We start from the raw sequence: 57,671 nt of genomic DNA, 5'->3' as shown, positions 1-57,671 counted from the left end.
ATTCGTTCACTTGGTCAAGAAAAAGAAGATTTACAATCATTTCGTAATAAATCAGAAGAGGTGGTACAGAAAAATATTCTTGTAGCGCGCATTGATTCATTATTTGATCCGACAATTACTTTAATTGTAGGTTTTTCTTTTTTAATTGCAGTGTGTTATGGCTCTGTATTGGTTGTTCGTGGGGAGATTACGATCGGAGAACTTATTACATTTACTGCTTACTTAGGGACGCTTGTATGGCCGATGTTAGCGTTTGGTTGGTTATTTAATATTATGGAGCGTGGCCGTGCTTCTTATGATCGTATTCAAAATTTATTTATGCAAGTGTCTGATGTGGTAAATAGGGAAGGTGCAAGTGAAGAAATAGCAAGTGGGGATATCGAGTTTGATATTGACGCATTCTCGTACAAGAAAAATGAGGTGATAAATCTACAAGATATTCATTTTTCTTTACGAAAAGGGGAAACTTTAGGGATTGTAGGACGTACGGGAGCAGGGAAAACGACATTATTAAAATGTTTAATCCGAGAATATGATCATTTTGATGGGGGCGTGCGAATTGGAGAAACTGATATTCGAGATATGACACTGCATGCTATTCGTTCCGCAATTTCATATGTACCACAGGATCATTTTTTATTTTCTGCGAGTATAGGAGAAAATATTGCATTTGGAAAACCTAGTGCTACATATAGAGATATTGCACATGCTGCTACTATAGCATGTATTCATGAGGATATTACAAAATTTCCAGAAGGATATGAAACTGTAGTTGGTGAACGTGGTGTTTCTTTATCAGGTGGTCAAAAGCAGCGTATTTCGATTGCACGTGCATTATTAACAAATGCTGAAATTTTAATTTTAGATGACTGTTTATCAGCAGTAGATGCAAAGACAGAAGAAACAATTTTGGCGTCATTAAAACGTGAACGACAAAATAAAACGACTATTATTACAGCGCACCGTTTAAGTGCGATTCAACATGCAAATGTAATTCTTGTTATTGATGATGGAAAGATTGTACAGCGTGGTACGCATGAAAGTTTAATGCAACAAGATGGTTGGTATAAAGACATGTATGAAAGTCAGCAATTAGAATCGTTAGTTGAGAAGGGAGGAGTATGATGCAGGGGAAAAAACGAAGTGATCTATGGCGTCTATTATCATATATGAAGCCATATAAGAAACTGCTGACATTCGCGTTTCTATTTTTAGTGGGTGCAACTATAGCGGAAATGATGGGTCCTTTTTTAATTAAGAAATTTATTGATGAGCATTTAGTTCCGAAGAATTTTGAGCAAAATGTATTAGTAACGTTATTTATTGTTTATATAGTGTTTCATTTATTAAAAGTCCTCTTTACGTATTTGAACTTATTGTATTTCCAAAATATTGCCTTCAAAATTGTGCAAGATATGCGTGTGGAAGTGTATGAGCATGTACAAAGTTTATCGCTTAGCTTCTTTGATCGTACACCGATTGGAACGCTCGTTTCGCGAATAACAAACGATACAGAAGCAATTAAAGATTTCTTTGTGAGTGTATTATCCACCTTCGTAAAAAATATTGTATTTTTAATCGGTATTTTAATAGCTATGTTTTTATTGAATGTGAAGCTTGCACTGTTTTCGTTACTTCTTATCCCAATAATGATTACGATTATGGCTCTTTATCGCCGGAAAAGTTCAGCTTTTTATTTAGAACTCCGCAATCAATTAAGTATTTTAAATGCAAAATTGAATGAATCGATTCAAGGCATGAACATTATTCAAGTATTCCGCCAAGAAAAACGAATGCGTAAAGAATTTGAAGAAGTGAATGAAAAACATTACGGAGCAGGGCGCCGCAATTTGAAGTTAGATGCACTCTTTTTACGCCCAGCAACCGATCTTGTTCATATTTTGGCAATCGTATTAGTGCTCACGTTGTTTGGGATTGATGCAATGCATAGCCCTGTTGAAGTAGGTGTATTATATGCCTTTGTGAACTACATTCATCGTTTCTTTGATCCAGTAAATGAAATGATGATGAAATTGTCTTTCTTTCAGCAAGCGGTTGTATCATCATCACGTGTGTTTCTTTTAATGGATGAAAAAGATTTAGCACCAGTCCAACAAGGGAATGGAACTCCTTTCATGACGGAAGGGGAAATTGAGTTTAAAAATGTTACTTTCTCTTATGATGGAAAACGCGATGTGCTGAAAAATGTGTCTTTTCATGTGAAGCCTGGGCAAACTGTTGCATTTGTTGGGCATACAGGTAGTGGAAAAAGTACAATTATGAACTTATTGATGCGTTTTTATCATGTTAATGAAGGGGAAATTGTAATTGATGGAGCCCAGTTAGAAAACTTTCAAGAGAAGGAGATAAGGAAACGTATTGGTCTTGTATTACAAGATGCTTTCTTATTTGCTGGAACAGTGAAGCAAAACATCCGTATGTATGATGAAAGTATTACAGATAAAGAAGTGGAAGAGGCTGCAAAATTTGTGCAGGCAAATACATTTATTGAACAACTACCAGATCAATATAATACAGAAGTAGTTGAGAGAGGAGCGACGTTTTCCAGTGGTCAAAGACAACTTGTAGCATTTGCAAGAACTGTTGCAACAAATCCGAAAGTATTAGTGTTAGATGAAGCAACGGCCAATATTGATACAGAAACAGAAGAAGCGATTCAAACAGCACTGCAGCATATGCGAAAAGGGAGAACAACTATCGCAATTGCACATCGCTTATCTACAATTCAAGATGCGGATCAAATCTTTGTGATGCATGATGGCCAAATTGTGGAAAGAGGAACACATCAAGAATTACTGACCCAACAAGGGTTATATTACAATATGTATTTGTTGCAGAATAAAGGAAGCCTTCAAAAAGCCTTGTGACAACAAGGTTTGGAAGGCTTTTTCTTAAAAAAGTATAAATTACTTGATTATATATAAATCCATTTTTATTTTTCGACATATAAATGGCTGAACTGCAGAATATAACAGGGCCGCTACTTGCTTGCTCCCTTTGGTTTAAACCTGGCACGAGGGACCGCTTCTATGCATGGCAAAATACTCTCGTCCCCCCTTAAAAAGAGAGGGGTTTATTAATCTTAAGAATAAGAGATTAATATGTATTACATATTAATTATATATGTAATACATATTTCCGCTATGAAGAAGAATACTATATTATAATAGATGTAACGTTCGAATGTTTGATGTATTACCGGTAATATCCCTATCCCTTTTCTAAAAATGCGAACTATACTTCCCTATTTCTGGATGATTTGTTGTAGATTATACAGAAAATATTGTTCGATATCCATTATGGAACGTACATAATGGAAAAATCCCGATCTCATAGAGGATGCCCCTAATCTTCATGTGATAATATGTATGGAAAGAAAACGCAAATGTTTTCTCTGTGTACGATCGGAAAACAAAAAGCTGACCATTTTGGTCAGCTTTTTGTTGTTTCTGTAATGAATTCTTCTTTTATAATTTCTGTTTTTAATAATAACGCTTTCCCAAAACGTCGCTGACATTCTTCTGTTATTTTTTGAATTGCCAATGTGTTAGAAGAAGCAGCGATAGTCACAGTTGCTTGTCTTGTTCCTCGATTTTTCTCACAAAATACACAATCCACAACATACTTAGAAATTTTCACAGAATCCTTCCTTTCTGTTTTTAGGAATGCGCTGTCAATGAAGTTGCTGGAGATATTCGATAGATTATAGGTTTTTTCCTCTTTTTTCGAGGAAAAAGTAAGTGAAATACAGAATAGTATGAAAGGGAGGGGAAGGTAGTGAAACGTTGGATTGGAGTAGCTGCAATTTGTATAAATGATAATAATGAAGTATTAATGGTACTACAAGGAAAACCAGAAGAAGAAAAACTTTGGTCTGTACCTTCAGGTGGATTAAAAAATGGAGAACCGCTAGAAGAGTGCTGCATACGTGAAGTATGGGAAGAAACAGGCTATCGTATTACTGTTGTTGAAAAGGTACATGAAAAAATAGGTATTACGTTTCATGTACCTGTGCAAGTACACTATTATGTTGTGAAAATAGTAGGGGAAGAACGGAAAATTCAAGATCCAGATGGGTTAATTCATAAAGTGAAACTTTAATCAGTGGGGGTTTTCTTCATCCCCCACTGATTATTAGTTGAACCAATCGGGCTTTTACGGGCAGTTTATCTCCCGCCTAACTTCTTTGCTTTCGCTGAATTTTGAGGCGGGAGTATTACTGCCCGTTAATGCGGGATAAAATTGAGTGGAAACGACTGGATGAACTTCAATACCTTCCGCTCTCATTTCCGGAAGATTATGAGTTGTTACAGCAGTGTGTGAATATGTAGTGTATATGAGAGTGGCAAATAACAAAGATAAAAGAAAACGTGTATGAGAGTTCTCTTTTATCTTTTATAACTTGTAAAATATATCTTTTTCAGTGTAGCCATGGCAAGAGTAGCGGTACGAGAATGAGACTTGCTCCAGCTGTTAATAACATTGCTAAGCTTGCAATTGTACCTTCAACCGGCCCAATTTCAAATGCCTTTGAGGTACCAGTCCCATTTGCGCTCGTTCCAAGCATAATCCCTTTCGCAATGGACGTCTTAATGCGACAAAGTTTAATGAGCATTGGTCCAAATAAAGCTCCGGTTAAAGCCGTTAAGACAACGAATACTGCTGTTAATTGTGACATGCCGCCAATCATTTCAGAAATGGCCATCGCAATAGGTGTTGTTACGATGTGCGGTGCTAAACTATGTTCTAATGATGGATTAATTTGTAACCAATTAGCTAATAAAGCAGATGTAATGACTGATAAAAATGATCCAACGATTACGTTAATTAAAATGGCACTTGCATGTTTTTTTAATAGATAAAAATATTTGTAGATTGGCCATGCGAATGCAACAGTCGCTGGTTTTAATAATTTTGTTAACCATTGTCCACCAGATTCGTATGTTTCATATGGTGCTTGAAACATATGTAACAGAAAAATTAAAATGATAGGGCATATGAGTAATGGGGATAGAATACTCCATTTCCAACGGATATATATTTTTTTCGAAATCCAGTATGTAAATAGTGTTAATGAAAAGCAAAGAAGACCAATCATTGTGTTTGTCCTTTCCGTTTTAATAAAAAATCTGTTAAAACTCCGGTTACAAGTGTGACGCATAGTGTACTACTGATGATGATAAAGATGATATCGATTCCATACTGCACCAATATATCTTTGTAACGGATAACAGCGATAGCTGAGGGAATAAAAAATAAAATAAGCTCTTTTAATAAAAAATCTGCACCAGATGCAATCCACTCTTTTTTAACCAGATTACATTTTAATGATATTAATAATAAGAAAATTCCTATTATACTCCCTGGTATTGGGAGATGGGATACCTTAGTAATCCATTCTCCGATCCAAGCAAAGCAAAATAATAATAGAATTTGTCCGCACAATTTACATGCTTTCATAAAGTAACGCCCCTTATTGTATCGAATTTAAACTTAAAAAGATTGAAATTGTTTGTAAAAAGTTCACAAATTCCACTATACGTTCTTTAAAAATATTTGTCTAATATATAAATCTTATGTTATTAATTTATTATACATATTAATAAAAAAGGGTGTTCTATATGGAATTACGGCATTTACAATATTTTATTGCTGTAGCAGAAGAGCTTCACTTTGGTAGGGCAGCTGCTCGCTTACGGATGACGCAGCCGCCGCTAAGTCAACAAATTCAACAATTAGAACAAGAGATGGGAGTAGCGTTATTTTCAAGAACGAAACGAAGAGTAGAATTAACAGAAGCAGGGGAATTGTTTTTAAAAGAAGTGAAAAAAGCTTTTATACAAATTGATAAGGCAGTCGAAGTTGCCCAAAGGGCGCAAAGAGGAGAAATTGGAGAGCTGTCTATTGGGTTTGTTGGTTCAGCGATGTACGATATTTTGCCGCCAATTGTTCGGGAATATCGAAAAAAATTTCCGAATGTATCTGTTGTACTGCATGAATTGTCGACACCAGAACAAGTAGATGCACTTCATGATAACCGAATTGATGTTGGGATGTTGCGACCACCTATTACAAGTCAGTTGTTACAGTTGGAAACGGTTCAATACATTCCTTGTACACTTTGTTTACCGAAAGCACACCCACTTGCGAAAAAACAAGCAATATATATTGAAGACTTGCAAAAAGAATCTTTTGTTTTCATTTCTCGAAATGTTTGGCCGACTTTATATGATAATATTCTTTCTTTATGTCGTCATGCAGGGTTTAGTCCGCAAATTGTACAAGAAGCGACAGAATATCAAACGGTGCTGGGACTTGTTGCTGCTGGGATTGGGATAACGGTAATACCAGTGTCTGCAAATAAATTATATCAATCAGAAGTTGTCTATAAAGAAATACGTGATTCTAAAATTGTTGCGGAACTAGCCGTTGCATACCGAAAGACGAATATAAACCCAGAGTTACAAGAATTTTTGAAAATAGCGAAAGGCAAGGCAATGAATACATTTACAAAATGACGAGAAAAATGACAAAACTGTAAGAATGCACAAATGTATGTAAGAAAGTTCGATGTTTTCCTTTTTCTTTTTTTATTATAGTGAAAAAGAAGAAAGAAGAAGGAGATGTCATACTCATGGTGATACCTATTTTTATGAAAGTAAAAAAAGCGTGGGAGGGGAAGGGAGATGACGTTTTCTCAACTCGCGTTTAAAAACGTTAGTCGAAACATACGTACGTATGCCGCTTATTTTTTAAGTAGTGCATTTTCAGTTATGATTTTCTTTTTATATGCTTTATTTATTTATCATCCTGATATTAATGGACAGGGTGCTATTCGACAAGGAATGCTTGTTGCGGAGTATATTATTTATTTCTTTTCTTTTTTCTTTATTTTCTACTCTGTTAGTTCATTTTTAAAGATGAGGAATAAAGAGTTTGGGATTTTTGTGATTCATGGTATTACAAATTGGCAATTAATACGGATGATTTTCTTTGAAAATATGATCGTTGGTATTAGTGCTCTTATTAGCGGTATTGCTTTCGGATTTTTATTTGGAAAGTTATTTTTTCTGTTAGCAAGTACAGTAATGGGATTGCAAAGTTTGCCGCTTTATATGCCATGGAAAGCAATGAAATTAACAGCTGTTGTGTTTTTAGCATTGTTTTTCATTGTTGCTTTTACAACAAGTTTATTTGTGAAAAGTAAAAAAGTAATTGCGTTATTAAAAGGGAATAAGAAGCCAAAACCTGAACCGAAAGCTTCTATTCTATTATCGATAATAGCAGCGACTTTAATAGCTATTGGATATATGTTATCTTTAACTGCAAAACCTGGCGCTGTCGCGTTTTTATTGCTTCCCGTTGCAACTATTGTAATGATTGGCACGTATTTTTTGTATTCGCAACTTAGTGTATTTATCATAAAGTTTTTAAAGAAATCGAAGCCTATCTATTGGAAGAAAACGAATTTATTATCATTTTCTATGTTAGCATACCGCATGAAGGATAATGCACGTATGTTTTTTATGGTAACGATTGTGTCGACAGTTGCTTTTTGTGCCATTGGAACGTTTGCTGCTTTTATAGAAACGCAAAAGGGCGAATCGATGAAGAACATCCCATTTGCATTTAGTTTGATTACATATAATGAACATCAAGGACAGAAAACGGAATATGAAAAGGAAATTGAAGATTCGTTTCAAAAGGAACATGTTATTTTCGAAAAGGTAAGTGCACAGTTGAATTTTCAATCTATTTCAAATGATTCGCAAGCTGTAATCATAAGTCAGGATAATTATAATAAGTTTGCAAAGTGGCTCGGATACGAAACTGTGGCATTAGCGGGAAATGAATCCGTTCGCGTTCCTTCTTTTGGAATGGAAAGTAGTGTTATAGATCGTTCTAAAGAATTAGATGTAAAATTGCAAGAAAGTGGAAAACAAATTCATGTTTCTTCGATGTTGAAACAGAATATTTTTTCAGGCGGTGCATTTCCTGGAAAGATTTTTGTTGTTTCCAATGAAATGGACCAGCTGATTACAGGTGGGCAGAAAACAGCGAGTTATACAGGGTATACAGTAAAGAGTTGGGAAGGGACGACGCAAGTAGCAGCAAAATTAGAAAAACAACTGAATCAAAAAGGGCAGTATGAATTTTCATCACGTATTACAACCTTTAATGAGATTAAACAAATGACAAGTATCATTTTATTTATCGGGTTGTTTGTCGGAGTTATTTTTTACTTATCTGCTGTAAGCTTTTTATATTTCCGTTTGTTTAGTGATTTAGAAGCAGATAAACAATATTATCAATCACTTTTGAAACTCGGTATGGATGAAGGAGAAATGAAACAAATAATGACCGTGCAAATGGGCGCGTTATTCTTTATCCCGATGCTTATAGCTGTTTTGCATACGAGTGTTGCTATGGCAACATTGCAAACACAATTTACAACACCGATTCTTCGGTCTTCACTAATCGTCATTGGGCTATTTTTACTTGTTCATATAGGCTACTTTTTACTATTAAGAAGACGCTATTTTTTACAATTGAAAAAGCAAATTCTGCAATAAAAACGGCGATGTTACTGACAATGGGACAATGTTATCGATGCACGTATCAGTTGACTGTTATAGATTTATATAACATGAAAGAGAAAGTATAAAGGGAAACTTCCGTCAGTGGGAGTCTTATTGCCCACGAATAGCGGGATAAATAAAAAACCGAGCTTCTTATAGAAGTCCGGTTTTTTATGCTGCCACTTTTTTATGTGTATGTTGCCTTGTGTATCGTCCGCGCATGTTATAAGCGATTTGTGGAATTGTAATACCGATAAGAATAAGGGCAACTCCAAGCCATTGTGAAGTCAGTACAGCTTCTTTTAAAAGAAGCACGGACATGATTGTTGTAACTGGAAGTTCGGCGGCACCTAAAATTGTTGCTAAACCAGAACCAATCTTAGGAATTCCAATTGTAAAAGTAATAGTTGGAATGACAATACTAAATGTTCCTAATGCTAATCCGTATTTCCATAGTCCATTTGCAAGTGTACCGTTATATATAAATGTTGGTGGAAAAGCAATCATTACTAATGTTAATGCACCTGCCATGAGCATTACACCACGAGGCAATGGCGGAACTTCTACTGCTACTCTTCCGCTCACAAAAATATAAAAAGCAAATGCTACCGCTGATAATAATCCGAAGAAAATTCCTTTCATGTCAATTGCTCCTGCTGATTGTTCAAGTAAACCACTTGAAAGAAACGTTCCAACAAGCAAGAAAAGTACAGAAATCAATTTTTCTCTAGAAGGTAATGTTTTCGTTGCAACTGCTTCAATGATAATACCGATCCAAACGAATTGAAATAGTAAAACAATACCGATTGAAGCAGGTACCGTTTGTAATGAAGCGTAATAAAAAATACCAGTTAAACTAGCTGATGTTCCTGCAATAAACAAAATAATCATTTGCTTTAATGGTACCCGATGCCTAGAGAATAGTAATGTAATCGCAAGTAAAATGAGCCATCCGAACAAATATTGACTTCCAATTACTTCTCCAAGTGTAAATCCTTCGCTGTATGCAAATTTAACAAAGATTGCTAAAATACCGTAACTACATGCTCCTAATAAAACGAGTAATGAATAACGAAGCATCTATATTCCTCCGATCTCTTCTATATGGTGATGTGTTCAAAAACGAACAATTATAGCTAGATGGAAGTATACAAAATTAAAAATGGAGGGTCAACTGAAAGAAAAGTGTGAAATTTTATAGAATAATAATAAAAGTATGATATTTATGCATAATGATGAAAAAAGAGGAACAAATTCCTTGAAAAGATAAGGTGAATATGAATATAACTTTCATAGTAAAAAAATATTTTCTAATAATAAATGAAGTGAAATATAAAGTGAAACTTCCATCAGTGGAGAGTTTTTTCATTTCCCACTGATGGTTAGTTGAACCAATCGGGCTTTTACGGACAGTTATCCCCCACCTATCTTCTTTAGAAAAGCGGAAGCGGCTCGCTCAGAATCGCAGGACGTTGGAGTCCCCGACAGAGAGGTGCTTTTTGCCTCATCCGAGGGGGCGAAACGACCGGAGATTCTAGCCGCTAGAGCTGGATAACGCTTCTCTCTGAATCTTGAGGTGGAGGTCTTACTGCCCACGAATAGCGGGATAAATAAAGTAACTATATAAATACAAATTGAAAAATCGACATAAAAACCTCTTTTCTTTAAGGTGGGCGAGAGCATCTAGAAGTGGTCAGGACCTTTTTCTGCCATGTGCAAAGCTTAAAATAAAGGGAGGAGGCGAGTCCAGTTCATGTTTTTTTCTGTATGACAGTAGTTTATATGTTGGAAAATCAAAAAGGGTTTATATATAAATACGAAGAATAAGATTTTAATATATTCATAGTAATAATAGTATGTTCACGAATTTTTCATGGTATTTGCTGTGAATTTTGCTACAATAAGTTGAGAAGAAAGGAGGCATAACATGCAAGACATTAATATATTTTTAGCATTTGGAGCAGGTTTTTTATCGTTTATTTCTCCATGTTGTTTACCACTCTATCCAGCATTTTTATCATACATAACAGGGATGTCTATTTCTGATTTGAAGGAAGAGAATGCAATGCTTCGGAAACGTAGTATGTTGCATACTGCATTTTTCTTAATTGGATTTTCAATAATTTTTATTGCAATCGGTTTTGGAACAAGCTATGTAGGGAAGTTTTTTGTAGATTATCAAAATTTAATTCGTCAATTAGGAGCAATTTTTATCGTTGCTTTCGGTCTCGTTATAACGGGGGTGTTAAAACCAACATTTTTAATGCAAGATCGGAAAATTACATTTAAAAGTAGACCGAGTGGTTATTTTGGTTCTACTTTAATTGGAATTGCATTTGCTGCTGGGTGGACGCCTTGTACAGGCCCGATTTTAGTATCGGTTATTGCGCTTGCTGCAACAAATCCGCAATCGGCGATGTTATATATGATTGCCTACATACTCGGTTTTGCAATACCATTCTTTATTTTATCATTCTTTATTACAAAGATGACGTGGATTAAAAAACATAGTGCATCGTTCGTTACAATTGGTGGTTATATTATGATTGCGATGGGTGTATTACTTTATTTTAATGGTCTTACAAAAATTACAATATTCTTTTCGGATTTATTTGGTGGATTTAAAGGGTTTTAGTTTTTTTTGTTGAAAAGTTGGAAATACTAACAAAAATACATATAATGATACTATATTTTTGATATTTCCAAAACAAAGGGTGAGTGCGAATGAATTTAGCTCTTTTATCAAGTATTCTTGCAGTTTGTATGGCTGTTGGAGTCATGTTTATTCGTTTGAAGGCAGCAAAAAAACCAGCAACTTTGAAAAAAATTGTGCTCCCACCACTTTTTATGAGTACAGGAGCTTGTATGTATCTGTTTCCTGAATTTCGCTTAACAACATCAGAAATATTAGAAGCAATTGCTGTAGGATTAATTTTTTCAATTTTTCTTATAAAAACGTCAAAATTTGAAATACGTGGACAAGAGATTTATTTAAAACGCTCTAAGGCGTTTGTCTTTATTTTAATCGGTTTACTTGTTGTTCGTATTGCATTTAAATCATATTTAAGTCAGTCACTTGATGTAGGGCAATTAAGCGGAATGTTCTTCTTACTTGCGTTTGCCATGATTGTATCTTGGCGCATTGCAATGTTTCGTTCCTTTACAAAATTGCAAAAAGAAATGAAAAAACAAGAAGATTTTTATAATGAGAAAGATATGAAGTTAACATAAAAAACCTCAAAAATTTTTGAGGTTTTTTATCATTTTATCCCAGAAGACCCCTTCTTCAAGCGCGTGAAGGGCAGAGCTGGGTCATCTATAGATACTTCGGATTGACGGTATAGAGAGCTTCTCTTGTTGAACGGAGGAGGTTTCGGAACCTGTTGTCATCGGAGCGAGAGGTACTGGAATCCCCCACTTCAAGTGGCGTTAGCCGGTAAGTGGGGGTAGTTCAATTTGTTAGCAGTGATTGATAATGTGAGTAGTCAATTTGCTTTTCTTTTAACTTTTTAATTAAAAATTTATGATCTCGCTTTGGAGTTGCTATAATATACCCTTTAATGATTAAATCTTCAGTTATTTTTGATGCTTTCTCTTCTAAAGCTAACTCTCCGATTTTACCGGCAATTTTAGATTTTGCAACATCGCGGAAAAGTTCAGGAACTGGACTTACAAGTTCCTCTAATAATTGTTTTTGCTCTTCATCCCATAAGTGCCGTGTTTGATTAATGTAATACTCTTCCCAATCTAAAATAGACATGCCATCTTCTTTTGGTAATCGTTTTAAGAATTTTCGGAACATAAAATATCCACCAATGGACATAAGTCCTAGTAAAATAACCGTCCATATGACAATAAACCAACTGAACCACCCTTCGAGCAAATAGAACCCTCCTTTATGATATATAAGTTAAAAATCCGACATAAAAACCCTTTTCATTTTTGGGGAGGACGAGAGCATCTAACCGTGCATAGAAGCGGTCAGGGCCTTTTCCTGCCACATGCGAAGTTTCAAACAAAGGGAGAAAGCAAGTAGCAGTCATGTTGTATTGATGCATAACAACGACTTATGTTTCGGGAAATGAAAATGAATATATAGAGCGGTTTATTTTTACTATTATTATAAACAGTGAGATTGGTAGAAATCAAGAACGCTTGGCCATTGTGACCAAGCGTTGTGAGTTACACGAAGTATAATTGTTCAACACATAATATGTCATTATCATCTTCTAAATATTCAATGATAAGCGTGCCAACTTTACGATCTTTGTCATCGTTAGTGAAAATAGCGTAAGAGGTAAAGCGTGCTGCCGATAAGCCGCTAATATGTGTAGGAAGAGCAATATATTCGTTGTCTTGAAAGAAGGTCATAAGTTCAATGTCTTCAAACTGCTTGCGATTTTCAACTGCTGTTCCAGTATAACGCTTTTGTAATTGCTTTAATGTTTCGTTCCATGATTGTATCTTTGTGTCGTATACCATTGTTCAAGCTCCTTACTGTATGTAGTAAAAAGAACATATGTTCCTTTTTAGTATACTCCTTTTAAAAGAAAAGGAAAAGCAAAAAATAATGTAAGCTTGGACTTCCAAGCTTACATAGCGGAAAAATACGTTCAATTTAATCTCTGTTTTTTATTATAAGACAGATAGAAAAAGGAAACAAGGTGATAAGTATATTGCCTATAATTTCGAAAATTATATATAATTAACAAGGAAGATTTTTGACAAGGAGGAAAATTATGAAAAATATCGGACTTATTGGTGGGATGAGTTGGGAATCAACTGTAGAGTATTATCGGGTTATGAACGAAGAAGTAAAAAAAAAATTAGGAGGATTGCATTCAGCAAAATGCCTTTTACATAGCGTTGACTTTGAAGAAATTGAACGTTATCAATCAAAGGGCAACTGGAAACAAGCTGGTGAAGTATTGGGTGAAGCTGCATGTTCATTAGAAAAAGGTGGAGCCGATTTCATCGTCATATGCACAAATACGATGCACAAGGTTGTAGATGATATAAAAGAAAAAATCAATATCCCTATTTTACATATTGCCGATGCTACAGCTAATCAAGTAAAAAAGGAAGGAATTCGCACGGTAGGTTTACTTGGAACAAAATATACAATGGAGCAAGAATTTTATAAATCTAGATTAGAATCGAACGGCATAAAGGTGATAGTCCCAAATGAACATGATAGGGAAATTGTAAATAAAGTAATTTATGAAGAATTATGTTTAGGGAAAGTGTGTCCAAAATCAAGAGATTACTATAAAAAAGTAATGGAACGTTTCGTTTATAACGGAGCTGAAGGAATTATATTAGGCTGTACAGAAATTGGGTTATTAGTAAAACCAGAGGATGCTAGCGTTCCGTTATTTGATACGGCTTTCATACATGCGGTTGAAGCTGTTAATAAATCTTTAGAAGGTTGAGTGCATTCAACTCAAATGAAAGGAGGGAGTGGCTCAAAGAGTGAACAAAAAGTAAGGATTAGGTTAAAAGCTTTAAAGAATGATAAGAAGCTTTTGGATAAAAAGGATGAGGGAAATGAAACGTATTATTTCATTACAAGGGCCTATGGCGAGTGGGAAAACAACATTAGCAAAAAGATTGGAACAAAGAGGGATGAGGGTTATATATGAAAATCCATATCCGATTGTTGAAAAGAGAAAAGCAATGCAGTTAGATATTGGTACGAAAGAAGGTTTTATCACAAATCAGAAACTTTTTATTGAAGCGAAAATAAAAGAATTTCAGAATGCACGAGGGAGCACTGTAATATTTGATCGTGGTCCGGAAGATATTGAGTTTTATACACTACATTTTCCGAAATTGATAGGGATGGATTGGGATATTGAAAATGAATTAAAGGAAGAATTGTATCAATTAAGAAGATGCTGTTCAGATGCGATTTTTTATTTGGATGTTTCTAAAAAGATATTGCAAGAGAGAAAGAAGAATGATAATACGAGAAGACGCAGTACATTTGAAGAACAGATAGAGTTAATAAACACTGAAAAACAATGGTATCAACAGTTTCCAGTTACATATGTGAATACTGATGAGGCGACAGTAGAGGAAACAGAGGTGTTTTTTGTGAAATGGTTAAGGGAGAAGAAATAGGAAGAAAACGCACTTGAACAAGGCTTTTAATATAAAGAAAAAGATCATATTAGATCGACTAGTCTATCAATACAAGGAGATGGGGGATCCTTATGATGAAGGTAATAGAGAACGTACATGCAGCCTCGATATTACTGTTAGTATTATGTTCATTTTGTTATTATAGACATTTAAAAAAAGTAAAGCGAGAGAGAAAGCTTTCTGCTTTTGAATTTACAATGTACATCTTAACTCAACTGGCATACTTCCTTTGGGCAGGCAGTAGCCTTCTTAAGATTTTGTCAAAATCATAGCATGTATATGAAAATCACCTATTTATAGGTGGTTTATCATCTGAATTTATACGTAGGATTTCATAAGATGTTTCTTTGCTCTTTATATAGGAGAGGACGAATAGGCTTGTTGCATCAATGTAAGTAAGTTTTCCGTTACTTTTTCACGAAGTGTCCCATGTTTTCCATAGTTATATTGATACTCGTTATGAAACCATTTTTTATTTTGATATTGTCCAACAGGATAATTTTTTGTTCTTCGGGTTCCTAACATGACCATCAAGCTAATTCATTTCAATGCCCTCAGAATGAAAATTTTATATAGTTTTCAATTTTAATATTTTGGAGACTTGTATGTAACTTTTTTGTGATTTATAAATCCATGTTACGAAACCGCCCATATCTTTATAATGATGAAGAAATCTCAAGATTGTTGAGTTATGATACTAAAAAAGTCGATTTCTTATTGGAAATCGACTTTAAAGCTATTGTTCAAGAAAAACACCTGTTTAGCTTAATAACTAAGACTTTATTGCATCTATAATTAAGGATGGAAAAACAAGTTTATCCCCTTGATTTCGTGGATCATATTTTTTTGAACGAAAAATAACCCCAGCGGCTTCATCCCATTCATTGTAATGAAAATCCCCCTCTTCATCACAGTATTCAAGTAATTTCACTTCGAATCCAACAGCTTCAAACATTTTCTTTAAAGTTTTATAATTATGAACGATTTTATGACTAGCTGCGGGATGGTCTTTAGGTCCAGGTCCCCCAACTTGTACACCCTCTTGGTATTCTTCATCTGGGAAAAACCCATCCGGCACTGCACACCGAATATAACCACCGTGCTTTAAAAACTCATAACATACTTTCGCCGCTGCTAGGCCTTCTTCATATGATAAATGTTCCCATACATGCTCCGCTAAAATTACTGCTAAAGAATTAGGATTAAACCTTTTTATCCAATCTTCCCTTTTTAATAAATTCAATTCTTCTTCATTCGTATGTAACCAGCCAGGATTATTATTATATTCCCCTGCACCAATTACCAGCTTAATTTCTTTTTGTTTTATAGCCAACAGTATCACCTCTTATATTTTCTGTTATTGTTATATTTATAGTATATAATTTCTTTCTTAAGGTATTGCCATATCATCATCACTCTAAGATAAATTTGAAGAACTTGTTATGAAGTAGATTCAAATTCATTTTGTACACTTATAAATAGCAAGTGTTTTTGGATCACGCCATACTCCGCCATGAAGAGATAATTCATTTTCTATTTCAATGGTCAGCCATTCTTTCATTTCTGAATGAAGATGAACGTTATCAGGTATGTTTAAAGATGGAAACATACTAGAGATATAGCTAACGATAGGCGTAGTATGATGAAATAGAAGTGCATTATGAATAACTGTTTCCTCCACAGTTTGAAAAACAGATTGTAATAATTGTTTTCCGTTTTCTAAACAAAATGGAGAAGCTGATAGTGATTTTTCGGGTAAATCGAATGCAACTAACATTTTGTTACACATCTCATCCATACGGGGTAATGAGATTTTGGAATTTGTTGTGGCTAGGAACTTGCCTTCCGGTGAAATTACCTTATGAAATCCTTGAATTGTTTTTTCAACATCCGTCATGTGATACAACATATGTCTTGCGATGATCCAATCATAAGAATCAGCTGGGAAAGGAAGTTTGGTAGCGTCTCCAAGTTTCCATTCAATATTTTCATGTTGCTGCGCTCCATTCATAGCAGCTTCTCGCAACATAGTTGTAGATTGATCCAGACCAGTAAGATGTCCCTTATGACCGTTCTTTTGTAGCAGTGCAAGAAATTTTCCGTTAGCACATCCAACTTCTAATATCTTTTCCGTTCCTTGTAATTGTAGATGACCTATTACAATTTCATCTAAGTCTACTCGTTGTTCCTCATGCTTTTTATGAGTATCGATCCGTGTTTGCAGATGGCTACTAACAGCGTATTGCCTTTTTACATCATTCATCTTTTCTGATTCCACCTTTACACAAAATTGCTGAATAGCATGTGTTAAAACATCTGTTTTATTTAGACCTTCATAATGAAGTGCTGCTTCAAATCTTTCTAGTAATCTTTCGTCAATTCGAAAGTGAATATCTTTTCTCTTAACCAATTTTGGGTCCCCCTTACAGCTGTTAGTGAGACTATAGCATGACTAGAAATTTTCTGTAAATAAATTGTGTACACAATGGTGACAGAGTATTAGAAAAATTCATTTAAATAATTATTTAAACTATTGACGATTAAATCGTTTTCATATATTCTTAAATTAAGTAATATTCAAATAATTCACAAGAAATGAGAGAGTCACATGCTACTTCAAGGAACACATCGAATTGGTCGTATGGCTATGTTGTTGGCGCTTGCGGACGAGAATGAAAACCCAGTACTATCCATTCCAAAAGGTTGGAAATATTGTACTGGGAAAGTCGGTTCTATGAATTCGCAAAAGGTTGTCGCAGCAATGGAAACAGCGGCTAAAAGCAACCAAGTTATTGAAACAGACGTTTACAGAGAAACGCATGCACTTTATCATGCAATCATGGAAGCGTTGTACGGGGTAACGAGAGGTCAAATTCAGTTAGCAGACGTTCTTCGTACAGTAGGTCTTCGGTTTGCGATTGTGCGCGGTACACCATACGACGGGAAAAAAGAAGGCGAATGGATTGCTGTTGCACTTTATGGAACGATAGGTGCGCCTGTAAAAGGATCTGAGCATGAGGCGATTGGTTTAGGAATTAATCATATATGATTTGCCCATAGTCTATTAGTTAGAAGGGGGCCTTGCTTTTTGGGACAGAAGTCTGTCTTAAAAAGGTAAGGTCCCCTTTTGCTCTTTTTAAGGAGGAAAAAGGATGATTACGTTAACAGGACATTCATTGACAGTAGAAGAAATGAAACGATTATTGTTTGAAGGAGAAGGGGTAACAGCCTGCTCAAGTAGTATGCAAAAAGTGGCCGAGTGCCGTGAAGTTGTAGAAAAAATCGTAGAAGATGGAAGGGTTGTTTACGGTATTACAACTGGGTTTGGAAAATTTAGTGATGTATTTATTCAAAAAGATGATGTAAAAGCACTTCAGCATAATTTGATTCAATCACACGCATGCGGAATTGGCGATCCATTTCCTGAAGAAGTGTCGCGCGGAATGTTAATTTTACGAGCTAATACGATGTTAAAAGGGGTATCCGGTGTTCGCCCTCTTGTTGTCAATACGTTGTTAGAGTTTGTAAACCGTAAAATTCATCCGGTTATCCCGCAGCAAGGTTCATTAGGCGCGAGTGGTGATTTAGCCCCACTATCTCATCTTGCTCTTGTTCTATTAGGTGAAGGTGAAGTGTTCTATAAGGGGAAACGCGTTCATGCGATGGTAGCTCTTACAGAAGAAGGTTTAGAGCCAATCGAATTAGAAGCGAAAGAAGGGCTTGCATTAATCAATGGTACACAAGCGATGACAGCGCAAGGAATTCTTTCTTATATAGAAGCTGAGGCGATTGCTTATCAATCAGAATTAATTGCTTCCATGACAATCGAAGGGTTGCGCGGCATTATTGATGCATTTGATGAAAATGTTCATAAAGCTCGTGGATACAAAGAACAGGTGGAAGTTGCGAAGCGTATTCGCGATGTACTTCAAGATAGCAAGCTTGTAACAAAACAAGGGGAACTGCGTGTACAAGATGCATATTCACTTCGCTGTATTCCGCAGGTGCATGGTGCTTCTTGGCAAGTTTTAAATTATGTAAAAGAAAAATTAGAAATTGAAATGAATGCAGCAACAGATAATCCGCTTATTTTTGATGGGGGAGAAAAAGTAATTTCTGGCGGGAACTTCCACGGTCAACCAATTGCATTTGCAATGGACTTTTTGAAGGTTGGAATGGCGGAACTAGCAAATATTTCCGAACGCCGTATTGAACGTCTTGTGAACCCGCAGTTAAATGATTTACCAGCATTTTTAAGTCCAGAGCCAGGGCTTCAGTCTGGTGCAATGATTATGCAATATGCGGCAGCTTCACTTGTATCAGAAAATAAAACATTAGCGCATCCAGCAAGTGTTGACTCAATTCCATCATCAGCTAACCAAGAAGATCATGTAAGTATGGGAACAATTGCTTCGCGTCATGCACATCAAATTATTCAAAACGTAAGACGAGTTCTTGCGATTGAAATGATTTGCGCAATGCAAGCTGCGGAATATCGTGGTACCCAAGAGATGAGTACAGTAACGAAAGCTTTTTATCATCAAGGTCGTCAGCAAGTACCTTCAATTACAAATGATCGTATTTTCTCAACAGATATTGAAAATATTGCACATTGGTTAAAGACAAGTCGCTTTACATTAGAACGATTGGATGTAAACACAGCACTATAAAATGAAACTTTAATTAGTGAGGGGGAGATAATCCTTCCGCTAATTATTAGCCAGCACCAACCGGTTTTTTACTACCAATTATTAATGAAGGATAAAAATAGAAAAGGGAGAGGTTAAAATGGAAAATGTAAAACAAACAATTCGCGCGCCAAGAGGAACAGAACTACAAACTAAGGGTTGGGTTCAAGAGGCAGCTCTTCGTATGTTGATGAATAATTTAGATCCAGAAGTAGCTGAGAAACCAGAAGAGTTAGTTGTTTACGGTGGTATCGGCCGTGCAGCTCGTAACTGGGATAGCTATCATGCAATTGTGAATTCGTTAAAAACATTAGAAAGTGATGAAACATTACTTGTTCAATCTGGTAAACCAGTTGCTATCTTTAAATCGCATGAAGATGCACCACGCGTTCTTTTAGCAAACTCAAACTTAGTGCCAAAATGGGCAAATTGGGAGCATTTCCGTGAGCTTGAGAAAAAAGGCTTAATGATGTACGGACAAATGACAGCAGGTAGCTGGATTTATATTGGTACGCAAGGGATTTTACAAGGAACTTACGAAACATTTGGAGAAGCAGCGCGCCAACACTTTGGTGGTTCACTAAAAGGCACGCTAACACTCACTGCTGGTTTAGGCGGTATGGGTGGCGCACAACCTCTTGCTGTTACGATGAACGGTGGGGTAGTTATTGCGATTGATGTAGATAAGCGTAGCATCGATCGACGTATTGAAAAAAGGTATTGTGATATGTACACAGAATCTTTAGAAGAGGCGCTAGCAGTTGCAAAAGAATATAAAGAAAAGAAAGAGCCGATTTCAATTGGGCTATTAGGAAATGCTGCAGAAATTTTACCAGAACTTGTGAAACGTGGTATTACACCAGACTTAGTGACAGATCAAACGTCTGCACATGATCCGTTAAATGGTTATGTTCCAGTTGGATATTCATTAGAAGAAGCGGCAAAACTTCGTGAAGAAGATCCAGAGCGCTACGTACAATTATCAAAGGAAAGTATGAAAAAGCATGTGGAAGCAATGCTTGCTATGCAAAAGAACGGTGCAATTACATTTGATTATGGAAACAATATTCGCCAAGTTGCATACGACGAAGGCTTAAAAAATGCATTTGATTTCCCAGGATTCGTTCCGGCATTTATTCGTCCGCTATTCTGTGAAGGAAAAGGACCATTCCGCTGGGTAGCACTTTCTGGTGATCCAGAAGATATTTATAAAACAGATGAAGTGATTTTACGTGAATTTGCTGATAATGAGCATTTATGTAACTGGATCCGTATGGCACGTGACCAAGTTGAATTCCAAGGACTTCCATCCCGTATTTGTTGGTTAGGATACGGAGAGCGCGCGAAATTTGGCCGTATTATTAATGAAATGGTGGCAAATGGTGAATTATCTGCACCAATCGTTATCGGTCGTGATCATTTAGATTGCGGATCTGTTGCTTCGCCAAACCGTGAAACAGAAGCGATGAAAGACGGTAGTGATGCAGTGGCAGACTGGCCAATTTTAAATGCATTAATTAACAGTGTTAACGGTGCAAGCTGGGTATCTGTTCACCATGGTGGTGGCGTTGGTATGGGATATTCACTTCACGCTGGAATGGTTATTGTTGCAGATGGAACAGAAGCAGCGGCAAAACGCATCGAGCGCGTATTAACTTCTGATCCAGGTATGGGTGTTGTTCGTCACGTTGATGCGGGATATGACTTAGCTGTTGAAACAGCGAAAGAAAAAGGCGTTAACATTCCAATGATGAAATAAGGAGGAAGAAACATGCTGGACATTTTACTAACAAATATTGGCCAATTGCTAACAATGGATCAAGAAGATGGCTTGTTAAGACGGGAAGCAATGAACGCGCTTCCTGTTATCGAAAATGGTGCAGTCGGTATTGAAGATGGTGTGATTACTTTTGTTGGAACAGTGGAAGAGGCAAAAGGTTTACAGGCAAAAGAAATCATCGATTGCGAAGGGAAAATGGTTTCACCGGGTCTTGTTGATCCGCATACACATCTTGTATTTGGCGGTTCTCGCGAAAATGAAATTGCTCTGAAATTACAAGGTGTTCCGTATTTAGAAATTTTAGAACAAGGCGGCGGCATTCTCTCCACTGTAAATGCTACAAAACAAGCGACGAAAGAAGAACTTGTTAAAAAGGCAAAATTCCACTTAGATCGCATGTTATCTTTTGGTGTAACAACAATGGAAGCGAAGAGTGGTTATGGATTGGATGATGTAACAGAGTGGAAACAATTAGAGGCAGCAGCAGAGGTTCAGAAGGAGCATCCAATTGATGTTGTGTCAACATTTTTAGGAGCTCATGCAGTGCCAAAAGAGTATAAGGGAAGATCGAAAGAATTTTTACAGTGGATGCTCGATTTATTACCAGAAATTAAGGAAAAACAATTGGCAGAGTTTGTTGATATTTTCTGTGAAACAGGAGTGTTCTCTGTTGAAGAATCAAAAGAATTTTTACGTAGAGCGAAAGAACTTGGTTTTGATGTAAAGATTCATGCAGACGAAATTGATCCGCTTGGCGGTGCAGAAGCGGCTGCTGAAATTGGTGCAGCATCAGCTGATCATTTAGTTGGGGCATCTGATAAAGGGATTGAAATGTTAGCTAATTCGAATACAGTTGCGGTATTACTTCCAGGGACAACGTTCTATTTAAATAAAGAAAGTTTTGCTAGAGGGCGTAAAATGATTGATGATGGTGTAGCGGTAGCTTTAGCGACTGATTTTAATCCTGGCAGCTGCCCGACCGAAAATATTCAACTGATTATGAGCATTGCAATGTTAAAACTAAAAATGTCACCAGAAGAAGTATGGAACGCTGTAACAGTAAACTCAGCGTATGCGATTAATCGCGGTGATGTTGCTGGGAAAATCCGTGTTGGACGTAAGGCAGATATCGTATTGTGGGATGCATACAATTATGCCTATGTACCGTACCATTATGGTGTCAGCCATGTAAATACAGTATGGAAACAAGGGAATATTGCATATACACGAGGTGAAAAAGCGTGGAGCAAGGCCACTATTTAAAGAAAAATGCAAAGTTTATTGATCGTGAAGTAACGAAATGGAGCGATATCATTAAGAACTGGGATGAGAGTGAAGAAATCTTCGGCGGGGCATTAATTGGTGCTCCGCTTTCAAAACCATCAATTAGTCACTCAGGTGCATGCTTTGCACCAAAAACAATTCGGGCAATGCTAGATGCGTATAGTACGTATGCAATTACAGAAGAGCATGATATGAAACAAAGTGTCCTCTATGATTGCGGTGATATTACAATGCACGTTACGGATATAAAAGAAAGTCATGTTCGCATTGCGAAAACGCTAGAAAGTCTTACAAAATCGAATCCACAGATGGTACCGATTGTTCTTGGCGGAGATCACTCGATTAGTTTTCCGAGTATAAGTGGGTTCGCAAGCAGTAAAGGAAAAGTTGGAATTATACAATTTGATGCTCATCATGATTTACGTAACTTAGAAGACGGAGGACCGTCAAACGGGACACCATTTCGTAGTTTACTAGAGAATGATGTCATTACAGGAAAGCAATTAGTACAAATAGGGATTCGAAACTTTTCTAATGCTCATACGTATCATGAATATGCAAAAGAGCATGGAGTAACGGTATATACGATGCAACATGTTAGAGAGCGTCATATAAAAGAGATCATTACAGAAAGTATTGAATTATTGCGTCGTCAAGGGGTAACATCTATTTATGTTTCTGTTGATATGGACGTATTAGATCAAGCATTTGCGCCGGGATGCCCAGCAATCGGCCCAGGTGGTATGGATAGCACGACATTATTGGATGCAATGACAGTGCTTGGACAAGAACCGCTTGTAGCAGGTATAGATATTGTGGAAATCGATCCAACTCTTGATTTCCGTGATATGACGAGCCGCGTTGCAGCACAGGTCATTATGAGTTTTTTACTGTCACGTGAAACAGTACGTAAGCAAGTAAATATATGAGAAAAAGGAGCCAATTCGAAATTTCGTTTTAACGGAATGACGAGTTAGCTCTTTTTCGTTCTATATATACAAGTTACAAAAACGACATAAAGTAAAACTTTAATCAGTGGGGGTTTTCTTCATTCCCCACTGATTATTAGTTGAACCAATCGGGCTTTTACGGGCAGTTTATCTCCCGCCTAACTTCTTTGCTTCCGCTGAATTTTGAGGCGGGAGTATTACTGCCCGTTAATGTGGGATAAAAACCCCTTTCTTTTTAGGGGAGGGAGAGCATCTGGCCGCGCATAGAAGCGGTCAGGACCTTTTCCTGCCACATGCGAGGTTTAGAACAAAGGGAGCAAGCGGTGTATTCTGCATAGCAGCGACTTATAAAGAAAAGCGGAGCCGACTGTTTAGGCCTGTTGGCTAAGGTTCTTTCACACAGAAGGTGTTTTTTATCTTCTCGTGTGGAAGGTTCTTAGACATGAGGGCCTAGGAGGCAGAGCTAGACAAAGATGTCGAAAAATTAAAATGGATTTATATAGTTATATCATTTTTCTTATTTGCAGCCTAACACATAGTTCTTTTTTATGTGGAAATGCTAAGAATCATATTTGAATTGAAATTGAAGGGATACTCTTATGGACTACAAAATATTTAGAGCTATTAACCAGTTTGTTGGCCGTTATCCATCTGTAGATGCCATTATGATCATGATTTCTCGAAAAGCGCGTTATGTATATGTTCTTTTATTAATCTTAATGTGGTTTCGTAGTGGTTTTTATAAAAAAATTACGATACAGGCCACAATTTCTGCATGTATAACGTTACTTATTAATTTTTTTATAAAACGATTTTATTTTAGACCTCGCCCTTTTGTAAATCATAATGTGCATATATTACCTCCAATTCCATCAGGAATGAATTCTTCATTTCCAAGCAAACATACGATGCTATCGTTTGCCGTGGCAACTTCTATTTTGTTTTATAATCGTTTGTTGGGATGGTTTTTGTGGTTATTAGCATTTTTAACAGGATTATCCCGTATTTGGAACGGGCAGCATTATCCATCTGATATTATAGGAAGTGCATTAATTGGAAGTATAACTAGTATTGTGGTAAACGTTATGTTCTGGTTATGGAATTGCTTTGTTTCATGCGTTTTGCGTAGCTACAATTGTGTATGTAATTTTGTGAAAATACGTTAATGATGAGTAGAATATGAAATACGTGTTATCTTAAGGGGCCCGCCACATGCCTATCACCTTAAAAGAGGAAACAAACGGAGATGTAACAGATGAACCATCCTAATGTTAGTCCAGAATATATTAGTCCCAGTAGCAAGAGTTGAGGAAAAAATTTTGCGTTTTATTCGTGAATTGAGGAAGAAAGGTTAAAAAGAACAAGGCAACCTTAGGATTAAGAACATTTGTTAAGATTCCCTGTCTATAAAGGCGTGAAAAAACATCATATGATGATACGACCGTTGACTTTCCAACTCTAACAGGATCTTGATTACTATTTTTAACATATTTCCAAAAGAATTCCCCTTCCTCAAGGAATGAGAAGGGTGAAGCCTAATGAGTAGAGAGGGGATGAATTTTGGTTGGCGTAAGCCAAAGGATTGAAAAAGGAATTTCCTCGAATCAGATAGAATGTATGTAAAGAATGATTTGGATCTCAAAGTTATCGTTTGCTGGCTGTGGGCGGTGCACCATTAGAAATGCTAAAACAATACATCGAAACACAGGGGCAAAACGAATGGGAGGGGATGACAATGTTGTTGAATCAAAAATATGAAATCTTTCCAACAGAAACACAAAAAGAAGTGTTAGGCTGTTGGTTACAATATTGTCGTCAAACCTATAATTCTGCCTTGCTAGACAAAGAACGGAAATATAAGCAAAACAAAGAAAATTACGATCGTTATGATATGCAAAGACAACTTACATTGGACAAGAATACGTATCCTTTTCTAAAAGAAATGCCTTCTCAGCCTTTGCAAGAAGTGTTTGTACGTCTAAAAAAAGCGTTTGATCATTTCTTTCGTAAAGATGCAAAGTATCCAAAACAGAAAAAGTATAAAGACTACAATAGTATGACGTTTCCGCAATTTGGATTCAAACCAAACGGAAAGCATCGTTATGCGATGTCTTTTTCTGATAACTATAAGTTATACAATAAAAAATTGGGAGAAATAGAGATCCTACTTCATAGACCACTCGAAGGAACAATCAAGCAACTGATTCTCAAACGTCAAGGGAAAAGATGGTACGCTATTTTCAGTGTCGAAAGACAAGTGGTACCATCTGATATCGATACCAATCGTGCGATAGGAATTGACGTGGGATTACATAAGTATGCCGTTCTTTCTGATGGTTCAGAGTTTGAAAACCCTAGATTTCTCCGTGAAAAAGAAAAACAACTAAAGAAAGCACAGCGTAAACTTTCTAAGAAGAAAAAAGGTTCTGCTAACTTTATAAAACAGGCCGAGCGTGTTCGCAAGCTACATGAAAAAGTAGCGAATCAGCGCAGGGATTTTCTTCATAAACTCAGTTACAATCTTGCGAAAGAGTATTCCGTTATCGCTGTAGAAAATCTGAACATTCGTAACATGGTTAGAAACAGAAAATTATCGAAATCTATTTCTGATGCAGGGTGGGGAATGTTTCGAAACATGCTTGCTTACAAATGTGAAAGTCATGGCGGTGTACTCGTCAAAGTAGAACCAAAATATACTTCACAAGACTGTTCTTTTTGTGGGAATCGTGTGAAGAAGTCTCTCTCTATTCGTACTCACATATGTACAAAGTGTGAAACAGTGTTAGATAGAGACTATAATGCGAGCCTGAACATCTTACAAAAAGGATTAGAAGAATTGCTTATCACAAACTAAAGTCTACAAACTGTAGGGCAAGGTTATGTCCGAACAGTATAATCTACGCCTGTGGAGACTGTGTAAGACGCAGTGGGTCCCCCCCACTACGCAATGGTCTATGAAACAGGAAGCCCCTTCTTCAATCAGGCCGTAAGGTGGATAAGGAGGGGTTATTCACAGGAGGATATTCCTAAAAAAATAAGATATACCGCACCGATAAGTTTAATAACAACGAACAGTTTTGCAGATTGCATTAATAATAAGGATAATCCTAGTCCCGTGACAATTGTATGTACGAGAATTCCGCTAGCTATCCCCAATGCAGTGAGTAATCCTCCTTTCGTAGAGAAAGTGATTGTATTTTTTGTTACAAGAGCGGTGTCGATTCCTGGAGACAAGATTAGCAAAATAGATGTGACGATGAATGTCCAGTAATTTATACTCATATCGAAATCCTCCCATTATAGAGTAGATCTCTGATACCAATAGCAGTATCATCAATCGCTTCAATTGCTTCTTTAATCTCCCAAGGCTGATCAGCAAATGACATAAAATCATGAATCATCCCTTCATATCTTCGTAAAATAACAGGTACTCCAGATATTCTTAAACGGTTTGCATATTGCTCGCCATCGCTTCTAGCAGGATCAAATTCAGCTGTCACAATGTAAGCCGGAGGTAAGTCACTCAAATCGACGCTTAGTAGTGGTGACGCAAAGGGATTATTTATATCCGCCGGTGATGAAAGATAGTGTCCACAAAACCATTTCATAGCGTCATAAGTAAGAAGATACCCCGTCGCGTATTCTTTATAAGATTCAGATTGTAGACGGCAATCTGTTATCGGATAGATAAGAAGTTGGGCGCGTAGTTTCAGGCTCTTTTCTTGTTTCAATTTAAGGGTTACTGCAGCGGCAAGGTTAGCCCCGGCACTGTCACCTCCGATTGCTAATAAAGTAGAATCACCGTGGATATCTTTTGCATGTTTGTAAACCCACTGAGTTACGAACAATGCTTCATATACTGGGTCAGGAAACTTGTATTCCGGTGCAAGATGGTAACAAACTGAAACCACGATAACTCTAGCTTTTTGTGTAATTCTACGACAAATCGTGTCGACTCCATTTAGACTGCCAAGCACCCATCCACCTCCATGAAAGTAAATCAAAATAGGGAAATTCTCTGAACCGGGAGGCGTATAAACCCTAATCGGTATCTCTCCAAATGGTCCATCTATTTTTTTTGTTGTGACACGTTCATTTCCTGAGAGTCTTGGGTTCACAGGTGTTGTCAAATAAGGGTTCTTCACTTGTCCTCGTGCTTCTTGGACAGAAAGTAAATGTAGAGGACGAGATTTTTTTGAATTTATTTTATTGAGAATAGATTTAATTTTGGGATTTAATTCCATCAGTTTTCCTCCTTTTTCTAATAGTACTTATAATCTATAGTATAGATAATAATATCTATTTAGTTAAATGAAAAAATACTATATAATCTATTCGTAATATGAATAAATTGGAAAGGGAGATGAATTTTTGAATTATGAACATTGGGAGACTTTTATTACTCTTGCGGAGACCAATAGTTTTACTCGAACTGCAGAAAAATTGAATATTTCACAGACAACTGTAACTAACAGGATAAAACAATTGGAAAATCAAATTGGAAAACTGCTGTTTATCCGAGATACAAGATCGGTCAAATTATCGGAAGCTGGAACTATATTGTATCCCTTCGCTAAAAAGGGAATTGATATACTAAAACACGGGGAGTTTGTAGCAAGGAGCTTTATTGATTATGATGAAAAACTTGCTATAGGGAGCCTAGTTTCCATTTGGCATTATTTCCTTTTACCATATGTACAAAAGTTAAAATTAAATTATAGCAACTATACACTCCGTCTATACACAGGCCACACTCAGAGAATGTTTCAATTACTATTAGATGGGATTATTGACGTTTGTGTTGTTCCATCCAAACCTCAACACCCTGATCTTGAATATGTTAGGTTATTTGAAGAGCCTTTTTATCTTGTTGGTAGCCCTGATCTATTTAAAGAAGACGTAGTAGAGTTAACCAGAGATCAGCTGAATAAATCATCATTTATTCATATTCCTTGGGAAACTCCTTTTATTGAGTGGTTTCATAACGAAATAGGAGTCAAACTTTTCCCTTCAATTGAAGTAGATGATACCACTTTATATGTTCGCATTTTACTTGAACAAAAGATGATGGGGTTCCTTCCCGATGTAGTTGCCCGTCAATATATTAAAAATAAAGAACTCATCAAGATTCCTTTTAACTCCGTTTTTCCAATGCCGAAAAGATCAATTTATCTTGTTCATCATAAAAAAAATAAAGGATCTCGAGCCTTGCAATCCTTTAAAAACATCCTTATTAATGTAAAAAGCTGAGATAATGGAGGTACAAAAATGAAATCAATAAGTATATCTTTAGAAACTGAAAAAAATAAGAACCTGGATAAAATAGAAAAATTATTTTTAGATTGTAGGTTAGACTTGGAAAATCGGAACATATACCAGTGGGATGATTCTTATCCAAACAGGGCATATTTTACTGAGAAAATAGAAAACAGGGAATTATATGTATTAAAAAATAAAAATGAGTTAATTGGAGTTTTTGTACTTGATGAATGGCAACCTATAGAATGGTCAAATATCCAATGGTCTTATAATGAAGGAGCTTATCTTGTTATACATTCATTTTGTATACATCCAGATCAACAAAGCAATGGCTATGGAAAAGCAGTTCTAGATTTTTGTGAAGGGTTAGCAATTCAGCGGAAATATACGGGTATCGGCTTAGATGTTTTTTCAAAAAACGATGTTTCTCAAAAGTTTTACGAGAAAAATGGATATGTAAAAAAAGGAGAAGTTATTTTCAAGTCAAAACCTGTTAACAATCAAGTCTATTTCTGTTTTGAAAAAATAGTAACACATAATTTCCCACTAAAAATAGGAGAGGTTTAACAATTTGTTACATAATTAAATTCGTTAATACAAAGGAAAATATAGTGTTTCAAGTACTCTTATCCAAACTCATGTCAGAAAGCAACATTCTAATCCTAATAATTGTGTTATCCAAGTTGGAGCCCTGCCGATTTTCATCCGTCGAATAAATCAAGTAGTTTACTTTGAAGTGAAATGTTCAAAAACGTTATTTTTTCTAATCTAGCTTGTTTAGAAAGAATAACGTTTTTTTCATTTTATAGATACAATTTCATTCATTTTTCTTGGTGTTCCGCATCCCATTCACTTAAATAGGATGCATATTCTAATTCATCTGGATTATCATGTAACATAGAAATGAATTCTAATTTATTTCTATCACAGTCCAGAAAGTATACACTTGCAGCGGGCATCCATCTTTGGACAATTGGCTCTTGATTTCCTTTCCCCTGACTTCCTACCACTTCTATTCCACGTTCCTCTAACCACAATTTAGAAGTCCTTAAAAACTCTAAATCTACACCAAAAGCAAAGTGTTTCGTTTCAAAGTTTTCAATATTATGTACTTCCCATATTCCAAGCATTTGTTTTTTATTTTCTCCTACCCAAAAGAAAGCCACTCTTCTTCTGGATAGTTTTCTTGCTAATGCTAATCCTAGCTTGTTTTGATAGAAATCTATCGCCTTTTCTAAATTTCTTACATGTAAATGAGTTTCGTATATGTTTTGTATCATTATGTTTATTCCCTTCTGTATTGTAATTTGTAATTATCTTCCGTGTATAAATTCCCACTCTTTCCAGGACATAATTTCAAGTTCTGGTCTTGGTTTATCTTCTAACATAGAAATAAGCTCAACTGAGTGACCATCTGGATCTGTAAAATAAATCGACACAGCAGGCATAAAAGGGAATACCATTAATTCTTCGGAATTTCCACCAAAGAAATTTGCAGATTCAATTCCTAATTCATTTAAATAATTTCTCGCCTTAATAATATCTTTCACATCTACTCTAAAAGCGAAATGTTGACGCTGAATCTCCGGTGAAGGATAATTTTCTCTAATGCCAAACATAGCTTCTCCAGGTTTTCCGATCCAGTAAAATTTAGATTTTCGATTAGAGTCTTCATACAAAGGAATAATATTAAATAATTTTTCATAGAATTCAGCAGATACTTTATAATTACTTACATTAATATGTGTTTCAAAAATCCCTTTAATCATTAAAACTCCTCCTTTTATAAGTAATTGATTATTACCAATATCATTTTATATCTTTTAAGTTCAATATATCTAATCACTATTTTATTAAAAAAAACAGCTAGATGAATCAATCTAAAAGATGAAATTCAAGTGGAAATCCTACTACTTTTGTCGTAGAATCCCCACGTATCACCACATCCTCATCAAGTTACTATCTTTAAATAGGCCTACACAAAAATTTTGTTTTTCTAAAGTTAGTTATAAGGATTCATCTTACTTTTTCTTTTTGGGATTGCTCCGTTTTCTTAAGATGATGGGCAGGGGGTATTGACGGCAAAACGCAGATTTTATCCGCTAAGACATTTTCTAACAATGAAATTTCATCTTTGCTACTGTAAAAAAACAACTAGCACCTCTTGCGAGGTGCTAGTTGACGTAAAATTCGAAAGCGGAAGTAAATTATGTTTGTCCAAAAAGTTAACCGCTCGCTTGGAATTAGCATTGTTTACTTTTCGAATATATTCATATTAAAGAACACTTCTACTAAATTATATTTAGACTTAGTTTTTTGGTGATTGCAGCTTATCAATTTTCCAGTGTGTTTCTAGAGGGTCTAAAGAGCTTTCAATATAAAACATATATTCATCTGCGGTACCTGGTACTTCAAAAGCTATTTTCAATTCTACCGTTTCATTTGGTTTAACTTGTATATCATAAGGAGAAGGGTTTTGGTCAAGCACCTTTCCTTCATACGCCTTACCGTCTTTTTCATCTTTTAAGGTATATTTTAATTCTGATAGTCCAATCATTTCACCTCGTACATTTTTTACAGAGACATTAACAACGATAGAATCGTTGCTATCATTTAAATATGCACTTTGAACGGTGGTCAAGTAATAGCCTCCCTTAATACTCTCACCAACTAATAAAATACCTTGTTCCAAGCGGCTCATAGTTTCTTTTTCTTCAAAATTTATTAATTCTTTATTTTCATTTTTTGCAGTTGGTTCTTCTATTGAACCATTTTCAACTGCACTATCTTTTTTATCTTGTGTGCAAGCAGCCGTAACACTGACAAATACTAGACTTAAAGTAAGTAATATGGATAATTTTCTCATAAAATTTATCCGTCTCCTTAAATTTCTTGATTTTGTGCAACTATACATATTATAAAGCAATTCTATTTATAAGCTCATTTATTTTTTCCTCTGTCAATAAGCCATTTTAAGATTCCTATTATTAATATAAGGAGCGGTATTGCCTGAATAAGGAGAAACCCTCCCCAAAAATCAAGTTCAGTACTATCTGGAGGGTCTGTTGCCATCACACCTATAAAAAAAGCCACTGGAATTGTGAATAGATTTACCCCTAAACTGACCATTATGAATGTTAGATTTTTATCCTTAGTTTTTGGTGAATCAGAATTGAAGAATGAGAATATTGCAATGCCGATTATAAAATACAGTATTACATAAAGCTGATTAAGATATCCCATAATATTCCTCCGTTATCCTAATTGTACCACTAGCAAGGACGTTTTTGTACAACTTTGGATGAATAAGATATTCATCCAAAGTTAACATAACGTCTCATTATCAGCAGTAATCAAATCCCAGAAATCCGTTCATATCAAGAGTTTTTCAGTCTTCTGTTCCCTCCGCTGTATGCAGGATTTCATACAGCCCTGTTACAACAGCATTAAGCAGTTTAAACCGTTTTCGTAGCCTGCATGAAATCCTGCATATCCTTAGCGTATAAAATCCGCATTTTGCCGTCAGTACCCCTCTTAGAAGTAGTGCAGATTCCAAAGTTAGCGAAGTATTGTATAGAAACAGAAGAGCAAACAGGAAAGTTAATTTTCTGTTTGCTCCTCTTTTTTATTTCGCTTTTGGGAAGATAGGTAACTGAATATCTACAGTTGTTCCTTTATTTAATTCACTTGTAATTTGTAATTTTCCATTATGCTCTTCAATGATTTTATAGCACATCATTAAACCTAATCCAGTTCCTTTTTCTTTCAAACTATAGAAAGGTTCACCTAATCGTGAAATGCGATCTTGTGGAATTCCACAACCTTCATCTGTAATGCTAATTACTATAGAATGATTTTCTATGTTCATTGTTTGAATGGAAATAGTCCCTCCGTGAGTCATTGCTTCTATTGCGTTTTTTAATATGTTAATGAATACTTGCTTGAGCTGATTTCCATCACATTGAATTGCTGGTAAAGAGGACATGTGATTCATGGTGATGTGTGTGTTATGCATCATTGCTGTTGGTGAAATAAATGTTACTACTTCCTCGATTAATGTTTGAATTTGATAGGGTTGTATGGATATGGCTTGTGGTTTAGACATTGCCATAAATTGATTTGTAATAGATTCCATTTGAGCAATTTCGCTTAGCATAATATCAACATACCATTTGTTGTTTTCATTCATATCAGGTTCTAGCAATTTTAAAAATCCTTTTAAAGAAGTTAATGGGTTTCGTATTTCATGGGCAATACCAGCAGTTAGCTGTCCAACAACTGCGAGCTTTTCGGATTTTTTTAATAATTCTTCTGTTTTCTTTAAATTTGTAATATCTTGTCCCATAATGACAATCCCTTTTCGCGATCCATCAGGATGAAAAAGAGGAACTTTTATAATGTTAAGAATGATAGGAGTAGAGTCAGCATGAATAATAATTTCTTCACGACACATACTCTCATTTTGCTGCCATGCATATTGATCGGATTTCTCACAGTATAAGAAGGAGTTACGATAGGACTCATTATATTGGATAAGCTCACTATCTTTTTTACCGCGATACGGTACATTTTCAAATTTTAAACTAGAAATTGCATAATCGTTAGCTTCAAGCCATCTTCCTTCTTCATCTTTCAAAAGAATAAACGCTGGCATCGCATTTATAAGAGTTCGTAAGCGTTTTTCACTTTCCTTTAATGCAAGTTCTATTTTTTTTCGTTCTGTAATATCCCTTAAGCTACTTACAAACGCTACTACTTCTCCATATGTGTTTACAATAGGAGAGATAAAATTAGTGACATGTATTAAATTCCCGCTTTTTTGTTGTCTAATTGTTTCTTTCGACGTAAACAGTTTATTATGTGCAAGATCTTGATATAGTTTATTGTATATATCTTTTGAGAAATCTGGGATAGTAGGTATTATTTCTCCAAGCATTTCTTGTTCAGTCCAGCCGAAAAGAGTTTCAAAAGCCTTGTTTACTTTCATTACACGAAGCTCTAAATCAAGAACAACAATAGCATCTACTGTGTCTTTAAGAAGTGAATCAAATTGTTGTTTTGTTAATGTGAAATTTTCTTTACTTTGTTTTGTTTTTATTGTCGCTTTCATTCTATTTTTTGAAATAGTAGCGCGTCTTTTTAGATATATGCTTTTTTTAACAGACGTAAATCTATTCCTTCGCATTCATGATTCCTCCGCATATATATAATAATTAAAAATAAATAATATATAGGTTGTTGCTAGGCAGAAAAAGGCCCTGACCGCTTCTATGCATGGCTAGATGCTTGTGCGCCCCTAATAAGAAAGGGGTTTTATGTCTTTCTAACTTGTGTTTATATTTTATTTTAAAGATATAACGATGCTAATGTTATATCATTTAAGAGTATAGACGTGATAAGGATAAATAGTCAATTTCTCATTAAATCTTTTTGAATTGTAAGTTTTATTTCGTGATTGAAAAAATGAGAGGGTGTTGGTTTCTCTGTGGGAGCTAGGAGTTACACATTGGAGTAGAGCAGAATTTTTCTCCTGCAAAAAAAGCTCATCCAGCGTTTTATGTTCAACATATAGAATATTTTCAAGAAAATGTAACACAAAAAGGAGTTTCTGTTATAGTCGATACAGCACGTCCTGATGTTACAAGGTTTTATGTATTAGATCTATTTTGGAATCGAATTGAATTTATCCCGGATTAACGGGCAGTAATACTCCCACCTCAAAATTCAGCGAAGACATTGTCCAGCTCTAGCGGCTAGAATCTCCGGCCGTTTCGCCCCCTCGGACGAGGCAAAAAGCGCCTCTCTGTCAGGGGCTCTAACGTCCTGCGATTCTGAACGAGCCGCTTCCGCTTTTCTTAAGAAGTTAGGTGGGGGATCAACTGCCCGTAAAAGCCCGATTGGTGAGGGCTGATAATCAGTGGGGGATGAAGAAAACCCCTACTGATTAAAGTTTCACTTTATGGAACAGAAAAATAGATAAAAGAACGAGGTGGATGCAGTTCCACCTCGTTCTTTTATCCTCTTCTAAATAATCCTAATACTTCCACGGTTTCTGTAATATTCACGAATGCTTGCGGATCAATTTCAGAAATCATAGCTTTCATACCTGCTAGTTCTTCCCTAGAAATAACAGTCATTAGTACACGTTTCTTCTCATTTGAGTATGCGCCTTCTCCGTCAAGTAATGTAATACCCCGTACAAGACTTGAAAGGAGCTTTTCTTTCATTTCTTCTGCTTGACCTGTTACAATCATTAGCGTTACTTTTCGATGTTTTGTATGGATTGCATCAATTACTTTCCCTGTAACGAAAATAGATAATAAGCTGTTTAATGCAGTATCCCAATCGAAGAAAAATCCAGAAATAACGATTACAATAGCATTAAGTACGATTAAGAATCCGCCAAGTTGAATATCTTTCTTACGTGTAAGTAACATACCAATAACATCAAAACCACCTGTTGAACCGTAGCAGTTGAAAACAAGTCCAATACCTGCCCCGGCAATTACACCACCAAATAAAGAAGAAAGTAGTGCATCTGTTGCTACTGCATGTACAGGAATCACATATAATGCCGCCGAAAGTGTAATAACGGATATGATTGTATAACCAATAAATCGTTTTCCAAGTCCAATATACCCTAAAATAAGAATAGGTAAGTTTAGTAAAAAGTTTACTAATCCAGTATTAAAGGGAGTTAAGATTCCAATGATCATTGCGATTCCACTAATCCCACTGCTTAAAATCTTGTGGGGGATAAGGAAAAGATTAAAAGAAAGTGCTACAACTACAGACCCTAAAATTACTCCGAGTAATCGATTCATATCTCTCCCGTCCTTCACTAAAGATGCTATATGTACAAACTGACAATAATTCAAAATTATATATGAGATTGTAAGATTTGAGGGAAAACAGTTTATTTCGGGAAATTAGATTAGTTCGAAAATTGAAAGCGATTTATTATAAGGGGGAGAGGGATATGAAGGTCCAGCTTTTTCAACAAACAAGTCCATTAAAACAAGAATGTGAAGATGCACTAATTTGTAATAAAGCTTTGCAATTATATGGTGTATGTGATGGGGCGACGCCGGTAATTGATTTTCAAGATGAGAATGGTCATAACGGAGCATACTTGGCTTCCCATCTGTTTCAGCAACAATTTGAATCGATTTTAAGTGTGGGTTCATTACAAACTGAAGTTGCTATAGCAAATCAGTTACTGCAAGAAAAAATGCAATTATATCATATTGATATGACAAAAAAGGATCAACTTTGGTGTACTTGCGTTGCTGCTATTCATATCACAGATAAAACAATAGAATATACGCAGCTTGGAGATTGTATGATTGTTGCTAAATTTGTTGACGGATCAGTTAAAGTACTTACGAAAGACACAGTGAAAGGCATTAGTAAACGGGCAAAGCAACAACGCGAGGAAGACCGTAAAAAGGGACTTTCTGTTCCAAATGAAGCAATATTTAATGATAAAAAAGAGCAATTACGCTACAATCGTTACATGGCAAATACTCTAAACGGATATTCTGTTGCAAACGGGATGAAGGAAGCAATATCTTTTATTCAGCAAGGAAAACTGTTACGACAAGAAATTACCAATCTATTTATTTGTTCTGATGGCTTGTTTCATCTCGATTGGCCGCTAGAAACAAGTGCACAATTTGTGTGGGAGCATGGTATTAAGAAATACATAAAAATAATAGAAGAATTAGAAGCGAAACAGCTTATTCATCCAGATGATAAAACCGCAATTATCATTCATTTGTAAAGGGTGAGACTATGCACATTCAGAAAGCACATTTATCTTTTCGTGATCCGCTGCAGCCATTGCAAGCTGTTACACATATTATCATTCATCACACAGCGGAAGATGGCTGGGATGTATATAAGACACATGAATTCCATCAAAATATTCGAGGATGGGGCGGGATCGGATATAATTATTTTATTGAAGAAAATGGCACCATTTACGAAGGAAGAGGACTGCATATAGGAGCTCATGTGAAAGGGTATAATACTAAGAGTATAGGGATTTGCATATCTGGTAATTTTGACGTCTATGATCCAACACCATTACAAATGACTTCTTTGCATTGGCTATGTAAACAGTTCATGTATCACTTTTCTTTAGATTGTGAGCAAGTTCTCGGTCATCGCGAAATAGATGGGGTAACAAAAACGTGCCCAGGAACGCGTTTTTCAATGGAAAAACTACGCTATATTCTATCAAACAACAATAAAGGAGCTGTATAATATGATTTTTATGAAATTACCAAACGATAAAAAAGAACTACTTGTAGAACATATTCAAGAATTTTTTGAAGAAGAAGATCTAGGAGAGATCGGCCGTTTTCAAGCAGAACGCTTAATCGAAGAAATGATAAAAGAATTAGGGCCACATATATATAATCAAGCAATAGGCGATGCTACAAAACTTGTTGTAGATAAACTTACTAATTTAGAAGAAGATTTATATGTGTTAGAAAAGCCAATTAAATAGAACAAATAGAAGAACAGTACCTTATTATAAAGTTCTAATTCATTACTAAATGATGTAAAGTACCATATATTCTCTTCAATTGTTTCTATAAAGTATGTTACGTACATGATAAATACTCTTCGTTCCATTTGATTCACGAGGAGTATTTGTTATGTAGTTTTGAATTAAAGTTCGATAATTTATAAAAAAAATCTGCTGAAGAAAAAACATTTTGATCTACTATGTAATATTAAAGACACTCGAATCCCCAAAATATTATATGGGTGGAATGACAGAGTTACTCCCATATATGAATTGAGTGTTTTTAATACGCTTTATTTTTTAAATATCGATGGATTTTCGACTCTAAAGGATTTTACCTCTCCGCAATCTAGACAAAATGTAGTTAGTAGTTTGGAACGAGAATCACCTTTAAATATTGTACTAGGTGCATCTTCACAAACATATGCATGAAATGCGTACCCAACTTTCCCCTCTTTGAAGTTAGTAGAGCCGCATTTCTTACATTTCATATTTTCCATACTTAGCACTCCTTTTTTACATATATTAACACGTTTTGATTTTGATAATAATATAGTTTACTTAATAAAGTGTTTTCTCAACTCCATAAGCGCTAAGGGGTTCGAATAAATAACTCGAATAATCCAGTTGAAGTATATTTATATAGACATATTGAGAGTTCTCCTTATCACTAAATACATAAAAATTATAATTACACTCCAAAGTGTAAGTATAGAAATAGAATTTATTGAGAAAATTTAATTTTCATAAAAATAGGTTGTTTTTCCAATATTTTACTACTATAATTTGGATGTACCACATGATTATATAATAAAGGAGGAGTTCATAATGGGACGTTGGATTATAGTAACAAGTGAAAAGCATGAACCTAAATTAACAGTGTCTGAAACAAAAGAATTACAGAAACTACAAGAAAAAAAATAAAGAAGATAAAGAGGACAGTCTTATGATGTCCTCTTTATCTATACATAAATCCATGAAAATTTGTATTCATTTACTTTATTTTATTTAACTGGAGGTTATTAGAATGCTATATTCTTGGGAAAGAGAAACCTTAGAAGAAACTGCTCTTCAACGTATTATGGATACGTTCAAAGAATTAAATTTTTCAGTGAAAAAAAAAGCCTTTGGAGATAAAATACAAACCACATATGTGGAATTATTTAATTTAAATCAACAGATTGAAACATTCGGCGTAGGAAAAGGGAAGTACAATGAATTAGGCGCATTGTTTGAGGCCTTAGAGCATTATACTCTGGAGAACATATCAATGAAAGAGTGTGATTTTTTCTCTTCTCATCATATTGCGAAGAACCCAATATTTGACGGAGAGCGTGTTATGCAATTGATAGTAGAAGAACCAGATCAACAATTACTTTGTAAAAAATACTATGCTTTGAATGATACACAACAACATGTATGGTATCCATTTTTCATTGCTAATCCACATTATATGCAACATCCAATTGAAACGGATACTTATCAGTATCAGAAAGTACAACGATACAGTTCTAATAGTGGCACAGCCATTGGTTCCACTTTACATGAAGCGATTATACATGCAACGAATGAAGTCATTGAAAGGGATGCCTTTTCTTTATTCCTACTTCGGCATTTTTACTATGATATGCCAGATCATATATTAAAGATAATTCATCCAAATACGCTTCCACCATCTCTAAAAGAAACGATTGTACACGCAGAAGAGGAATTACAAGAGGAAATTATACTATTAGATATTACAACGGAAGTTGCAATTCCAACTATATTAGCTGTTACAAAAAATAAAAAGCATACTGGTATATTTGGGCTCGGTACATCTTTATACCCTGAATATGCTATCTTGCGAAGTATTACAGAACTGGTTCAGGTGAATCATATCGCTTCTGCAAATATTGGTGATGAGCTAGCACATCGAGAGTGTTTTTTGAATCAATTACAGCCGTATCCTCGTCACTATGCTTGTGCAGAAATGAATATGTGTTCCGTATTTAATCAATTTCCAGCCACTTATGTTTCGTTTGAGGATTTACCAAGATTTTCAGAACGTAATTTAATACTTTACATCGAAGAACTGCAAGAACGATTACACCAACAGCATTTTTCTATCTATTATTCTCCAGTCAAAGAGTTTTCCAATGGTATAAAAATCATACATGTACTAATTCCACAAATGGAGCGTTTTTTATTGATTACAAATGGTCAATTGGTGTTCCCGTCCGAAAGAGGTATGAAAAAGGGTCTTAAATTACAGTCTAGTTTATAAAAAACACCCTATAAAGGGGATTAAGAAAAATGCTAATCCACCCTATATGAGGTCCCATCAGGATTTTGCGGATTTACACCGTTAAGGTAGAAATTCTTGTATCAATAGGATTTACTCTATTGGGATGGTTTGGAATTTCTCAAGATGGTACCCCTATCTTAAAATGCAGGGTTTACGGGTTCTTTTTGAGCGAACTTTATTTCAAAGCTACATTAGATTGTTTCTCAACAAAAGCACCCTAATTTTACTGGGTGCTTTTGCTTGAAAATGTAATGAGTTATCAAATAAAAGGGATATCATTTGAACATTTTATAACATAACCATTTTCAGCTGACCAACTCAATAAACCCTTCCAAAAGTTTTCGCAAACATGAATAATTTGTTTAGGTTCAGAAAGATAACCTGACATAACCATTTTGCAAAGTACATCAAATCCTTCTGGCTTATCTGTAAAAGCTATAGCCTCAGGTAAAACTTGAGCTGAAGTCGTAAAATATCGTTTGTTGTGTAATCCTAAAATCATCGCACCTGTAGTTGCTATTTTTATAGCCAAAGTAGGTAAGAATGTTTCAGGTCCGTGAATTTCTATATTTCTTAATTTCCCAACGTATTCGTACATTTCTTCAACTAATGTTTTACAAATCGCTTCTTGAAAAATTGTATGATCTACAAAACTTGCTTTTTGTTTTAACCCTTTGAAAAATTCTTCAGGATCATATATTGGTAGTATCGTGAAGAATTGTCCATGAGTAAGTGGCCAATTTTCTTCTACTGTAGTGGCTTCTTCTATAATATCTTCTTCACTATCAAAGTTTACTTCGGCTTTCCAATTACCTGCTGTCCATTCATAGCTATAGCTATCTACTGAAGAATGTAAAACACATTTCATTTCAATATCTGAAAATGGACCATCTGTTTTTCTAGCTAAAGAACCATAGATACCAATAGCTTTAACGTTTGAACCGTATTTTTCCAATATTTGATTTGCTATCGTATAAGCGATTTTCATTCTTTCTTCTCTTGTAACTTTTCCTGGACCAATCATATACATTTCTCCTTTTTTGTAAAAATATTGAATGGAATCATATATATAGATGGTCAAGGAGGCCCGCGGGTTTAACGAGGGACTTTATTTGGTGTCATTTACATACACCACCTTTCTAAATAATAAAACAGGGAGGTAATAAAATCCATTTTATAAATTTTATTGTAAATAGAATGGGGTGTTTAGTCAAAGATGAATATGGCGTTTTGTTGTTAAAGGCCCGACACGACCAACAAAAAGAAAATTGTACGTTAAAGAAATATTTCACATAAAAAAACGATTCTCATGTATCTAAAAAATCATTTTTTATTTGTATTCAGTTCTCTTAACTTTCGATACAAAGCCGCTTGACTTACACCTGTAATTGCACAAATTTCTTTAATTGTTTTATTTGTTTGTTGGCGCAATTCAATTGCATGATTCATGCCAGCATGTTGATCTGTATATTTTTTTACTCGACCTCGATAAACTCCTTTTTGTTTTGCAAGTTTAATTCCTGTAAGTTGTTTTTCTTTTATTATTTCTCGATCTAATTCACTAAATGCAGACATGACTGGTAAAAAGAATTTTTCTATCGGTGTTCTTGTATTGATTCCTAAATTTAAAACCGCAAAATGGTCATTTCTGTTACAGCTTGGGTGTATGAATAGAATATAAAAAAAGGAAATCGAAATAATTTCCTTTTTCACTTTGTAAGCTGTAAAGCTTTCATATAATCAGCCCTTTTCTCAAGGGCCTTTTTTGCGTCTTCTGCCGTTAATACATAATCTACTATAATATTTTGTAATAAATTCTTATTAGCATTTGGCAGTTGAATCGTTATGTCATCCACACTAATTTTGTTATTTTCAATGGTTTTATTTAATTCCTGAATACTTTTTGCAACCTCTGCTAATTTTTCCATATGTGCAGGATTGTTTACATCTAAAAAGATATTACTTCTAAAAACTGCCGTAACATAATGCTTCGAATTTTTCTTTGCTATTTCTTTCTCAGTCTTCTTATTGAAAACAGTATCCCCCGTCTGCATTTGATCGAACGTAAATATAGTATTATTCCCTTTTTTTTCATAATAGGCATTAAATTTTTCTTGTAAATCATACGCTTCTTTTTTGATTTTATAGTTATCATTATTTACTTTTGGAGAGATTCGTCCATCGAAAGATAGTAGGAATTGCAAATGTGGTTCATCTACTTGCTGCACATAAGCTGTTAGCACTTCTGGACTAAGTAAATGAAAATGAAAAATATCTCCGGTCCTATGTCTGTTAACTTGATTTAGTTTAACAGACATACCATACTCCGCTTTTGTATAATTTTGTGCTTTTTGTTCAATTTCTTTGTTCGATATATCACATGATGTTAATAGTAATAAGCTAAACATTATGCTATATGTTATTTTTGTTCTTTTCATATTTCATACCCGCCTAATTCTACTTCATTATATGTGAATGCTATTATGGAATTATAAAATAAATAGATATTCTAAACCCGTAATTATTTTTTTCCTTTATTTTGATTGAATAGGAAATATGCTGCTAAAAATAATGCAGTTACGTTAACTATAAGTGCAACATTATTTAAAAAATCAGTTATCTGCGAAAACAACATAATCAATGATGTTACTGCGACAAATAATGGAATTGTCTTGTTTATATTTGTGACTAGTTGTTGCTTGTGAAAACGTCTTAGTATGAAATAAATACCTATTAAAATTGGTGCAGTAAGGAATACTCCTAAATATCCCCATGAATCTTCAATAAACCAAGGGAAAAAGCGCATACGTGAAGTAAAGATAAATAGATTTAGTATGATAGTTCCTACTAATATGCTGTTTAATATAATGACTTTCTTATTTTTCTCCATTGTAATTTCTCCTCTAAAATTTAATTACTCGTTAGTTAATTCGTGAAAACGATTTAGAACATCTTCCTCTTCAAACGTGCTATACCACCTATAATCACTATCATCTAAAATACGAAAATGTTGACTAATCACATTTTGTTGTACTCGAAATTTTCCTTTTTTCGCAATCTCATTCCAAAACATTTTTCCGCCTAATGTTTTTACTTTTGGCGTATTCATACCATCGTGGGCTAGTGTTTCGATTACCTCAAAAGGTTCTTCTCCTAAAATGTGTTTTAAGATTTGACCATCCTTAAATAAGGCACAAACTGCGACAGCATTCGTCCAACTAATTAATGTTCTTTCTTTTTCAACTTGAACCAATGTCTTTTTCGAAATTCCTAGAACAGTAGCCATTTTTTCTTGAGAATATCCTTTTTCAAGACGAATCAGACGAACATTCTTAGAAATCAAATCAATTACAGTTTCTTTATTCAAATAACATCACTTCCATGAATTAGTGTTAAATTCAACTTATAGTGTAATATTACACTATAAGTTACCTTTTGTAAATAGGGAGCATGTTGGGGGAAGATTTACAAAAGGTAACTGATAGTTGCTTATGTCTCAAAGAGTATGATTTTTAACCTTTCTAATGTCCACTAATGCTTATTTCGTAATGTAGTTCCTTTACTACACAGACACCATTTATCATTTAAAAACTACGCAAATTATCTCCTAAAGTTACAAAAAGATATGACAAAAAATGTTGAGAAAAATATTCATGTCTTTAAAAATAACAGAAAATTCAGTAAAGTTTAATTAAAACAAAGGAGGTTTTTTATGAGGAGATATGTAAAGGCAATGCTTTCTATTTTACTTATTATTGGTTTACTTTGGTCACCGGTTGAATTAAAAGCAGAGGAACAAAATCAAAAAGAACCGATTGTTCTTATTCATGGTTTAGGTGGTTGGGGCCGTGATGAATTGTTTGGTTTTAAGTATTGGGGCGGTTTTAAAGATATCGAGACAAATTTGAACCGACAAGGGTATAAAACATATACAGCTTCGGTTGGACCATTTTCAAGTAATTGGGATCGTGCAGCAGAGTTATATTCGTATTTAAAAGGTGGAACAGTTGATTATGGAGAAGCACATGCGAAAGCGCATGGACATGCCCGTTATGGAAAAACATATTCAGGGGTATATAGCCAATGGGATAATCAACATAAAGTTCATTTTGTAGGACATAGCATGGGTGGTCAGACAGGAAGGGTTTTATTGCAACTATTAAAGGAAGGGAGTTTAGAAGAACGAGAGTATTATAAACAGCATCCAGAGGTAGGAATATCACCGTTATTTGAAGGGAATAAAGATTGGGTACGGAGTGTAACAAGTATTGGTACGCCGCATAACGGTTCTACGTTTGCAGATGAAGAAACGATGTCTTCGTTTATTAAAGAATTTGTAATAAAGATTGCTAGTTTATCAGGTAATAATCCGGAAACATTTGGCTATGACTTTAAATTGGAACAATGGGGATTAAAGCGAAAACAAGGAGAGAGCTTCTTGCAATATGCGGATCGAATGCTTAATAGTTCCGTTTGGCAAAGTAAAGATATTAGTGCATACGATTTAACGACAGCTGGATCTAAAGAGCTTAATCAATGGGTAAAAACATATGATGATGTATATTATTTTTCTTATACAGGAGATGCAACGTATCAATCATTACTGACGGGATATTCTGTACCTTTGTTGACGATGAATCCACTTATGTATTTGTCTGGCTTACATATTGGAAAGTTTACACGAGGATATGCAGAGCCAATTATTAACGAAAAATGGTGGCCAAATGATGGACTTGTTAGTGTTGTTTCGTCACAATATCCGATAGGACATCGAAATCAGCCGTATGCAGGAAATGCCCAAAAAGGTGTCTGGAATTATACCGCGACAAAATATAATTGGGATCATATCGATTTTATTGGAATCGATCTTGCGGATACGTTAGGGATTAGTGATATATATTCGTTTTATAATGAAGTGGCTGGTAACATTTATCGTTTACCTTTGAATTAGGGGGAGTACCACATCGCTATCAAGCTAAGAAAACAAATCAACCCCAAAACGAAAAAATGTGCTTATTAGTTACAAGTTAATACAAAATTTTGTTCTAGGGACACCATTAAATTTTTAAGCTGATGGAGATAGGGCAGCACCAACAAAATGCGGTTATCTATACTCGAATGTGAAAAATCCTTGAAATATAAGGCTCTGCACATTGTTTATATGTATTCAATGTATTCTTGTGGGAGCGTCACAAAAAGCAGGCCATAACTGGAACAATTCAGTCTTGGCCTGCTTTTTTTCTGTCATTCAAGTATCGTATTCGTTAGCTCAATCATCCTATTTTAACTTTTTTAAGGCAGACCTACTTTATTTGTTTCAAACCCGTAGACCAGAAATAAATGTTAACAGAGCTGTTCCGCAATTTCCTCAGGTAAATAACCGCGCTCATCCCTTTGAATAAAGTGAAACTTTAATCAGTGGGGGTTTTCTTCATCCCCCACTGATTATTAGTTGAACCAATCGGGCTTTTACAGGCAGTTTATCTCCCGCCTAACTTCTTTGCTTCCGCTGAATTTTGAGGCGGGAGTATTACTGCCCGTTAATGCGGGATAAATAGGAATTGCTGCTTAATGCCGTCAGTAGCATATCTGTGCTAAAGCTGCTGTTAGGAGGCGTTTTCTCCGTTGCTGACATTTCGTCAAATAGCTCGACAAATATTTGATGTAATTCGTAATATATAGGGACCCACGTTCTCGAACTGCAGTGCAATTTTTTGCCCTATTCAAAAGAGCGGCGCGATGGCCAAGAGCCTTGCAACTTGCGGATCAGGATAATTTGGCCCGTATGATAAGCGTCATGGAGAATGAGGCTGTTCAGCCACTCGTCTAATGGACGATTAGTAACAAGAGCTTGCAATTGGTCAGCGTTTAAATTCGTAATACGCTCACGGATGCCAAGATGGACGCTTTTTAGCCTATTTTGCGTGGCTTCCCAATCGCTCTCTGTTTTCGAAGCGACTGCGAACGTATCGTCATTCGTCAACCCTTCCGGATACTGCGATTCCTCACCGATAATTCTTTTGAGCAACCGTTCCTTGTAAAAAATCAAATGCTCAACTGTCTCCCAAATCGTGTTCGCATGCTCGCCAGCCGAGCGCCAATTTGCTTGCTCCGCCGTAAGCGCTTTGAGTGCGTCAGCGAGCGGCGGATACCAATCTTCTTTATCGTAGCAAAAGTCCCAGTTTTGAAGTAACGATTCCGTTCTGTTCATTCCAAATCCTCCTTAGCGTGTATTGTAACCATTAAAAAGTTTTCACTAAATAATTCAACTAATGGAAATATGACTCCTTCTTCAGATACATTGTTATTTAATTCAATGTCCTTATTCCACAATCTGGATCTTTAGTGGAGTAACATTACTGAAGTTTTACTACATCGACAGGACATGCTTAATTTCATGCATTGTTAAAATCCCAATGTTCATAAGAATAATAATAAAGTCATGTTGTTTTTATATTTCTTAGAGGGCTTTCAGTTCTTTTAACATTTCAAAAACAAAGCGAGCATTTGGATATGTAATAGAAGAAACTTATCCTAAGTGGAAAAATAGAGAAATAACTGGGGTTCAATTTATAGAACTATTAGAGCTGAAGAAAAATACTTTCTATAAAATAATGAAAGAATATGAGGAAAGCAAATTATAAATTAATATGTAAAAATTATGAGCCGAATTTTTATTAAAGAAAGAAATATGGCTTGTTTTATGTCGAAATTGCTTAGCGTATAGTTTCGTTAAATTTTAGGCGATACCTCATTAGTAAATAAGAAGGATTTTTTAGATAATTTATAGTAAGTATCTATTATAAAACGGGCTACCCAAATAAGATTTCTGTTCAACATATGAATAAAGAATTGACTCGTTTAAACAGTACAAGAAGTAATAACAATCATTTATTTTAACTTCCTTCGCTTTATGATAACAAGTAATATGTATGGCATATAAAAAGGGGCGTGTATATGAAACAAGGAAATGATATAGATCAAATGAGAACACTACAAAAAAACATCCCTGGTCCAAAGTCTATATTCGGTTGGCGAATGAATATGATTCGTTTTTATCGTAATCCATTTATATATTCACGTTGGTTGCACAATACCTACGGTAAGGTCGTTGCATTGGGGCAAGGAGAGAAACCTTCATATGTATTTGCCTTTGGACCTGAATTAAACGAGCAGATTCTCACTAATCCAGATCTTTTTAAAGTCAGTTCTTCACTTGTAAAAATCCCCAAGGACTCACTATTAGGGCGAATGTTTTTTAATAACCTAATAATGATGAGTGGTGAGAAACACAAGCAGCATCGTCGACTAATGCAACCCGCTTTTCATAAGGAGCAAATAAAAACGTATTGTACCAACATGGTTCAACTTACACAGCGCTTAAGTAATAGTTGGCAGGAAAACTCTGTAATTGAGTTGAATCACGAGATGAAGACGTTAACGCAACGGATTGCTGTCAAAACACTTTTTGGATTATATGACGAAGCAGAATTAGATCAGATGGGTAGATTGATTCATCAAATGACGAAATCGCTATTATTTGTTACACTTGCCCCTATTAACCTTCCAGGAACACCTTATCATCGGGCTTTACGCAGTGCCAAACAACTCAACAATCACGTTCGGGCCATGATTGCAGAAAAACGCTTAGAGACAAACGCAACAGATGTACTTGCTTCACTAATTCAAGCACGTGATGAAGATGGTACCCAGCTAAATGATGATGAATTAGTTGGTCACACCTTTACTTTATATGTTGCAGGGCATGAGACAACAGCAAATGCTCTGACATGGGCTATCTTTCTACTTAGTCAACATCCTGATATTCTGTATAATCTCTTGGAAGAATTAAATGGAACTCTGGGGGGCTGTGATCCAACAATTGAAAAGCTAGGTTTATTGCCATTACTTGATGGTGTCATAAAAGAAACCTTACGTTTATTACCACCTGCGGGAATTGGCGTTCGAATCACATCTGATTCCTGTAAACTGGGAAATTTTACGATTCCCAAAGATACGAATGTTTTTTTTAATCAAATGGTTACGCATCGATTACCTGAACTTTATGATGAACCAGATTGCTTTAAACCAGAACGTTGGAGCATCATTAAGCGCTCACCCTATGAATATTTACCATTTAGTGCAGGTCAGCATATGTGTATTGGCTGGAACTTTGCTATACAAGAAATGAAAGTCATACTTGCGGTACTCCTCCAACGTTTTCAGTTCTCTGTTGTTCATAATGCTAAAATTTCACCCAATATGATGATGCGACCTAAATACGGAATGCCCATGCATATTTTTAACCAAAACAGACAGTTTCGGAAAAATTCTGTTCGCGGAGCAATTAATCAACTAATCACTTTTTGATTTTATCGTTAAATAACAATAAGGGGTAGCGTCCCAAAAATGCAGATTTACAACGTTAAGCTTATTTCTCAATAATTCCCTTTTATCTCAATAGGTTTTACTCTATTGGAACGAACTAAGAAACATTGATATTACAAGACTTCTTTTCCTTATCGTTGTAAAAACGCAAAATCCTGACTCTACCCCATTACCATCAAGTTAAGAAATTCCTTGTTCCACAAAATATTAGCCTGATAGTATGTGTTGTGACTCTGTTTAGTGAAATAAGCTTATCTTACAATTTCTTATTTAAATGTATTATTAACTAGTTCCTCCCAATCTACGAAGGACAACTTATCTGTAATATGTTTTAATTCATTAGGCACTTCAACATAACATATTAATTCTAAACTGTTACCATCTGGGTCATTGAAGTATACTGAAGCATTACCTTGATGTGGGCGAATAAATGGTTCAATAGTTTTTCTATTACCAAATGGGACAGCTTCAACTTGAATAGAATATAGCCACTTTAAAGAATCTTTTATATCTTCATATGAAACTCGAAAAGCAATATGTCGTAAGGAAGGATGGTATTGAGTTTCATACTCATTTCCTTCCCATAAGCCCAACCAACTTTTCCCTTTTTCAATCCAAAAGAAAGCAGTGTCTTCATCACACCAAGCAAGTTTCAATCCTAGTTTCCGGTAAAATTCAATTGAATTTTGCAAATTACTAACTGGTAAGTGTGCTTCATACAATCCTTTAATCATGTCGTTTTCCCCCTACTCTTTGTTATTGAATATTAAGAGTATATCAATGTAAAAACAATATTAAATCCAGTAAAAGTATTAAAATTCTATATATCTTTAGAGGTAGTGTAATAGGGGAATCGTTCTTTCTAGCTAATTCAAGAATATTCAAACCGCCATTAAATAAAATATTAAATTTTTTTAATGGCGGTTTTTTATATTAGATAAACATTTATTTTCCTCATATAAAGTAGTAACATACTGTTTTAAATTCTTGATGAATAATAAAATTTCTTGATTAGACATTCTAGCATGTTGAAGATGAAATAGATTTCCTTTTCCGATTTCTAACTCGTTTGAAATCAAAGTAATAGGGATATCCTTAAAGACATGCCATGGAAAATACAAGTGTACAAAAGTTTCTCTAAAATATATACCTGATTGACAAATTAATATTCCATCCGATCCTTTACTCAAATTACCAAGCATAGATGTATCTAAAAAAGCAATGATTTCTTCTTCATTTGAAACAATATATCGTGCCCTAATTTCCTTTAACTTTTTGTCTGAAATATGAGTGTCTACAAACAATCCATTATCAGGCTCTAATAATTCATCATACGTCTCAAACAAAGTGCAGATTGATTTTATCTCATCAATTTTTATAACTGGATGTATATCATTTTGCTTTGAATTATGGAATGAACTTTTAAGAGTTATAAGTAACTCTTTAAATAACGGTGGTGGATAATCACTCAGGTTAATATTAAAACTTTTTTGGGCATCAAAAGATAAAAACCCATCTTTATCAATTTCGATTTGTTGCACTTCATTTAATTTATCCCATTTCATATTCCCTTTACCTAATAACCAATTGTTCCAATATAAACCTGAACTTGTAAAGTAAACACCATATTTCCCCGAGCCAAACATATTGCAACTTAAAAAAGCAATGATCTGATCATTCTTTGGTATAGAGAAACGTTTTTTTGCAACTGATAAGAAATCTTCAGGTATTCTGCTAACATAAAATCTAGACTGTTGATATTCTAAACAAATATCAGTTAAACGATTAATATCAATATTCAACATGATAATTCTCCGTTTCTTAAGTATTTTCTATATAAGAAATTATAACATCGTCAGGTAAAAATTAACATTTGAATTGAGGGCCACTTTATTGAATTCTAAAATCAATTAGTATTAGATTGAAAAATCTATGATTTGGTTTTAGCGTTTGGGAGAAGAATGTTTTTCCTACTTCCTTTTCTATTTTTTACAGCTGAATAGCAAGTTTTACAGATACGAGATGATAATGTAAGCAGTGTTGATTGCTTGAAATGAAGGATTTTGATAGTAGTTTAACGAATACAAATCCAAATATATAGAAAAGGATGGGGGAAATACATATGATACAATATCCGTTTTTGCAAAAAGGAGCAACGATTGGGGTAACGGCACCTTCTTCTGGTGTAGATGCCGCGTTACATAATATGTTTAAACAATCTTGTGAAAGTATGGAAAGAAAAGGATATACCGTCGTTTGCGGAGAAACAGTTTGGACACAAGAGAAAGTTAGGTCTGCTAGTGCGAAAAAAAGAGCAAATGAATTTATGGAAATGATGCAAGGTGAGGACATTGATATTATTATTCCTCCTTGGGGTGGTCAGCTATTAATTGAAATACTAGAAGATATTGATTTTGAAAAGATACATAAGAAATGGGTATTGGGATACTCGGATGTGAGTGTTTTATTATTAGCGATTACGTTAAAAATAGGAATAGCGACTGCTCATGGAACGAATTTTGTAGATGTAAGAGGCGAATATTCCGATCATACAACAGCGATGTGGCAAAGTGTATTATCAACGGAAGCAGGGGAGTCAATTACTCAGTATTCTTCGGAGAAATATCAAGCGAAATGGCAACATAATAATCCATCACCGTGTGTGTTTCACTTAACAGAAGATACAAATTGGAAAACAATTTCGAATGGGAATGTGAACATTACAGGTCGATTGCTTGGCGGATGTGTCGATGTGATTAGACACCTTATTGGCACACCATTTGGTAACGTGCAAGAGTTTAGGAAGAAACATTGTAATAACGACCCGTTCATTTGGTATTTTGAAAATTGTGAATTGACGACTGCTGATTTACGACGATCTTTGGTTCAAATGAAACTGGCTGGTTGGTTTGATCATTGTTCAGGTATTTTATTTGGCCGCAGTGCTGCAAATCATCCAGTGAATGAATATACCGCTGAAGATGTATACCAAGAACTTATGGATGAGCTGCAAATTCCAATTATTTATGACGTAGACTGTGGTCATACGCCCCCACAAATTACATTTATAAACGGGGCACTTGCAGAGGTTGAAGTGGAAGATGGTAAAGGAGTCATTACACAACATTTTAAGTAGGAATGTAGAAAGGGACTGACATGAATGGAATATAGAAATTTCTCAGAAAAATATCCAACACTCATTACAGAACGATTATGTTTACGGCCGTTAACAATACAAGATGCTGCTGATGTATTTGAATATGCTTCAAATCCAGAGATTGCGACGTATACAGTATGGTATCCGCATAAAGCATTACAGGATTCACAAATATTTGTACAGTCAATCTTAGATCAATATGAAAAAGGAGAAATGGCGGCTTACGGAATAGAATTGAAAAAGGAAAAAAAGATGATCGGGACGTGCGGTTTTATCGAATATGAAGAGAATCATCATAAGGCAGAGCTGGCGTATGCATTATCACCAAACTATTGGGGAAAAGGCATTGCAACGGAAGCAGCAAAGGCATGTATTCGTTATGGATTTGAAATATTACAGTTAAATCGTATTGAAGCAAGATGTCATGCTAGTAATGTACAATCAGAACGAGTGATGAAACGTTTAGGAATGCAATATGAGGGAACGTTACGAAAAGATATGTTTGTGAAGGAAGCATATCGAGATACGAAAATATATGCGATTTTGCGAGAGGAATATGATATATGAAAGGGAGAGTAATCGAGTGATTTACTCTTCTTTTCTACTACTTTCTTAATCATCTAGAGGTATGCCCGTTTTGACTTCAGTGCGGTTTTTACGAGTGTAGGTGAATCCCACTCTTCTTAACGCAATATGAGGTAGAGAGAAAAATGATGAACCTCGATTCCAAGGTGAGTCGAGGTTTTTTTATGACAATAGTTAAAATACAACGGAACAGTATTTATTTTAATTTTCTTAAAAAAATGAATAGAAGGAAAAATGTGATATATTCATACTATCCAATCATTTTTAAGGGAGATGGGGAACATGACAACTGAAAATCAAACAGTTGAAAATAAGGAGCTCACGATTTTTAACCACATTGGAAACACAATTGTAACAGAAGATAGAGAAATCCAAATTATTTCAAGAATAGAAGAGCCTCTTATTGTCGTGTTAGCAAATGTACTAAGTGATGAAGAGTGTGAAATGTTAATACAAATGTCTAAAAATAAAATGAAACGTTCTAAAATTGGTGTTTCGCGCAAAATAAATGACATTCGGACGAGTAGTGGTACGTTTTTAGAAGAAAGTGAGGTCACTACTAGAATCGAAAGACGAATTGCTTCGATTATGAATGTTCCTACCAAACATGGAGAAGGGCTACAGATTTTAAAGTATACAGTTGGTCAAGAATATAAAGCGCATTATGATTTTTTCGCAGAAAACAGTGCGGCAGCAAATAACAATCGTATGAGTACTCTTGTCATATATTTAAATGATGTAGAAGAAGGCGGAGAGACTTTCTTTCCCAAACTCAACCTTTCTGTATCTCCGAAAAAAGGAATGGCGGTATATTTCGAATATTTTTATCAGGATGCATCATTAAATAAACTCACTTTACATGGCAGTGCACCTGTTACCAAAGGTGAAAAATGGATTGCGACGCAGTGGATGAGAAGAAGAGCTATCTATTAAAATATCACTCAACAATTTGGCTGGGTGTGCTGCAAGAATTAGAAAAGAATCGTTATGATTTATCAAATATGAAACGGATTTTATGCGGCGGTGCAGCTGCACCGAAAAGTGTGATTGCAGCATTCGAACAAAAATACAATGTCCCATTTGTGCATGCATAGGGTTGTTATTACAGATTTTATAATACTGTAAGAAATACAAAAATGACAAGCCTTTTGGAAGGTCTTTCTATTTGTTCTGAATATAATACCAATATGATTGGGATGGTAAATGTAATGGGAATATGATTTTTAAATGCCAAAATAGTAGAAAAAGATGAGGAGGGTGTATCCTGATGTGTCATTCCCTGATTTAGGGTGTTTGTAGAAGTGAATACTGATAAATTTGTAGAAGAGGAGTAGGTGGCACTTTTTTACTTTGAGTTAGAAAACTAAAATAACTAAGTTTCACAGTTTGAATAATAAAAAAAACACCTCAGGAGATTCTGAGATGTTAGCCTATTGATTATGCTATGCACTTGTTACACTTTTAAGGTTTGTAATGTAATGAGAAAGAGGGCTTTCTAGTTATTTACCCAGTTTTTCAATTGTTACATCTTGCTTTTCTTCCACTGAGTCCTTTAAGGCATTTTTAAGTAAAGTAAGAAATTCTGTTCCTCTTCCAGTAGTATGATATTCTGCTAAGTTAGTTATATCCTCAGGGATTTTATCTCCATAAGGAGGTTTCTTGGTTAAGTCCTCTATGTCCCATATCACTTTTGATGGAGGTATCTTACTTAATGTTTCTCTGATTTCTTCCACATTTTTGAGAGCCTCAGTTGCATCTTGCCATTTTAATTTATCAAAATATAAGTCTTTCATTAGTAGAGGGTATTTAGTTCCCCATCCCTCAGGTTCAGTATGATAGGAGATTGTTGAGAAAAAGCTATGTAAAAAATCAGGGTGTCCTGCCTCATAAAAAAACATGTCTACAGAAAATCCTACTGCCATTTTTATCAGTCCTCTTTTATAATTTTTATTTCAGGTAATGTATTAGCTTTTCTGCTTATTTCTGCTTTAATTTCCTTTAAAATTTCATTAGAAACAGTTTGACCTCTTGTATCTATAATGATAGTTTGCTTTGTGCCTAAAGGCAAATGAATATCCCTATCATTTACCTGCTTAACAATTGTATTTACTAAGTTAGTTCTCCTTGATTTAGTGGATAGGTCATAATTTTTTAGCTCTACACTGTGACCTTCTGCATAAAAATCAGGTCTAGTACTACCTTTTGTATACTTAGATACTTCTTCTCTATCCTTAAAGGCAACTTGTTCTCTATATTTAGGATGTCCCTCAGCAAAATCAGTCTCTGATGTTCTCCATGATGGTCTAGCGAACAGTAGATAAGTGCCCAGTCCACCTAAGTAATGTCCCCAATGACCTGATGAGGCTACAGTGGAGGCAAATCCTGTTTCAACAGCTCCTGCTCCACCTGCAAAGCCACCTGCTAAAGCAGGTTGTAACCTTGGTGTCATTCCTGCAATATCTGTTACTTTTGTAAAACTTGCTCCTTTTGCTAGTTTAGAGATTTTATCAAGACCCTTAGTACCTAGCAAACCTGTTCCAATTTGTGCTAGTGCATAGCCTCCCCATCTAGCCATACTCTCTGCATTACCATTCCATACATCTCTCATGAAAGAATCTGATATAACATTGTACATGGTACTAAGGGTATCAATAGGGTGTATTATAGAATTACCTATGTTTGCCCATGTTTCTCCCTCACCCAAAGACAAGAATCCTTCCCATGCATCTCCAAACCCTTTTCCTGCACCTTCCCAAAGACCATCTCTAATACTTTCTAGTGTTGACTTTTCAGGAAGTTTTCCACAAGTTTCTCCTATTTCTAAGTCTGCTAGTTGGTCAGCCTCTCTGAATTTTTTTGCTGACTGTAATAGATTTTCTTCTAGGGAATTCATTATTTGAGTAATATTGAACATTTGAGGGCTAGCATCTCTGAACATTTGATAAAATCTTTGATTGGTAGCTCCTGACCATTGACTGCATATGTACTCTGTTTGATTATACAGGTCTTTATGTATGTACTCTAACTGGTGTTTGGCATCCCTGATATCTCAAAATTATGATATTTTAAGAATAATTAAAATAGACAGAAAGAAGGGGTTGCATGAATATTCAAACTACTGGTAATGAATTGAATACTAAGCTGTTGAATGATTGGTATCAAGAAATGAGAGCGCAACATGTAATCAAAGCTACACAACTAAAGAAAGAAATTGATGAAAAGATTCATAATATAGAAACAGACCAAAATTTACTCCTCTACTATGCTCTTTTAGACTTTAGATATAGAGTATTAACAGATGGTTTAAGTATTTCAAAACATTCTTTTGATAAAATTGAGTCTTTCCCTACACCAGTAGACACTTTTTTGGCTTACTATTATCATTTCTTCAAGGCTGTCCATTCTACTATACTTACAAATTACAATGAAGCTAGAAAGCATTATGAAAAAGCAGGAAGCTTATTACAACATGTTTCAGATGAAATGGAACAAGCTGAGTTCAATTATAGGGTTGCATCATTCTATTACCAAATGTATCAGCCACTTTTAGCAATTCAATATGCAACCAAGGCAAATGAAATATTCTCTAAACATGTAGGTTATGAAATTAATGTGGCTTTATGTGAAAATGTTTTAGGATTATCTTGTTCAGAGTTAAAACAATATGAGCAAGCAGAGGAATACTTTACTTCTGCAGTTAATATCTTACAAAAGAAAAATGATGAAACATTAATTTTAAGGGTAAGGCACAATCTAGGATTGTTATATGCAAATCAAAATCTTTCACCTTTAGCTATTAGACACTTATCAGAAATTTCTCGAAAAATTCCTAATCATTTTAAAGCAATTTTTATAGAAGCAAGAGAACATTACAAATTAGGAGCAATAGCAAATGCTAAGGAGTTAATTGAGACAGGATTGAAAGTTTGTGGAGAGTTAGAAAATAATGAGTATAAGCATTACTTTTTGATTTTGAAGGAACTAAGCCAATTTTCAACAGTAGAAAATATAGAAAAAGTAGTTCTGGAAGGATTTTCTTGCTTTGAAAGAGAAAATTTAGTGGAGTATGTTCAAGAGTATAGTGAAATGCTAGCTATGGAGTTTCATAAGAAAGGTAGTATAGAACAGGCTGAAAAGTATTTTCATAAGGCTTATGAAATAAGACAAAAATTACTAGAAAAAGGAGCATTAAAATGATGAAAAAGCTTGGTTTAACTGTAATGGGATTAGCAGTTGCAGGTGTTTTATCTTTTGGAGTAAGTACTCTTTCTGAATCAAAGCAAGCAGGGCATGGAGATCTTCCAGTGTCAAAGGCTGATGTTAAGCAATATGCTGCTCATGGGGATACACCTGCACCAAAAACTGATTTAGTACTAGCCACTCATGGAGAAAAAATTTAAACAAAGGTTATGTAGTAAAAGAGCTAATCATAATGAAATGCACCAAAAAGTTAGAGACATATTTTAAGTAGCTAATGAGGAATGAGTTCTGTATTGTTATTGTACAGGGCTCATTCTTTTATATTTATTTTCATCCAATAATATGTACTACACGGAATATCAGCAACTTTAACTAAGTCAATGATTTTATATTCATGCCGCAATTCATAAATTATTCGTGTTCTTATTAACATTAATGTTTGGCGGTGCTTTATTTAATAAGTGTATAAAAATTTATCTAAATTTTCTAAAAATATTGACAAAAACACTTTCAATTTTTATACTTGTGACAGCTTGCATGAATGCAATGAACTGTTAATAAGTCATTTTATAATACTTAATATTGAAAGCGTTTTTATAAGGGAGGAGAAGAAATATGATGATGGATGTGCCATTAACAATTAGTTCGATGATTGAAAGAGCAGAAAAACTATTCCCAAAGAAAGAGATTATTTCTCGTACACATAGTACAATTACACGGTTAACGTATAAGGAGTTAGGTGAGCGAACGAGACGCTTGTCCAGTGCGTTGCAAAAGTTAGGTGTGATGCATGGGGAACGAGTTGGCACACTAGCATGGAATCACCATCGTCATGTAGAAGCCTATTTTGCGATTCCTAGTATTGGTGCGGTCCTGCATACGATTAATATTCGTTTATCCTCGCAGCACATTTCTTATATTATTAACCATGCAGAAGACCGCACTTTACTCATCGATGAAGATATGGTGCCGCTTGTTGAGAAAATTCAAGGGGAATTATCAACTGTACAAGCTTATATCATCATGACTGATAAAAAAGAGCTTCCAGAAACAACACTTCAACCTGTATACCACTATGAACAACTTCTTGAAGAAGGAAATCCTAATTTTTCGTTTTTAAAAGATATCGATGAAAATATGCCAGCTGGTATGTGCTATACATCAGCTACAACAGGCAATCCGAAAGGCGTCGTATATACACATCGTAGTACTGTTTTGCATAGTATGACGCTTGGACTTGCAGATACAGCGGCACTTTCTGAAAGTGATGCTGCGATGCCGGTTGTTCCTATGTTTCATGTAAACGCTTGGGGATTACCGTTTGCAGCAACATGGTTTGGATCAAAGCAAGTTCTTCCTGGACCAATGTTTACACCGGAAATTTTATTAGAGATGATGCAGGAAGAAAAAGTAACATTAGCAGCTGGCGTCCCAACAATTTGGCTTGGTGTGCTGCAAGAACTAGAAAAGAATCGTTATGATCTATCAAATATGAAACGAATTTTATGCGGCGGTGCAGCTGCGCCGAAAAGTGTGATTGCAGCCTTCGAACAAAAATACAATGTCCCATTTGTGCATGCATATGGAATGACAGAAACAAGTCCACTTGTCACGCTTGCACGTTTGAAAAGTTATGAACGTGAACTACCATATGAAGAACAACTTACGATACGTGCGAAGCAAGGTTATTTAGTGCCTGGTGTTGAAATGAAAGTTGTTGGTGAAAAGGGGGATGTAGCATGGAACGGACAAGAAATGGGTGAGCTATGCTTACGTGCTCCTTGGATTGCGGCAAGTTATTATAAGGACGAAC

General features: G+C 35.2%; 57 protein-coding genes and 5 pseudogenes (2 of these 62 cut by a window edge). 34 read left to right on the top strand and 28 right to left on the bottom strand.

What is annotated here, in order from left to right; all coding sequences use genetic code 11:
- A protein-coding gene (locus MR076_RS13950) for an ABC transporter transmembrane domain-containing protein (protein WP_242221510.1) crosses the window boundary here: on the top strand, positions 1–1,125 show its 3' portion. Its footprint begins 627 nt before the window's first position; 1,125 of the gene's 1,752 nt are visible here — the last part of the coding sequence; its start codon lies beyond the left edge, outside the window; its stop codon occupies positions 1,123–1,125.
- Positions 1,125–2,888 (top strand): ABC transporter ATP-binding protein, encoded by a 1,764-nt coding sequence (locus MR076_RS13945; protein WP_242221508.1) that lies wholly within the window; start codon positions 1,125–1,127, stop codon positions 2,886–2,888. Before MR076_RS13950 ends, MR076_RS13945 begins: the two co-directional genes overlap by 1 nt.
- A 565-nt stretch (positions 2,889–3,453) precedes the next feature.
- Here MR076_RS13945 and MR076_RS13940 read toward each other — a convergent pair.
- Positions 3,454–3,660 (bottom strand): DUF3903 domain-containing protein, encoded by a 207-nt coding sequence (locus MR076_RS13940; protein WP_242221505.1) that lies wholly within the window; start codon positions 3,658–3,660, stop codon positions 3,454–3,456.
- 138 nt (positions 3,661–3,798) lie between these two features.
- On the opposite strand from MR076_RS13940, the pseudogene MR076_RS13935 reads away from it, so the two are divergent.
- Positions 3,799–4,113, top strand: a pseudogene (locus MR076_RS13935) (NUDIX hydrolase); the annotation flags it as partial.
- Between the two features lie 328 nt (positions 4,114–4,441).
- On the opposite strand, the gene MR076_RS13930 reads toward MR076_RS13935, so the two are convergent.
- Complete coding sequence (locus tag MR076_RS13930) at positions 4,442–5,119, bottom strand: LrgB family protein (RefSeq protein WP_242221503.1); 678 nt, start codon at positions 5,117–5,119, stop codon at positions 4,442–4,444.
- Positions 5,116–5,481 carry a CidA/LrgA family holin-like protein gene (locus MR076_RS13925; RefSeq protein WP_242221501.1) on the bottom strand — a complete coding sequence of 122 codons (366 nt, stop codon included), beginning with the start codon at positions 5,479–5,481 and terminating at the stop codon, positions 5,116–5,118. The genes MR076_RS13930 and MR076_RS13925 overlap by 4 nt, the downstream gene beginning before the upstream one ends.
- A gap of 161 nt (positions 5,482–5,642) precedes the next feature.
- Between MR076_RS13925 and alsR the strand changes: the two genes are divergently transcribed.
- Positions 5,643–6,539, top strand: a complete 897-nt coding sequence (alsR, locus tag MR076_RS13920) for an acetoin biosynthesis transcriptional regulator AlsR (RefSeq protein WP_242221499.1) — start codon at positions 5,643–5,645, stop codon at positions 6,537–6,539.
- 168 nt (positions 6,540–6,707) lie between these two features.
- Positions 6,708–8,594: an ABC transporter permease gene (locus MR076_RS13915; RefSeq protein WP_242221498.1), complete on the top strand. Its 1,887-nt coding sequence runs from the start codon at positions 6,708–6,710 to the stop codon at positions 8,592–8,594.
- 177 nt (positions 8,595–8,771) lie between these two features.
- Here the strand turns inward: MR076_RS13915 and MR076_RS13910 are convergent, their stop codons facing one another.
- The gene (locus MR076_RS13910) at positions 8,772–9,680 is read right to left on the bottom strand and encodes an EamA family transporter (protein ID WP_242221496.1); all 909 of its coding nucleotides are present in this window, start codon (positions 9,678–9,680) and stop codon (positions 8,772–8,774) included.
- Positions 9,681–10,527: 847 nt separating this feature from the next.
- Here MR076_RS13910 and MR076_RS13905 point away from each other — a divergent pair.
- Positions 10,528–11,235, top strand: coding sequence for a cytochrome c biogenesis CcdA family protein (locus MR076_RS13905; protein WP_242221494.1), 708 nt, complete (start codon positions 10,528–10,530; stop codon positions 11,233–11,235).
- An 89-nt stretch (positions 11,236–11,324) separates the two neighbouring features.
- On the top strand, positions 11,325–11,831 hold the full coding sequence (locus MR076_RS13900) for a CcdC family protein (RefSeq protein WP_242221492.1): 507 nt from the start codon (positions 11,325–11,327) through the stop codon (positions 11,829–11,831).
- A 220-nt stretch (positions 11,832–12,051) separates the two neighbouring features.
- Here the strand turns inward: MR076_RS13900 and MR076_RS13895 are convergent, their stop codons facing one another.
- Together MR076_RS13895 and MR076_RS13890 are read right to left on the bottom strand one after the other, a co-directional pair.
- Positions 12,052–12,483, bottom strand: a complete 432-nt coding sequence (locus MR076_RS13895) for a DUF2621 domain-containing protein (RefSeq protein ID WP_242221490.1) — start codon at positions 12,481–12,483, stop codon at positions 12,052–12,054.
- 299 nt (positions 12,484–12,782) lie between these two features.
- Positions 12,783–13,082: a hypothetical protein gene (locus MR076_RS13890; protein WP_242221488.1), complete on the bottom strand. Its 300-nt coding sequence runs from the start codon at positions 13,080–13,082 to the stop codon at positions 12,783–12,785.
- A 257-nt stretch (positions 13,083–13,339) separates the two neighbouring features.
- Between MR076_RS13890 and MR076_RS13885 the strand changes: the two genes are divergently transcribed.
- From MR076_RS13885 to MR076_RS13875, 3 genes are all read left to right on the top strand, one after another.
- A complete protein-coding gene (locus MR076_RS13885; RefSeq protein WP_242221486.1) occupies positions 13,340–14,032 on the top strand; it encodes an aspartate/glutamate racemase family protein in 693 nt (230 codons plus the stop codon).
- A gap of 106 nt (positions 14,033–14,138) precedes the next feature.
- Positions 14,139–14,723 (top strand): AAA family ATPase, encoded by a 585-nt coding sequence (locus MR076_RS13880; protein ID WP_242221484.1) that lies wholly within the window; start codon positions 14,139–14,141, stop codon positions 14,721–14,723.
- 92 nt (positions 14,724–14,815) lie between these two features.
- Positions 14,816–15,016, top strand: coding sequence for a hypothetical protein (locus MR076_RS13875; RefSeq protein ID WP_242221482.1), 201 nt, complete (start codon positions 14,816–14,818; stop codon positions 15,014–15,016).
- Positions 15,017–15,516: 500 nt separating this feature from the next.
- Here the strand turns inward: MR076_RS13875 and MR076_RS13870 are convergent, their stop codons facing one another.
- Together MR076_RS13870 and MR076_RS13865 are read right to left on the bottom strand one after the other, a co-directional pair.
- On the bottom strand, positions 15,517–16,077 hold the full coding sequence (locus MR076_RS13870; RefSeq protein ID WP_242221480.1) for a class I SAM-dependent methyltransferase: 561 nt from the start codon (positions 16,075–16,077) through the stop codon (positions 15,517–15,519).
- Positions 16,078–16,203: 126 nt separating this feature from the next.
- Positions 16,204–17,154 (bottom strand): class I SAM-dependent methyltransferase, encoded by a 951-nt coding sequence (locus MR076_RS13865; RefSeq protein WP_242221478.1) that lies wholly within the window; start codon positions 17,152–17,154, stop codon positions 16,204–16,206.
- Between the two features lie 198 nt (positions 17,155–17,352).
- On the opposite strand from MR076_RS13865, the gene hutP reads away from it, so the two are divergent.
- From hutP to MR076_RS13835, 6 genes are all read left to right on the top strand, one after another.
- On the top strand, positions 17,353–17,793 hold the full coding sequence (hutP, locus tag MR076_RS13860) for a hut operon transcriptional regulator HutP (protein ID WP_242221476.1): 441 nt from the start codon (positions 17,353–17,355) through the stop codon (positions 17,791–17,793).
- Between the two features lie 103 nt (positions 17,794–17,896).
- Positions 17,897–19,414 (top strand): histidine ammonia-lyase, encoded by a 1,518-nt coding sequence (gene hutH, locus MR076_RS13855; RefSeq protein WP_242221474.1) that lies wholly within the window; start codon positions 17,897–17,899, stop codon positions 19,412–19,414.
- 118 nt (positions 19,415–19,532) lie between these two features.
- Positions 19,533–21,191, top strand: coding sequence for a urocanate hydratase (gene hutU, locus MR076_RS13850; RefSeq protein WP_242221472.1), 1,659 nt, complete (start codon positions 19,533–19,535; stop codon positions 21,189–21,191).
- A 12-nt stretch (positions 21,192–21,203) separates the two neighbouring features.
- Positions 21,204–22,475 carry an imidazolonepropionase gene (gene hutI / locus MR076_RS13845; RefSeq protein ID WP_242221470.1) on the top strand — a complete coding sequence of 424 codons (1,272 nt, stop codon included), beginning with the start codon at positions 21,204–21,206 and terminating at the stop codon, positions 22,473–22,475.
- Positions 22,454–23,425, top strand: a complete 972-nt coding sequence (hutG, locus tag MR076_RS13840) for a formimidoylglutamase (RefSeq protein ID WP_242221468.1) — start codon at positions 22,454–22,456, stop codon at positions 23,423–23,425. Before hutI ends, hutG begins: the two co-directional genes overlap by 22 nt.
- A gap of 620 nt (positions 23,426–24,045) precedes the next feature.
- A complete protein-coding gene (locus MR076_RS13835) occupies positions 24,046–24,612 on the top strand; it encodes an undecaprenyl-diphosphatase (protein ID WP_242221466.1) in 567 nt (188 codons plus the stop codon).
- Positions 24,613–24,691: 79 nt separating this feature from the next.
- On the opposite strand, the pseudogene MR076_RS13830 reads toward MR076_RS13835, so the two are convergent.
- Positions 24,692–24,855: pseudogene (locus tag MR076_RS13830) on the bottom strand (LysE family translocator); the annotation flags it as partial.
- Between the two features lie 320 nt (positions 24,856–25,175).
- On the opposite strand from MR076_RS13830, the gene MR076_RS13825 reads away from it, so the two are divergent.
- Entirely contained in the window at positions 25,176–26,300 is a 1,125-nt protein-coding gene (locus MR076_RS13825) for an RNA-guided endonuclease InsQ/TnpB family protein (protein WP_242221464.1), read from the top strand.
- Positions 26,301–26,452: 152 nt separating this feature from the next.
- On the opposite strand, the gene MR076_RS13820 is transcribed toward MR076_RS13825, so the two are convergent.
- Positions 26,453–26,728 (bottom strand): LysE family translocator, encoded by a 276-nt coding sequence (locus MR076_RS13820; protein ID WP_242221462.1) that lies wholly within the window; start codon positions 26,726–26,728, stop codon positions 26,453–26,455.
- Positions 26,725–27,690: an alpha/beta hydrolase gene (locus MR076_RS13815; RefSeq protein ID WP_242221460.1), complete on the bottom strand. Its 966-nt coding sequence runs from the start codon at positions 27,688–27,690 to the stop codon at positions 26,725–26,727. The genes MR076_RS13820 and MR076_RS13815 overlap by 4 nt, the downstream gene beginning before the upstream one ends.
- 127 nt (positions 27,691–27,817) lie before the next feature.
- Between MR076_RS13815 and MR076_RS13810 the strand changes: the two genes are divergently transcribed.
- Together MR076_RS13810 and MR076_RS13805 are read left to right on the top strand one after the other, a co-directional pair.
- Complete coding sequence (locus MR076_RS13810) at positions 27,818–28,696, top strand: LysR family transcriptional regulator (protein ID WP_242221459.1); 879 nt, start codon at positions 27,818–27,820, stop codon at positions 28,694–28,696.
- 18 nt (positions 28,697–28,714) lie between these two features.
- Complete coding sequence (locus tag MR076_RS13805; protein WP_242221457.1) at positions 28,715–29,272, top strand: GNAT family N-acetyltransferase; 558 nt, start codon at positions 28,715–28,717, stop codon at positions 29,270–29,272.
- A 254-nt stretch (positions 29,273–29,526) separates the two neighbouring features.
- Here MR076_RS13805 and MR076_RS13800 read toward each other — a convergent pair whose 3' ends face one another.
- The 5 genes from MR076_RS13800 to MR076_RS13780 all read right to left on the bottom strand — a co-directional run bounded on the left by MR076_RS13800 (position 29,527) and on the right by MR076_RS13780 (position 33,890).
- The gene (locus MR076_RS13800) at positions 29,527–29,985 is read right to left on the bottom strand and encodes a VOC family protein (protein WP_242221455.1); all 459 of its coding nucleotides are present in this window, start codon (positions 29,983–29,985) and stop codon (positions 29,527–29,529) included.
- Positions 29,986–30,018: 33 nt separating this feature from the next.
- Positions 30,019–30,474, bottom strand: a complete 456-nt coding sequence (locus MR076_RS13795; RefSeq protein ID WP_242221452.1) for a VOC family protein — start codon at positions 30,472–30,474, stop codon at positions 30,019–30,021.
- Between the two features lie 539 nt (positions 30,475–31,013).
- On the bottom strand, positions 31,014–31,571 hold the full coding sequence (locus MR076_RS13790) for a DUF4352 domain-containing protein (RefSeq protein ID WP_242221450.1): 558 nt from the start codon (positions 31,569–31,571) through the stop codon (positions 31,014–31,016).
- Positions 31,572–31,645: 74 nt separating this feature from the next.
- Entirely contained in the window at positions 31,646–31,948 is a 303-nt protein-coding gene (locus tag MR076_RS13785; RefSeq protein WP_242221448.1) for a hypothetical protein, read from the bottom strand.
- A 382-nt stretch (positions 31,949–32,330) separates the two neighbouring features.
- A complete protein-coding gene (locus tag MR076_RS13780; RefSeq protein ID WP_242221444.1) occupies positions 32,331–33,890 on the bottom strand; it encodes a PAS domain-containing sensor histidine kinase in 1,560 nt (519 codons plus the stop codon).
- Between the two features lie 269 nt (positions 33,891–34,159).
- Between MR076_RS13780 and MR076_RS13775 the strand changes: the two are divergent.
- Positions 34,160–34,402 (top strand): annotated as a pseudogene (locus tag MR076_RS13775) (VOC family protein); the annotation flags it as partial.
- Positions 34,403–34,719: 317 nt separating this feature from the next.
- On the opposite strand, the gene MR076_RS13770 reads toward MR076_RS13775, so the two are convergent.
- On the bottom strand, positions 34,720–35,529 hold the full coding sequence (locus MR076_RS13770; protein ID WP_242221442.1) for a YitT family protein: 810 nt from the start codon (positions 35,527–35,529) through the stop codon (positions 34,720–34,722).
- A 155-nt stretch (positions 35,530–35,684) separates the two neighbouring features.
- Between MR076_RS13770 and MR076_RS13765 the strand changes: the two genes are divergently transcribed.
- The 3 genes from MR076_RS13765 to MR076_RS13755 are packed head-to-tail and all read left to right on the top strand — an operon-like array spanning position 35,685 to position 37,220.
- Positions 35,685–36,488 carry a protein phosphatase 2C domain-containing protein gene (locus MR076_RS13765; RefSeq protein WP_242221441.1) on the top strand — a complete coding sequence of 268 codons (804 nt, stop codon included), beginning with the start codon at positions 35,685–35,687 and terminating at the stop codon, positions 36,486–36,488.
- 11 nt (positions 36,489–36,499) lie between these two features.
- The gene (locus MR076_RS13760; RefSeq protein WP_242221439.1) at positions 36,500–36,973 is read left to right on the top strand and encodes a peptidoglycan recognition protein family protein; all 474 of its coding nucleotides are present in this window, start codon (positions 36,500–36,502) and stop codon (positions 36,971–36,973) included.
- 1 nt (position 36,974) lies between these two features.
- A complete protein-coding gene (locus MR076_RS13755; RefSeq protein WP_242221437.1) occupies positions 36,975–37,220 on the top strand; it encodes a DUF2164 domain-containing protein in 246 nt (81 codons plus the stop codon).
- A gap of 314 nt (positions 37,221–37,534) precedes the next feature.
- Here MR076_RS13755 and MR076_RS13750 read toward each other — a convergent pair whose 3' ends face one another.
- Positions 37,535–37,741, bottom strand: a complete 207-nt coding sequence (locus tag MR076_RS13750; protein WP_242221436.1) for a hypothetical protein — start codon at positions 37,739–37,741, stop codon at positions 37,535–37,537.
- 527 nt (positions 37,742–38,268) lie between these two features.
- Here MR076_RS13750 and MR076_RS13745 point away from each other — a divergent pair.
- On the top strand, positions 38,269–39,507 hold the full coding sequence (locus tag MR076_RS13745) for a YcaO-like family protein (protein ID WP_242221434.1): 1,239 nt from the start codon (positions 38,269–38,271) through the stop codon (positions 39,505–39,507).
- 280 nt (positions 39,508–39,787) lie between these two features.
- Here the strand turns inward: MR076_RS13745 and MR076_RS13740 are convergent, their stop codons facing one another.
- The 5 genes and pseudogenes from MR076_RS13740 to MR076_RS13720 all read right to left on the bottom strand — a co-directional run bounded on the left by MR076_RS13740 (position 39,788) and on the right by MR076_RS13720 (position 42,895).
- Complete coding sequence (locus tag MR076_RS13740; RefSeq protein WP_472927086.1) at positions 39,788–40,552, bottom strand: ANT(4')-I family aminoglycoside nucleotidyltransferase; 765 nt, start codon at positions 40,550–40,552, stop codon at positions 39,788–39,790.
- 299 nt (positions 40,553–40,851) lie between these two features.
- A pseudogene (locus tag MR076_RS13735) lies at positions 40,852–41,169 on the bottom strand (recombinase family protein); the annotation flags it as partial.
- A 68-nt stretch (positions 41,170–41,237) separates the two neighbouring features.
- Complete coding sequence (locus MR076_RS13730) at positions 41,238–41,966, bottom strand: hypothetical protein (RefSeq protein ID WP_242221428.1); 729 nt, start codon at positions 41,964–41,966, stop codon at positions 41,238–41,240.
- Positions 41,967–42,049: 83 nt separating this feature from the next.
- Positions 42,050–42,418 carry a hypothetical protein gene (locus tag MR076_RS13725; RefSeq protein ID WP_242221427.1) on the bottom strand — a complete coding sequence of 123 codons (369 nt, stop codon included), beginning with the start codon at positions 42,416–42,418 and terminating at the stop codon, positions 42,050–42,052.
- A 24-nt stretch (positions 42,419–42,442) separates the two neighbouring features.
- The gene (locus MR076_RS13720) at positions 42,443–42,895 is read right to left on the bottom strand and encodes a helix-turn-helix transcriptional regulator (protein WP_242221425.1); all 453 of its coding nucleotides are present in this window, start codon (positions 42,893–42,895) and stop codon (positions 42,443–42,445) included.
- Positions 42,896–43,240: 345 nt separating this feature from the next.
- Here MR076_RS13720 and MR076_RS13715 point away from each other — a divergent pair, with 345 nt between their 5' ends.
- Entirely contained in the window at positions 43,241–44,479 is a 1,239-nt protein-coding gene (locus MR076_RS13715) for an esterase/lipase family protein (RefSeq protein WP_242221421.1), read from the top strand.
- A 768-nt stretch (positions 44,480–45,247) separates the two neighbouring features.
- Here the strand turns inward: MR076_RS13715 and MR076_RS13710 are convergent.
- Positions 45,248–45,739, bottom strand: a complete 492-nt coding sequence (locus MR076_RS13710) for a DinB family protein (protein ID WP_242221419.1) — start codon at positions 45,737–45,739, stop codon at positions 45,248–45,250.
- A 304-nt stretch (positions 45,740–46,043) separates the two neighbouring features.
- Between MR076_RS13710 and MR076_RS26575 the strand changes: the two are divergent.
- Positions 46,044–46,172 (top strand): annotated as a pseudogene (locus MR076_RS26575) (recombinase family protein); the annotation flags it as partial.
- A gap of 313 nt (positions 46,173–46,485) precedes the next feature.
- Positions 46,486–47,898 (top strand): cytochrome P450, encoded by a 1,413-nt coding sequence (locus MR076_RS13705; RefSeq protein ID WP_242221417.1) that lies wholly within the window; start codon positions 46,486–46,488, stop codon positions 47,896–47,898.
- 284 nt (positions 47,899–48,182) lie between these two features.
- Here the strand turns inward: MR076_RS13705 and MR076_RS13700 are convergent, their stop codons facing one another.
- Together MR076_RS13700 and MR076_RS13695 are read right to left on the bottom strand one after the other, a co-directional pair.
- Positions 48,183–48,650, bottom strand: coding sequence for a VOC family protein (locus MR076_RS13700; RefSeq protein WP_242221415.1), 468 nt, complete (start codon positions 48,648–48,650; stop codon positions 48,183–48,185).
- A 180-nt stretch (positions 48,651–48,830) separates the two neighbouring features.
- Positions 48,831–49,721: a hypothetical protein gene (locus MR076_RS13695; RefSeq protein ID WP_242221413.1), complete on the bottom strand. Its 891-nt coding sequence runs from the start codon at positions 49,719–49,721 to the stop codon at positions 48,831–48,833.
- 317 nt (positions 49,722–50,038) lie between these two features.
- Between MR076_RS13695 and MR076_RS13690 the strand changes: the two genes are divergently transcribed.
- From MR076_RS13690 to MR076_RS13675, 4 genes are all read left to right on the top strand, one after another.
- A complete protein-coding gene (locus tag MR076_RS13690; protein ID WP_242221410.1) occupies positions 50,039–51,052 on the top strand; it encodes a S66 family peptidase in 1,014 nt (337 codons plus the stop codon).
- A gap of 24 nt (positions 51,053–51,076) precedes the next feature.
- Entirely contained in the window at positions 51,077–51,640 is a 564-nt protein-coding gene (locus MR076_RS13685) for a GNAT family N-acetyltransferase (RefSeq protein WP_242221409.1), read from the top strand.
- A gap of 300 nt (positions 51,641–51,940) precedes the next feature.
- On the top strand, positions 51,941–52,591 hold the full coding sequence (locus MR076_RS13680; RefSeq protein WP_242221407.1) for a 2OG-Fe(II) oxygenase: 651 nt from the start codon (positions 51,941–51,943) through the stop codon (positions 52,589–52,591).
- Complete coding sequence (locus MR076_RS13675; RefSeq protein WP_242221548.1) at positions 52,564–52,752, top strand: hypothetical protein; 189 nt, start codon at positions 52,564–52,566, stop codon at positions 52,750–52,752. Before MR076_RS13680 ends, MR076_RS13675 begins: the two co-directional genes overlap by 28 nt.
- 405 nt (positions 52,753–53,157) lie before the next feature.
- On the opposite strand, the gene MR076_RS13670 is transcribed toward MR076_RS13675, so the two are convergent.
- The gene (locus MR076_RS13670; protein ID WP_242221405.1) at positions 53,158–53,580 is read right to left on the bottom strand and encodes an Imm70 family immunity protein; all 423 of its coding nucleotides are present in this window, start codon (positions 53,578–53,580) and stop codon (positions 53,158–53,160) included.
- A gap of 5 nt (positions 53,581–53,585) precedes the next feature.
- Entirely contained in the window at positions 53,586–54,704 is a 1,119-nt protein-coding gene (locus MR076_RS13665) for a WXG100 family type VII secretion target (RefSeq protein WP_313897336.1), read from the bottom strand.
- A 56-nt stretch (positions 54,705–54,760) separates the two neighbouring features.
- Here MR076_RS13665 and MR076_RS13655 point away from each other — a divergent pair, with 56 nt between their 5' ends.
- The 3 genes from MR076_RS13655 to MR076_RS13645 form a co-directional block, all read left to right on the top strand.
- The gene (locus MR076_RS13655; RefSeq protein WP_242221403.1) at positions 54,761–55,855 is read left to right on the top strand and encodes a Rap family tetratricopeptide repeat protein; all 1,095 of its coding nucleotides are present in this window, start codon (positions 54,761–54,763) and stop codon (positions 55,853–55,855) included.
- Positions 55,852–56,058, top strand: coding sequence for a Phr family secreted Rap phosphatase inhibitor (locus MR076_RS13650; RefSeq protein ID WP_242221401.1), 207 nt, complete (start codon positions 55,852–55,854; stop codon positions 56,056–56,058). Before MR076_RS13655 ends, MR076_RS13650 begins: the two co-directional genes overlap by 4 nt.
- 415 nt (positions 56,059–56,473) lie before the next feature.
- Positions 56,474–57,671, top strand: partial view of a long-chain fatty acid--CoA ligase gene (locus tag MR076_RS13645; RefSeq protein WP_242221399.1) — the 5' portion only. Its footprint extends 416 nt past the window's final position; only the first 1,198 of its 1,614 coding nucleotides appear in the window; the start codon lies at positions 56,474–56,476; its stop codon lies beyond the right edge, outside the window.

Source organism: Bacillus cereus group sp. BfR-BA-01380 (assembly GCF_022663535.1).
GTDB lineage: Bacteria > Bacillota > Bacilli > Bacillales > Bacillaceae_G > Bacillus_A > Bacillus_A cereus_BB.
Note: the sequence above shows the minus strand (reverse complement) of the source record. Positions and strands in the feature narration are given on the sequence as shown.

Excerpts from the sequence above, each read along its gene's own strand:
- MR076_RS13680 (WP_242221407.1), top strand. The coding sequence starts at position 51,941 with ATGACAACTGAAAATCAAACAGTTGAAAATAAGGAGCTCACGATTTTT.
- MR076_RS13650 (WP_242221401.1), top strand. The coding sequence starts at position 55,852 with ATGATGAAAAAGCTTGGTTTAACTGTAATGGGATTAGCAGTTGCAGGT.
- MR076_RS13925 (WP_242221501.1), bottom strand. The coding sequence starts at position 5,481 with ATGAAAGCATGTAAATTGTGCGGACAAATTCTATTATTATTTTGCTTT.
- MR076_RS13815 (WP_242221460.1), bottom strand. The coding sequence starts at position 27,690 with ATGGAATTAAATCCCAAAATTAAATCTATTCTCAATAAAATAAATTCA.
- MR076_RS13690 (WP_242221410.1), top strand. The coding sequence starts at position 50,039 with ATGATACAATATCCGTTTTTGCAAAAAGGAGCAACGATTGGGGTAACG.
- MR076_RS13755 (WP_242221437.1), top strand. The coding sequence starts at position 36,975 with ATGATTTTTATGAAATTACCAAACGATAAAAAAGAACTACTTGTAGAA.
- MR076_RS13875 (WP_242221482.1), top strand. The coding sequence starts at position 14,816 with ATGATGAAGGTAATAGAGAACGTACATGCAGCCTCGATATTACTGTTA.
- hutP (WP_242221476.1), top strand. The coding sequence starts at position 17,353 with ATGCTACTTCAAGGAACACATCGAATTGGTCGTATGGCTATGTTGTTG.
- MR076_RS13945 (WP_242221508.1), top strand. The coding sequence starts at position 1,125 with ATGCAGGGGAAAAAACGAAGTGATCTATGGCGTCTATTATCATATATG.
- MR076_RS13795 (WP_242221452.1), bottom strand. The coding sequence starts at position 30,474 with ATGATTAAAGGGATTTTTGAAACACATATTAATGTAAGTAATTATAAA.
- MR076_RS13885 (WP_242221486.1), top strand. The coding sequence starts at position 13,340 with ATGAAAAATATCGGACTTATTGGTGGGATGAGTTGGGAATCAACTGTA.
- hutU (WP_242221472.1), top strand. The coding sequence starts at position 19,533 with ATGGAAAATGTAAAACAAACAATTCGCGCGCCAAGAGGAACAGAACTA.
- MR076_RS13890 (WP_242221488.1), bottom strand. The coding sequence starts at position 13,082 with ATGGTATACGACACAAAGATACAATCATGGAACGAAACATTAAAGCAA.
- MR076_RS13710 (WP_242221419.1), bottom strand. The coding sequence starts at position 45,739 with ATGAACAGAACGGAATCGTTACTTCAAAACTGGGACTTTTGCTACGAT.
- MR076_RS13670 (WP_242221405.1), bottom strand. The coding sequence starts at position 53,580 with ATGGCAGTAGGATTTTCTGTAGACATGTTTTTTTATGAGGCAGGACAC.
- MR076_RS13930 (WP_242221503.1), bottom strand. The coding sequence starts at position 5,119 with ATGATTGGTCTTCTTTGCTTTTCATTAACACTATTTACATACTGGATT.
- MR076_RS13780 (WP_242221444.1), bottom strand. The coding sequence starts at position 33,890 with ATGCGAAGGAATAGATTTACGTCTGTTAAAAAAAGCATATATCTAAAA.
- MR076_RS13745 (WP_242221434.1), top strand. The coding sequence starts at position 38,269 with ATGCTATATTCTTGGGAAAGAGAAACCTTAGAAGAAACTGCTCTTCAA.
- MR076_RS13910 (WP_242221496.1), bottom strand. The coding sequence starts at position 9,680 with ATGCTTCGTTATTCATTACTCGTTTTATTAGGAGCATGTAGTTACGGT.
- hutH (WP_242221474.1), top strand. The coding sequence starts at position 17,897 with ATGATTACGTTAACAGGACATTCATTGACAGTAGAAGAAATGAAACGA.
- MR076_RS13700 (WP_242221415.1), bottom strand. The coding sequence starts at position 48,650 with ATGATTAAAGGATTGTATGAAGCACACTTACCAGTTAGTAATTTGCAA.
- MR076_RS13905 (WP_242221494.1), top strand. The coding sequence starts at position 10,528 with ATGCAAGACATTAATATATTTTTAGCATTTGGAGCAGGTTTTTTATCG.
- MR076_RS13835 (WP_242221466.1), top strand. The coding sequence starts at position 24,046 with ATGGACTACAAAATATTTAGAGCTATTAACCAGTTTGTTGGCCGTTAT.
- MR076_RS13705 (WP_242221417.1), top strand. The coding sequence starts at position 46,486 with ATGAAACAAGGAAATGATATAGATCAAATGAGAACACTACAAAAAAAC.
- MR076_RS13750 (WP_242221436.1), bottom strand. The coding sequence starts at position 37,741 with ATGGAAAATATGAAATGTAAGAAATGCGGCTCTACTAACTTCAAAGAG.
- MR076_RS13915 (WP_242221498.1), top strand. The coding sequence starts at position 6,708 with ATGACGTTTTCTCAACTCGCGTTTAAAAACGTTAGTCGAAACATACGT.
- MR076_RS13695 (WP_242221413.1), bottom strand. The coding sequence starts at position 49,721 with ATGTTGAATATTGATATTAATCGTTTAACTGATATTTGTTTAGAATAT.
- MR076_RS13825 (WP_242221464.1), top strand. The coding sequence starts at position 25,176 with ATGACAATGTTGTTGAATCAAAAATATGAAATCTTTCCAACAGAAACA.
- MR076_RS13805 (WP_242221457.1), top strand. The coding sequence starts at position 28,715 with ATGAAATCAATAAGTATATCTTTAGAAACTGAAAAAAATAAGAACCTG.
- MR076_RS13730 (WP_242221428.1), bottom strand. The coding sequence starts at position 41,966 with ATGAAAAGAACAAAAATAACATATAGCATAATGTTTAGCTTATTACTA.
- alsR (WP_242221499.1), top strand. The coding sequence starts at position 5,643 with ATGGAATTACGGCATTTACAATATTTTATTGCTGTAGCAGAAGAGCTT.
- MR076_RS13820 (WP_242221462.1), bottom strand. The coding sequence starts at position 26,728 with ATGAGTATAAATTACTGGACATTCATCGTCACATCTATTTTGCTAATC.
- MR076_RS13790 (WP_242221450.1), bottom strand. The coding sequence starts at position 31,571 with ATGAGAAAATTATCCATATTACTTACTTTAAGTCTAGTATTTGTCAGT.
- MR076_RS13785 (WP_242221448.1), bottom strand. The coding sequence starts at position 31,948 with ATGGGATATCTTAATCAGCTTTATGTAATACTGTATTTTATAATCGGC.
- MR076_RS13880 (WP_242221484.1), top strand. The coding sequence starts at position 14,139 with ATGAGGGAAATGAAACGTATTATTTCATTACAAGGGCCTATGGCGAGT.
- MR076_RS13900 (WP_242221492.1), top strand. The coding sequence starts at position 11,325 with ATGAATTTAGCTCTTTTATCAAGTATTCTTGCAGTTTGTATGGCTGTT.
- MR076_RS13685 (WP_242221409.1), top strand. The coding sequence starts at position 51,077 with ATGGAATATAGAAATTTCTCAGAAAAATATCCAACACTCATTACAGAA.
- MR076_RS13655 (WP_242221403.1), top strand. The coding sequence starts at position 54,761 with ATGAATATTCAAACTACTGGTAATGAATTGAATACTAAGCTGTTGAAT.
- MR076_RS13765 (WP_242221441.1), top strand. The coding sequence starts at position 35,685 with ATGAAGGTCCAGCTTTTTCAACAAACAAGTCCATTAAAACAAGAATGT.
- MR076_RS13715 (WP_242221421.1), top strand. The coding sequence starts at position 43,241 with ATGAGGAGATATGTAAAGGCAATGCTTTCTATTTTACTTATTATTGGT.
- MR076_RS13725 (WP_242221427.1), bottom strand. The coding sequence starts at position 42,418 with ATGGAGAAAAATAAGAAAGTCATTATATTAAACAGCATATTAGTAGGA.
- hutI (WP_242221470.1), top strand. The coding sequence starts at position 21,204 with ATGCTGGACATTTTACTAACAAATATTGGCCAATTGCTAACAATGGAT.
- MR076_RS13760 (WP_242221439.1), top strand. The coding sequence starts at position 36,500 with ATGCACATTCAGAAAGCACATTTATCTTTTCGTGATCCGCTGCAGCCA.
- MR076_RS13770 (WP_242221442.1), bottom strand. The coding sequence starts at position 35,529 with ATGAATCGATTACTCGGAGTAATTTTAGGGTCTGTAGTTGTAGCACTT.
- MR076_RS13740 (WP_472927086.1), bottom strand. The coding sequence starts at position 40,552 with ATGATTGGTCCAGGAAAAGTTACAAGAGAAGAAAGAATGAAAATCGCT.
- MR076_RS13800 (WP_242221455.1), bottom strand. The coding sequence starts at position 29,985 with ATGATACAAAACATATACGAAACTCATTTACATGTAAGAAATTTAGAA.